Source organism: Hymenobacter sp. (genome assembly GCF_036387835.1).
In the GTDB taxonomy this organism is placed as follows: Bacteria; Bacteroidota; Bacteroidia; order Cytophagales; family Hymenobacteraceae; genus Hymenobacter.
Genome location: NZ_DASVSY010000079.1, coordinates 114,251 through 171,283, shown reverse-complemented (window position 1 = coordinate 171,283; position 57,033 = coordinate 114,251). Strand labels below are relative to the sequence as shown.

At 54.0% G+C, this 57,033-nt stretch carries 55 protein-coding genes and 1 pseudogene (1 of these 56 running past the window's edge); 35 read left to right on the top strand and 21 right to left on the bottom strand.

Annotated features, from left to right (window positions below):
• A protein-coding gene (locus VF639_RS15960) for a KpsF/GutQ family sugar-phosphate isomerase (protein ID WP_414654735.1) crosses the window boundary here: on the bottom strand, positions 1–7 show its 5' portion. Its footprint begins 971 nt before the window's first position; 7 of the gene's 978 nt are visible here — the first part of the coding sequence; its start codon is at positions 5–7; the stop codon falls past the left edge of the window.
• Positions 8–186: 179 nt separating this feature from the next.
• On the opposite strand from VF639_RS15960, the gene recQ reads away from it, so the two are divergent.
• On the top strand, positions 187–2,373 hold the full coding sequence (gene recQ / locus VF639_RS15955; protein ID WP_331146921.1) for a DNA helicase RecQ: 2,187 nt from the start codon (positions 187–189) through the stop codon (positions 2,371–2,373).
• A gap of 189 nt (positions 2,374–2,562) precedes the next feature.
• Here recQ and VF639_RS15950 read toward each other — a convergent pair whose 3' ends face one another.
• Positions 2,563–2,985, bottom strand: a complete 423-nt coding sequence (locus VF639_RS15950) for a BrxA/BrxB family bacilliredoxin (protein WP_331146920.1) — start codon at positions 2,983–2,985, stop codon at positions 2,563–2,565.
• A 278-nt stretch (positions 2,986–3,263) separates the two neighbouring features.
• Here VF639_RS15950 and VF639_RS15945 point away from each other — a divergent pair, with 278 nt between their 5' ends.
• The 6 genes from VF639_RS15945 to VF639_RS15920 all read left to right on the top strand — a co-directional run bounded on the left by VF639_RS15945 (position 3,264) and on the right by VF639_RS15920 (position 12,116).
• Entirely contained in the window at positions 3,264–3,557 is a 294-nt protein-coding gene (locus tag VF639_RS15945; protein WP_331146919.1) for a hypothetical protein, read from the top strand.
• Positions 3,558–3,683: 126 nt separating this feature from the next.
• Complete coding sequence (locus VF639_RS15940; RefSeq protein WP_331146918.1) at positions 3,684–4,751, top strand: tetratricopeptide repeat protein; 1,068 nt, start codon at positions 3,684–3,686, stop codon at positions 4,749–4,751.
• A gap of 86 nt (positions 4,752–4,837) precedes the next feature.
• Positions 4,838–6,871, top strand: coding sequence for an OmpA family protein (locus VF639_RS15935; RefSeq protein WP_331146917.1), 2,034 nt, complete (start codon positions 4,838–4,840; stop codon positions 6,869–6,871).
• Between the two features lie 122 nt (positions 6,872–6,993).
• Positions 6,994–10,665: a hybrid sensor histidine kinase/response regulator gene (locus VF639_RS15930; protein ID WP_331146916.1), complete on the top strand. Its 3,672-nt coding sequence runs from the start codon at positions 6,994–6,996 to the stop codon at positions 10,663–10,665.
• A 59-nt stretch (positions 10,666–10,724) separates the two neighbouring features.
• On the top strand, positions 10,725–11,444 hold the full coding sequence (locus VF639_RS15925; protein WP_331146915.1) for a LytR/AlgR family response regulator transcription factor: 720 nt from the start codon (positions 10,725–10,727) through the stop codon (positions 11,442–11,444).
• 87 nt (positions 11,445–11,531) lie between these two features.
• Positions 11,532–12,116 carry a PKD domain-containing protein gene (locus VF639_RS15920; protein WP_331146914.1) on the top strand — a complete coding sequence of 195 codons (585 nt, stop codon included), beginning with the start codon at positions 11,532–11,534 and terminating at the stop codon, positions 12,114–12,116.
• Between the two features lie 64 nt (positions 12,117–12,180).
• Here the strand turns inward: VF639_RS15920 and VF639_RS15915 are convergent, their stop codons facing one another.
• Positions 12,181–13,713, bottom strand: coding sequence for a hypothetical protein (locus tag VF639_RS15915; RefSeq protein WP_331146913.1), 1,533 nt, complete (start codon positions 13,711–13,713; stop codon positions 12,181–12,183).
• 366 nt (positions 13,714–14,079) lie between these two features.
• Between VF639_RS15915 and VF639_RS15910 the strand changes: the two genes are divergently transcribed.
• The 4 genes from VF639_RS15910 (at position 14,080) to VF639_RS15895 (ending at position 18,352) form a co-directional block, all read left to right on the top strand.
• Positions 14,080–14,508: a hypothetical protein gene (locus VF639_RS15910; RefSeq protein WP_331146912.1), complete on the top strand. Its 429-nt coding sequence runs from the start codon at positions 14,080–14,082 to the stop codon at positions 14,506–14,508.
• 73 nt (positions 14,509–14,581) lie between these two features.
• Positions 14,582–16,303 carry an ABC transporter substrate-binding protein gene (locus VF639_RS15905; protein ID WP_331146911.1) on the top strand — a complete coding sequence of 574 codons (1,722 nt, stop codon included), beginning with the start codon at positions 14,582–14,584 and terminating at the stop codon, positions 16,301–16,303.
• A 301-nt stretch (positions 16,304–16,604) separates the two neighbouring features.
• A complete protein-coding gene (locus tag VF639_RS15900) occupies positions 16,605–17,366 on the top strand; it encodes an ABC transporter permease (RefSeq protein ID WP_331146910.1) in 762 nt (253 codons plus the stop codon).
• A gap of 47 nt (positions 17,367–17,413) precedes the next feature.
• On the top strand, positions 17,414–18,352 hold the full coding sequence (locus VF639_RS15895; protein WP_331146909.1) for an ABC transporter permease: 939 nt from the start codon (positions 17,414–17,416) through the stop codon (positions 18,350–18,352).
• A gap of 685 nt (positions 18,353–19,037) precedes the next feature.
• On the opposite strand, the gene VF639_RS15890 is transcribed toward VF639_RS15895, so the two are convergent.
• From VF639_RS15890 to VF639_RS15880, 3 genes are all read right to left on the bottom strand, one after another.
• Positions 19,038–19,943, bottom strand: a complete 906-nt coding sequence (locus tag VF639_RS15890; protein WP_331146908.1) for an SDR family oxidoreductase — start codon at positions 19,941–19,943, stop codon at positions 19,038–19,040.
• Between the two features lie 95 nt (positions 19,944–20,038).
• Positions 20,039–20,686 (bottom strand): peptidylprolyl isomerase, encoded by a 648-nt coding sequence (locus VF639_RS15885; RefSeq protein ID WP_331146907.1) that lies wholly within the window; start codon positions 20,684–20,686, stop codon positions 20,039–20,041.
• Positions 20,687–20,720: 34 nt separating this feature from the next.
• A complete protein-coding gene (locus VF639_RS15880; RefSeq protein WP_331146906.1) occupies positions 20,721–21,284 on the bottom strand; it encodes a GNAT family N-acetyltransferase in 564 nt (187 codons plus the stop codon).
• 268 nt (positions 21,285–21,552) lie between these two features.
• Here VF639_RS15880 and VF639_RS15875 point away from each other — a divergent pair, with 268 nt between their 5' ends.
• On the top strand, positions 21,553–22,173 hold the full coding sequence (locus tag VF639_RS15875; protein ID WP_331146905.1) for a DUF2238 domain-containing protein: 621 nt from the start codon (positions 21,553–21,555) through the stop codon (positions 22,171–22,173).
• A gap of 62 nt (positions 22,174–22,235) precedes the next feature.
• On the opposite strand, the gene hemC is transcribed toward VF639_RS15875, so the two are convergent.
• From hemC to VF639_RS15855, 4 genes are all read right to left on the bottom strand, one after another.
• Complete coding sequence (hemC, locus tag VF639_RS15870) at positions 22,236–23,174, bottom strand: hydroxymethylbilane synthase (protein ID WP_331146904.1); 939 nt, start codon at positions 23,172–23,174, stop codon at positions 22,236–22,238.
• A 253-nt stretch (positions 23,175–23,427) separates the two neighbouring features.
• Positions 23,428–24,567, bottom strand: a complete 1,140-nt coding sequence (locus VF639_RS15865; protein ID WP_331146903.1) for a DNA polymerase III subunit — start codon at positions 24,565–24,567, stop codon at positions 23,428–23,430.
• Positions 24,568–24,684: 117 nt separating this feature from the next.
• Positions 24,685–25,896, bottom strand: a complete 1,212-nt coding sequence (locus tag VF639_RS15860; protein WP_331146902.1) for a GlmU family protein — start codon at positions 25,894–25,896, stop codon at positions 24,685–24,687.
• Between the two features lie 173 nt (positions 25,897–26,069).
• Positions 26,070–26,315 carry a type B 50S ribosomal protein L31 gene (locus VF639_RS15855; protein ID WP_022822257.1) on the bottom strand — a complete coding sequence of 82 codons (246 nt, stop codon included), beginning with the start codon at positions 26,313–26,315 and terminating at the stop codon, positions 26,070–26,072.
• A 201-nt stretch (positions 26,316–26,516) separates the two neighbouring features.
• On the opposite strand from VF639_RS15855, the gene VF639_RS15850 reads away from it, so the two are divergent.
• From VF639_RS15850 to VF639_RS15800, 11 genes are all read left to right on the top strand, one after another.
• Positions 26,517–26,936, top strand: coding sequence for a hypothetical protein (locus tag VF639_RS15850; protein WP_331146901.1), 420 nt, complete (start codon positions 26,517–26,519; stop codon positions 26,934–26,936).
• 150 nt (positions 26,937–27,086) lie between these two features.
• Positions 27,087–27,674 carry an RdgB/HAM1 family non-canonical purine NTP pyrophosphatase gene (gene rdgB / locus VF639_RS15845; protein ID WP_331146900.1) on the top strand — a complete coding sequence of 196 codons (588 nt, stop codon included), beginning with the start codon at positions 27,087–27,089 and terminating at the stop codon, positions 27,672–27,674.
• A 211-nt stretch (positions 27,675–27,885) separates the two neighbouring features.
• Positions 27,886–28,506, top strand: a complete 621-nt coding sequence (gene udk / locus VF639_RS15840) for a uridine kinase (RefSeq protein WP_331146899.1) — start codon at positions 27,886–27,888, stop codon at positions 28,504–28,506.
• Positions 28,507–29,071: 565 nt separating this feature from the next.
• Entirely contained in the window at positions 29,072–29,410 is a 339-nt protein-coding gene (locus VF639_RS15835) for a hypothetical protein (protein WP_331146898.1), read from the top strand.
• Positions 29,411–29,559: 149 nt separating this feature from the next.
• Positions 29,560–32,571, top strand: coding sequence for a protein translocase subunit SecDF (gene secDF / locus VF639_RS15830; RefSeq protein WP_331146897.1), 3,012 nt, complete (start codon positions 29,560–29,562; stop codon positions 32,569–32,571).
• Positions 32,572–32,825: 254 nt separating this feature from the next.
• Positions 32,826–33,425 (top strand): RNA polymerase sigma factor, encoded by a 600-nt coding sequence (locus VF639_RS15825; protein WP_331146896.1) that lies wholly within the window; start codon positions 32,826–32,828, stop codon positions 33,423–33,425.
• The gene (locus VF639_RS15820; protein ID WP_331146895.1) at positions 33,400–34,866 is read left to right on the top strand and encodes a hypothetical protein; all 1,467 of its coding nucleotides are present in this window, start codon (positions 33,400–33,402) and stop codon (positions 34,864–34,866) included. The genes VF639_RS15825 and VF639_RS15820 overlap by 26 nt, the downstream gene beginning before the upstream one ends.
• A gap of 185 nt (positions 34,867–35,051) precedes the next feature.
• Positions 35,052–35,918 (top strand): hypothetical protein, encoded by an 867-nt coding sequence (locus VF639_RS15815; RefSeq protein ID WP_331146894.1) that lies wholly within the window; start codon positions 35,052–35,054, stop codon positions 35,916–35,918.
• Positions 35,919–35,993: 75 nt separating this feature from the next.
• A complete protein-coding gene (locus tag VF639_RS15810) occupies positions 35,994–36,368 on the top strand; it encodes a hypothetical protein (RefSeq protein WP_331146893.1) in 375 nt (124 codons plus the stop codon).
• A gap of 35 nt (positions 36,369–36,403) precedes the next feature.
• Positions 36,404–36,964 (top strand): YceI family protein, encoded by a 561-nt coding sequence (locus VF639_RS15805; protein ID WP_331146892.1) that lies wholly within the window; start codon positions 36,404–36,406, stop codon positions 36,962–36,964.
• A gap of 362 nt (positions 36,965–37,326) precedes the next feature.
• On the top strand, positions 37,327–38,232 hold the full coding sequence (locus tag VF639_RS15800; RefSeq protein WP_331146891.1) for a DUF5777 family beta-barrel protein: 906 nt from the start codon (positions 37,327–37,329) through the stop codon (positions 38,230–38,232).
• Positions 38,233–38,349: 117 nt separating this feature from the next.
• Here VF639_RS15800 and VF639_RS15795 read toward each other — a convergent pair whose 3' ends face one another.
• Entirely contained in the window at positions 38,350–39,006 is a 657-nt protein-coding gene (locus VF639_RS15795) for an acyltransferase (protein WP_331146890.1), read from the bottom strand.
• 80 nt (positions 39,007–39,086) lie between these two features.
• A complete protein-coding gene (locus tag VF639_RS15790) occupies positions 39,087–39,713 on the bottom strand; it encodes a NifU family protein (RefSeq protein WP_331146889.1) in 627 nt (208 codons plus the stop codon).
• 162 nt (positions 39,714–39,875) lie between these two features.
• On the opposite strand from VF639_RS15790, the gene VF639_RS15785 reads away from it, so the two are divergent.
• A complete protein-coding gene (locus VF639_RS15785) occupies positions 39,876–41,231 on the top strand; it encodes an HTTM domain-containing protein (protein ID WP_331146888.1) in 1,356 nt (451 codons plus the stop codon).
• A gap of 75 nt (positions 41,232–41,306) precedes the next feature.
• Here the strand turns inward: VF639_RS15785 and aroC are convergent, their stop codons facing one another.
• Positions 41,307–42,392 (bottom strand): chorismate synthase, encoded by a 1,086-nt coding sequence (aroC, locus tag VF639_RS15780; protein ID WP_331146887.1) that lies wholly within the window; start codon positions 42,390–42,392, stop codon positions 41,307–41,309.
• Positions 42,393–42,651: 259 nt separating this feature from the next.
• Positions 42,652–44,151 (bottom strand): BatD family protein, encoded by a 1,500-nt coding sequence (locus VF639_RS15775; protein ID WP_331146886.1) that lies wholly within the window; start codon positions 44,149–44,151, stop codon positions 42,652–42,654.
• Positions 44,152–44,446: 295 nt separating this feature from the next.
• Here VF639_RS15775 and VF639_RS15770 point away from each other — a divergent pair, with 295 nt between their 5' ends.
• From VF639_RS15770 to VF639_RS25405, 5 genes are all read left to right on the top strand, one after another.
• Entirely contained in the window at positions 44,447–45,181 is a 735-nt protein-coding gene (locus VF639_RS15770) for a ferritin-like domain-containing protein (RefSeq protein WP_331146885.1), read from the top strand.
• Positions 45,182–45,214: 33 nt separating this feature from the next.
• A complete protein-coding gene (locus VF639_RS15765) occupies positions 45,215–46,096 on the top strand; it encodes a ferritin-like domain-containing protein (RefSeq protein WP_331146884.1) in 882 nt (293 codons plus the stop codon).
• A gap of 162 nt (positions 46,097–46,258) precedes the next feature.
• Complete coding sequence (locus VF639_RS15760; RefSeq protein WP_331146883.1) at positions 46,259–46,984, top strand: ferritin-like domain-containing protein; 726 nt, start codon at positions 46,259–46,261, stop codon at positions 46,982–46,984.
• Between the two features lie 15 nt (positions 46,985–46,999).
• Complete coding sequence (locus VF639_RS15755; protein ID WP_331146882.1) at positions 47,000–47,866, top strand: ferritin-like domain-containing protein; 867 nt, start codon at positions 47,000–47,002, stop codon at positions 47,864–47,866.
• 311 nt (positions 47,867–48,177) lie between these two features.
• Positions 48,178–48,369 carry a hypothetical protein gene (locus VF639_RS25405; protein WP_414654736.1) on the top strand — a complete coding sequence of 64 codons (192 nt, stop codon included), beginning with the start codon at positions 48,178–48,180 and terminating at the stop codon, positions 48,367–48,369.
• Positions 48,370–48,471: 102 nt separating this feature from the next.
• Here the strand turns inward: VF639_RS25405 and queG are convergent, their stop codons facing one another.
• The 3 genes from queG to ruvB form a co-directional block, all read right to left on the bottom strand.
• Complete coding sequence (gene queG, locus VF639_RS15745) at positions 48,472–49,407, bottom strand: tRNA epoxyqueuosine(34) reductase QueG (RefSeq protein ID WP_331146880.1); 936 nt, start codon at positions 49,405–49,407, stop codon at positions 48,472–48,474.
• Between the two features lie 426 nt (positions 49,408–49,833).
• On the bottom strand, positions 49,834–50,124 hold the full coding sequence (locus VF639_RS15740; protein ID WP_331146879.1) for a hypothetical protein: 291 nt from the start codon (positions 50,122–50,124) through the stop codon (positions 49,834–49,836).
• A gap of 84 nt (positions 50,125–50,208) precedes the next feature.
• A complete protein-coding gene (gene ruvB / locus VF639_RS15735) occupies positions 50,209–51,249 on the bottom strand; it encodes a Holliday junction branch migration DNA helicase RuvB (protein WP_331146878.1) in 1,041 nt (346 codons plus the stop codon).
• A gap of 302 nt (positions 51,250–51,551) precedes the next feature.
• Between ruvB and VF639_RS15730 the strand changes: the two genes are divergently transcribed.
• Positions 51,552–52,514 carry a hypothetical protein gene (locus VF639_RS15730; RefSeq protein WP_331146877.1) on the top strand — a complete coding sequence of 321 codons (963 nt, stop codon included), beginning with the start codon at positions 51,552–51,554 and terminating at the stop codon, positions 52,512–52,514.
• Positions 52,515–52,638: 124 nt separating this feature from the next.
• On the opposite strand, the gene VF639_RS15725 is transcribed toward VF639_RS15730, so the two are convergent.
• A complete protein-coding gene (locus tag VF639_RS15725) occupies positions 52,639–53,016 on the bottom strand; it encodes an HIRAN domain-containing protein (protein WP_331146876.1) in 378 nt (125 codons plus the stop codon).
• Positions 53,017–53,210: 194 nt separating this feature from the next.
• Between VF639_RS15725 and VF639_RS15720 the strand changes: the two genes are divergently transcribed.
• Positions 53,211–53,672 (top strand): DUF4268 domain-containing protein, encoded by a 462-nt coding sequence (locus tag VF639_RS15720; RefSeq protein WP_331146875.1) that lies wholly within the window; start codon positions 53,211–53,213, stop codon positions 53,670–53,672.
• Between the two features lie 136 nt (positions 53,673–53,808).
• On the opposite strand, the gene VF639_RS15715 is transcribed toward VF639_RS15720, so the two are convergent.
• The gene (locus VF639_RS15715) at positions 53,809–54,246 is read right to left on the bottom strand and encodes a hypothetical protein (protein WP_331146874.1); all 438 of its coding nucleotides are present in this window, start codon (positions 54,244–54,246) and stop codon (positions 53,809–53,811) included.
• Positions 54,247–54,374: 128 nt separating this feature from the next.
• On the opposite strand from VF639_RS15715, the gene VF639_RS15710 reads away from it, so the two are divergent.
• The 4 genes from VF639_RS15710 to VF639_RS15695 are packed head-to-tail and all read left to right on the top strand — an operon-like array spanning position 54,375 to position 55,570.
• A complete protein-coding gene (locus tag VF639_RS15710) occupies positions 54,375–54,650 on the top strand; it encodes a DUF433 domain-containing protein (protein WP_331146873.1) in 276 nt (91 codons plus the stop codon).
• Positions 54,634–54,969, top strand: coding sequence for a hypothetical protein (locus VF639_RS15705; protein WP_331146872.1), 336 nt, complete (start codon positions 54,634–54,636; stop codon positions 54,967–54,969). The genes VF639_RS15710 and VF639_RS15705 overlap by 17 nt, the downstream gene beginning before the upstream one ends.
• Before the next feature lie 3 nt (positions 54,970–54,972).
• Positions 54,973–55,251, top strand: coding sequence for a DUF433 domain-containing protein (locus VF639_RS15700; protein ID WP_331146871.1), 279 nt, complete (start codon positions 54,973–54,975; stop codon positions 55,249–55,251).
• A complete protein-coding gene (locus VF639_RS15695; protein WP_331146870.1) occupies positions 55,235–55,570 on the top strand; it encodes a DUF5615 family PIN-like protein in 336 nt (111 codons plus the stop codon). The genes VF639_RS15700 and VF639_RS15695 overlap by 17 nt, the downstream gene beginning before the upstream one ends.
• Positions 55,571–56,062: 492 nt before the next feature.
• Here the strand turns inward: VF639_RS15695 and VF639_RS15690 are convergent.
• Positions 56,063–56,176 (bottom strand): annotated as a pseudogene (locus VF639_RS15690) (phosphopantetheine-binding protein); the annotation flags it as partial.
• A gap of 98 nt (positions 56,177–56,274) precedes the next feature.
• On the bottom strand, positions 56,275–56,796 hold the full coding sequence (locus tag VF639_RS15685) for a YfbM family protein (RefSeq protein ID WP_331146869.1): 522 nt from the start codon (positions 56,794–56,796) through the stop codon (positions 56,275–56,277).
• Positions 56,797–57,033 lie beyond the last annotated feature (237 nt).

Here is a 57,033-nt window from a genome sequence, read left to right as displayed (position 1 = left end):
GTTTCAATCTAAATTTGATTAGGTATTGAGTACAGAGGAGCTAGATAAAGCGTGGTTTTGTCTTACTCCTTTATATCTCCTACCGAATACTTCAAAATTCCTTAGATTGAGACAAGCAACCTGCAGTGCAGGGTTACTACTTATCTGAATCTTCCAACCGAGTAAGTGAGGATGTCAATGCCAGCCGTGAACAATGTAATTAGCCAGAGAGCTGATTTGAAGGGCAAGTTAAAGGAAGTTTTTGGGTACGGACAGTTCCGCGGTACGCAGGAAGCCATTATCCAAAACGTTATTGAGGGGCATAACACGTTTGTTATTATGCCCACCGGAGCCGGCAAAAGCCTTTGCTACCAGCTCCCGGCACTGGTGCTGCCCGGCACGGCCATCGTCATTTCTCCCCTTATCGCCCTGATGAAAAATCAGGTGGACCAGCTCAATGCCTTTGGCGTGAATGCCCAGTTTCTGAACTCGACCCTCACCAAGGCCGAGATGAACCGGGTAAAGAAAGATGTGGTTAGCGGCGAAGTAAAGCTGCTCTACGTGGCGCCCGAGTCGCTGACCAAAGACGAAACCATCGATTTTCTGCAGAAAGCTACTATCTCGTTTGTGGCCATTGACGAGGCCCACTGTATTTCGGAGTGGGGCCATGACTTCCGGCCCGAGTACCGTCGCATTCGGGGCATCATCGACAACATTGGGCAGGTGCCTATTATTGCCCTCACGGCCACGGCCACGCCTAAGGTGCAGCTCGACATCCAGAAAAACCTGCAGATGGACGATGCCAGCGTGTTCAAGACGTCGTTCAACCGCACCAACCTTTACTATGAAGTCCGGCCCAAGCACAACACCAAGAAGCAGCTGATTCAGTACGTGAAGCAGCGCAAAGGACTTGCCGGCATTATTTATTGCCTGAGCCGCAAGAAGGTAGAGGAGATTGCCGAGCTGCTAAAAGTGAACGATGTGCGGGCTCTTCCCTACCACGCCGGCCTCGACCCGCACGTGCGCATGGCCAACCAGGATGCCTTCCTCAACGAGGATTGCGACGTGATTGTGGCCACTATTGCCTTCGGCATGGGCATCGATAAGCCCGATGTGCGTTTCGTAATTCACTACGACACCCCGAAAAGCATTGAAGGCTACTACCAGGAAACCGGCCGCGGTGGCCGCGACGGTCTCGATGGCGACTGCCTGATGTTCTACAGCTACGACGACATCGTGAAGCTGGAGAAGTTCAACAAAGACAAGCCCGTAACGGAGCGCGACAACAGCAAGCTGCTACTGCAGGAAATGGCCAACTACGCCGACTCGGCCGTGTGTCGGCGCAAGCAATTGCTACACTACTTCGGCGAGCATTTCGAGAAAGACTGCGGCTTCTGCGACAACTGCAAGCATCCGAAAGAGCAGTTTGAAGCGAAGCAAGAAGTGTTACTGGCCCTGAAAGCGGTGGTTCAAACCGAGCAGCGCTTCGGCATCGACCACATTGGCACTGTGCTTATGGGCATGAACAATGCCCACGTGGAAAGCTACGGACACAACGGCCTGCCGGTGTATGGGCAGGGCAAAGACCACGATGCGCAGTATTGGCACTCCCTATTGCGACAGTGCCTGATTTTTGGTTTCTTAGAGAAGGATATTGAAAATTTTGGCGTTGTAAAAATTACCGATAAGGGTATGGACTTCATCGAAAATCCCCATTCCGTTAAGCTTACCAAAGACCACGACTACGACGAGGAGGTGAAGGAAGAGTTGGAGCAGGAAGAGGTGCAGCAAGCCGCTGGCCACGACGAAACCCTGTTCGAAATGCTCAAGGCGCTTCGCAAGAAAATAGCCAAGGAAAAAGAGCTGCCGCCGTACGTCCTTTTCCAAGATCCTTCGCTGAAGGAAATGGCCACCACCTTCCCCACCAAGCTCGATGAGTTGGCGCACGTCGGGGGCGTAGGTCAGGGCAAGGCGCAGAAGTTCGGTCCCCCATTCCTGGCGCTCATCAAGAAGTACGTCGAGGAAAACGACATCATGACGGCTTCCGACGTGGTGGTGAAGTCGGCCGTTAACAAGTCGAAAATCAAGATTTACATCATCCAGCAAATCGACAAGAAGATGGACCTGGAGGAAATTGCTTCCTCGAAAGGCATCGACATGCGCGAATTGATGGAGGAAATCGAGCACATCTGCTACTCCGGCACCAAGCTCAACCTCGACTACTACATCAACGGCATCCTGGACGAAGAGCGCCAAGAGGAAATCTACGACTACTTTATGACGGCCAGCACCGACAATATTGCGGTGGCCCTCAAAGAGCTAGGCACCGACGACTACACCGAGGAAGACCTGCGCCTGATGCGCATCAAGTTCTTGAGCGAAGTAGCCAACTAGAATCACGGATTTAGCCGGATTTTTCGGATTACACGGATTTTGCAGACGATTAATTGTTCATTATCACATCTCACGGTATACAACAAGAAAGGCTTGCCATCTGGCAAGCCTTTCTTGTTAATCATATATGATTGTTCATCAATCGTCTACAAAATCCGTGTAATCCGAAAAATCCGGCTAAATCCGTGATTAGCAGTACTCTTCGAAAGCGCCTTGCAGGTTGTTGACGATGCGCATCATGTCGTTGCCTTCGATGTGGTAGCGCTCAATCATGTGCACTAGCTCGCCATCCTTGAAAAGGGCAATGGCGGGGCTGCTAGGTGGATACGGCAACAGGTGCTCGCGCACCTTGGCTACCGCCTCGTTTTCCATGCCGGCGAACACCGTCACGAGTTTGTTGGGCTTCTTTTCGGAGCTGGCCACGGCCATTTTCAGGGCGGGGCGGGCTTTGCCAGCGGCACAACCGCACACCGAGTTGACGGCTACCAGTACGGTGCCATTTTGCTCGTTCAGGACGGCGTCCACTTCTTCAGGAGTCATGAGTTGCTCGAAACCGGCCTCTACGAGGTCCTGGCGGATGGGGGCAACCATGTATTCGGGGTACGTAGCCATAGGTAAAAGCTAGGCGTTGGGGTGAGAGGTGAAAAAACAACGAGCCACAGTAGGTCGTTGGTGATGCAAAAATACGCAAACATCAGCGGCTCGCAGGAAGTTTGATTTGTAGCTGCTGTTCTGAAGCAAGATTTAGCTAGCTGAGGTGAAAATCAACTGTTGATGTAGCTGGCAGAGGACAAGTTATCGGTGTTGGCACAACCTAGAAGGTATACTGCTTCGTAACCTCAGCAACACATCCAGTACGAAAAGAATATACTTCTGCTTTGTTTGCACCTATGACCTACGCTGACTTCAATGCTTCGCTCACCCAACAGGCCCCGCCAGCTGGCTTGTCGCCGCTATTGCAGGCACTGTGGTATGCCGGCCGCGACGAGTGGTCTAAAGCCCATGATATTGCGCAGGACCACGAAGGAGAGCCTTTGCACGACTGGCTACACGCCCTACTGCACCGACAAGAGGGAGACGCTAGCAATGCCGCTTACTGGTACCAGCGCGCCGGAAGGCCAAACTTCCGTGGTACGATCCGGCACGAGTGGGAAAAATTGACCCGTACGCAGCTGACAACGTAAGTAAAGCAAGCAGCTTACTACTCTACCTAAGATAAGTCATATAAAACAATAAAATTAATTGCCTTATCGTCGTCTTTAAGCAATTAAAATTATATTTATCCAGTCAAAGCAACTTGTCTGGATGTGATGTTGAAACTATTCCTATTATCGGCTACTATTAGTTTGGTTAGTATAGCCGCTCAGGCTCAGGTAGATTCGGTGCGCGCCTCTACCCTTCCGCCCGCTCAGCAAGCCGAAAAACTTTACAACAGTGGCGTTGTGAAGTTCAACCAGAAAAGCTACCGCGCTGCGTTGCAGGATTTCGACCGGGCCCTAGCGCTTCGGCCCGACTTTGCTAAGGCCTTCTACAACCGCGCCACCACCCGCTACGAGCTAAAAGACTATCAGCCCGCCGTGCAGGACTACGATGAGGCCCTGAAACTTGAGCCTACGAGCGGCACGGCGTACTTCGGACGCGCCCAGGCCTACGAAGCCTTGAAGCAAGCCGCCGAAGCCGAGCAGGACTACACCAAAGCCGTGGAAGTTAACGCCGCTTATGCGCCGGCCTGGTATTACCGCGGGGCTCTACGCTTCGAAAAAGCCGATTACGCCGCTGCTAAAACCGATTTCGACCAAGCCATCAAAGCCGACCCGAATTATGCCTACGCCTGGCACGACCGGGGCAGCACCCAGCGGCAGCTCAACAACTATGCGGCAGCTATTCAGGATTATACAAAAGCCTTGGCACTGCAACCCGAACTGCTGCCTGCCTTGCTAAACCGGGCCGGTACTAAGCGCAAGGCCGGCGACGTGAAAGGCGCGCTGCAGGATTACGGGGACTACCTTCAAAAAAAGCATGACAATCCAACTGCCTACACCAACCGTGGCGCCACCCGCTACGAGGCCGGCGACTATAAAGGAGCCGCCGAGGATTTCAGCCGCGCCGTGACCTTGGATGCGACGTATGCCTTTGCCTGGAACAACCGGGCTGCCGCGTATTTAAAGCTCGAAGACTATAAAAAGGCCGAAGCTGATGCCAGCAAAGCCATTACCCTCAACCCGCAGTACGCCGAAGCTTATCTGAACCGCGGCCATGCTCGCGAAATGACTCGTAATACGGAAGGCGCCTGCCAGGATTGGCGCAAAGCGGCCGAGCTCGGCTTGGAAGTGGGCACCAACTACGCTGCCAATTCCGGCTGCGGCGAGAGCAACTAAGTTAAGAGCAGTCTTTTGCGCTATTTGCGGAAACCTGCACTAATACGAATAGCCCCGCATTATCCTGCGCTTTATCTGAGAGAAAAATGCATAAGTATTTACTAGCCTTTCTGCTGTTTTCCACTGCCGCTCAAGCTCAGAGTGTGGAGTTCAGCAAAGACAAGTTTGGGAGCAATAAAGACGGCCTAAAGGCGGCTCTCAAAGATATTAAGTCGGGGGATGAGTGGTACGAGTTGGACCCGCCACGCTATGAGCAGGCGTTGCCGCATTACCTGGAAGCGCAGAAGTTCAACTCTGAAAATGCGCAATTGAACCTCAAGATTGGGGACTGTTACTTGCACTCGGGCTTTAAGCCCCGTGCTCTGAGCTACTTACAGAAAGCCTATCAGCTTAATTCGGGGGTTGATCCGCGCATTCACTATTTATTAGGACGCGGCTTGCACTTGAACGGAAAGTGGAAAGAAGCCATAGCCGAATACAAGCAGGCCACGCCCGCTACGGGCACCAAAAACACGGCTGCCTTCACCCAGGACATTCAAAAGAAAATTCAGGAGTGTGAGTACGGCCGGAAACTGGCCGAGAAGCCCGTGCGGGTTTTCATCGACAACGCAGGCCCCGGCGTCAACTCCCCCTACCCCGATTATGGCCCGGTTATCTCGGCCGACGAATCGGTTCTTCTGTTTACGTCGCGGCGGCAGGGTTCGACAGGCGGAGAGAAGGACCCCGAGTCGGGCGGCTTTTTCGAAGACGTGTACCAAAGCAACCGCGAAGGCAGCACCTGGGGCGCCGCCCGTAACCTGGGCGAAACGGTAAATTCTCCTGGCCATGATGCTACGGTAGGTTTGGCGCCTGATGCACAGCGGATGCTGGTGTATGTAGAAGACAACGGTGGCGACCTAAACGAAGCCAACCTGCGCGGCGCCACTTGGGCCAAGCCACAGCGCCTTGGCAACCGCATCAACAGCAAAGCCCACGAATCGTCGGCGGCTTATACGCCGGATGGCAAAAGCTTGCTAGTTGTATCTGACAAGCCCGGCGGTTTGGGTGGGCGCGACATTTATAAAGTGGAAATAGATGGCCGCGGCCAAGCCGTAAACCTGGGGCCGACTATCAACACGCCCTACGGCGAAGAAGGCGTATTCCTGCACCCCGACGGCAAGACCATGTATTTTTCTTCGGAAGGCCACAGTTCTATGGGTGGCTACGACATCTTCAAGTCCACCTTTGAGAACGGAAAGTGGAGTGCGCCCGAAAACCTAGGATGGCCCATCAACACCCCTGACGACGACGTGTTTTTTGTTATTTCGGCCTCGGGCCGGCACGGCTACTACTCGTCGTTCCGCGACGATGGCCTGGGCTCGAAGGACATCTACCAAATAACCTTTTTGGGAGCCGAGAAGCCACCAGTACTGAGTCAGGAAGACCAACTACTAGCCTCTCGGGCCCTGCCGGTGAAGGAGACGCTGCTGGCCCCGCCCGTTCCCGTTGCAACAGCCCAGGTAACGATTCTGAAAGGCACCGTAACTGATGCGGCGACCAAGCAACCTTTGGAAGCCACTATCGACGTAGTCGATAACACGCTAAACCAAACTATTGCTTCGTTCCGGGCCAATGCCCAATCGGGGCGCTATCTGGTGTCACTGCCCTCGGGCGTAAACTATGGTATTGTGGTGAAGCAAGAGGGCTACTTGTTTCACTCCGAAAACTTTGATTTACCGGCTGGCGCGGCTTATTCGGAGGTTGTGAAGGATATTCCACTCAAGAAGTTGGACGTGGGCGTAAAGGTGGTGCTCAACAACATCTTTTTTGATTTCGACAAAGCCACCCTACGCAAAGAAAGTACCGGTGAACTGGTGCGGCTACAAACCCTGCTAACAGAAACCCCCGCCTTGCGTCTAGAAATATCTGGCCACACCGACAACGTGGGTAATGCCAATTACAACAAAGACCTAAGCCAGCGCCGCGCCAAAACGGTAGTGGACTATTTAGTTGGTAAGGGGGTAAGCAAAGACCGTCTTACGTATGCTGGCTATGGCGACTCCCAACCCGTGGCGCCCAATACAACAAAAGCGAACCGTCAGAAGAACCGCCGCACCGAGTTTAAAGTGACGGGCAAGTAGTCGTCTGGCAGTAGCGGCAGTTCAACGAGGTTTCAACTACGTTGCGGGAGTAGTACGCTTGTTCTCTTGACTTGCCGCCTAACTTGCCATGACTGATGGGCCAGTAGCGCCCGCTCCGCTGCATGATTGTGTTGTTTCGCCGTCTGTTATTATTGCTTCCGCTACTGATTAGTATTCAGGCAGTTGCGCAATCTGGTTCGGCGCCCCGCTACTTTCTCAGGCAGTTTGGCGCCGCTGATGGGTTGCCCCAACCCTTTGTCTACGCTTTGGCGCAGGACCACGCGGGCTACCTCTGGATTGGTACGGCAGAGGGCTTGATTCGGTACGACGGCACCGAGTTCGTTGCCTTCACCACTAAAGACGGGTTGGCCGAAGACTTCGTGACGACACTTTACGTGGAGCCACGCACCAGTCAATTATGGGTAGGCCACTACCAAGGAGGCGTTTCGCGCTGGGATGGCCAACGCTTCCGGCGTGATGTTGAGGTGGCTTCGCGCCCGCCTGCGTTCCGGCCAAAGCCCGGCATTTCATCCGCGGATACCACCTATGCTAATGCCGATTTGGCTGCTGCATCGGTACCGGCGGCGCGGCGCTTTCCTACGCTGCATCAGGTGTTGCCGCCAGGCACTGTTCCACAGTGCGTATTGGCCGACCGGGAACATAACGTGTGGATAGGTACGGCTGGTCAAGGCTTGTGGCGGTGGTCGGATCGGCATATCACCTTTTATCCGTCTCCCAACTACACAAAGGTTGCAATGGGCAGCGCCTTGTTTAGCCAAGCCAGAGCCGGGGGTATTCAGAGTACAGGCGAGTTTTTTGTGTTGAATCCCACTCACGACCATACTTCGCCCCTTATTACTTTTCCGGAGAAGCTACTGCCGTACCCACCGAGTGTGGTGCTTTACACACCTGATGAACGCTCACGCCCGACCTTCGATGGGAATTATCTAACTCCTGTTTCTAAAGTCTTGTGGGTTGGTACCAAAGGACACGGACTATGGCAAATGCCGATTCCATCGCGCCGTCCTGCTATGCAACTAGTACGGCGCCTGCCCGCTACGCTCGCTGTTACAGCTCTCACGCAACACCGCAACGGCGACTTATGGATAGGTACGGCTCTTGACGGCGTCTACCGCTTGCCGGCCGACTCAACCCAGGCCGCCGAGCACTTCACCACCGCCAACGGCTTGCTGCACAATACTATCTATGCCCTTACTACCGATTCCACTGGTGGCGTCTGGATTGGCACCCACGACACCGGGTTGGCCGTATGGCAGCACGGTACCTTCCGTTACTTTCGCTTTCCAAGCGGTGACCTTGATGTGTCGGCCCTGCTCACCGACGATGTAGGACGAGTTTGGATAGGCACGGAAGGAAATGGTGTACTCTGCTACGAAAAATCCGTCCTTCACACCTATGGCCCGGCCAGCGGGTTGGTCTCGCCTTACTGTTACGCCTTGCTGCCGGTGCGCTGGTGGAGCAGTTACCACGGCGGCTACCGCCACGATTTCCGCCACGAGCAGGTATTGGTTGTACACCGTAACAGCATCAGCTTCGCCGACACTACCCTGCGCCGCTTCTCGCCGGCCGCATTACCGGGCAATCCGTTGGTGCAAGATTTATTGCCCGAAGCTGCCGTAGCCTGGAACGACTACTGCGTGTGGCTACGTACACGCACAGGTCTGCTTTGCCTGCGAACTAATGCCCCCAACTTGCTACCCGGCACCAGCAAGCCGACACCAACTCTGCTTGCCAGCGAAGTTGATGGCGCTGCCCGGTCACCGCAGCAGCTAAAGGAACTATCGGCAACTCAACACCAGGTTAATTTCACGTTCCGAGGCGTGAGTCTGCTGCCAGGCCAGGCTGGTTTGCAATATCAATACCGTTTACTGGGCTACCAGGAGCAGTGGAGCCGGCCTACGGTGGTGGGTGAGGCGCAATTTCCTCGGCTTGGGGCAGGCTCATACAGCTTTGAAGTGCAGGCGCGGTTAGGTGAGCAAGGCATATGGTCGAAGCCGGTGGCCACGTCGTTTGCCATTGCTACGCCGTTTTGGCAAACCTGGTGGTTTGGTGTATTAAGTATAGTGGCGGCTGGCGCTGGCATCTTCATCTTCGTCCGCACCCGTGAAGCCGCCTTACGCCGCCAGAAGCTGCAACTGGAAACTACAGTGCGTGAACGGACACAGGAGCTACGCCACCAAAAGGCACACATCGAGAACATAAATGCGGAATTAGTAGTGGCCCGCGACGTGGCGGAGGCCTCACGCCGGGCAAAAGCGCAGTTTCTGGCCAATATGAGCCACGAAATCAGGACTCCGATGAACGCCGTTATCGGCCTGACCCACCTGCTGCGCCAAACGCCGGTCAATCCCGAGCAGAGCGAGTACTTGGAAGCCGTGCAGTCGTCGTCGCAGAACCTGCTGGTCATCATCAACGACATCCTTGACAGCTCTAAAATAGAAGCGGGCAAGCTTAGCCTGGAACACACGCCCTTTCGCCTACCGGAGTTATTGCGGCGCGTTGCCAGCATGTTCCGATTTGCCACGGAGGCCAAGCACTTATATTTCAACCTCGAAATAGATCCTGCAGTACCCGCCGCCGTGTTTGGCGACTCCGTGCGGCTCAACCAAGTGCTCGTCAACCTGGTTGGCAACGCGGTAAAATTCACCACCGCAGGCGGCGTAACGGTGCGCGTGCAATCAACTCCTGGTTTAGCAACGGACCAGCTGCTGGTGCGGTTTGTGGTGCAGGATACTGGCATTGGTATTCCCGCCAACAAGCTGGAAGCTATTTTCGAAGACTTCTCGCAGGCCAATACCAGCACTACCCGGCAATTTGGCGGTACCGGCCTGGGCCTAAGCATTGCCCGTAACCTAGTGGAACTGCACAGCGGCAAACTGTGGGTGGAAAGCACTGAGGGCCAAGGCTCGGCGTTCATATTCGAAATTCCTTACCTCGTTGCCGACCCTGCCGCCGTGGCGGTCGAGGCAACTTTGGCCGTCGGCCGTTTCGAACCGGCCCTGCAGGTACTGGTAGCCGAAGACAACGACCTCAACCAGTTGGTAGCTCGCAAAACACTGGAAGCCTGGAACGTGCAGGTTACCATTGCCGCCAATGGCCGACTAGCCGTTGAAGCCGTTGAGCGAACTACCTTCGACGCGGTGCTGATGGATGTGCAAATGCCCGAAATGGACGGCTACGAAGCGGCCCGGCAGTTGCGAATGCGTTTCCCCGATGCAACCCATCTTCCAATTATTGGCCTGACTGCCTCTGCCCTGCCCGAAGACCGCGCTCTGGCTCTGGAAGCTGGTATGAACGATACCCTGGCCAAGCCCTTTGATCCGGCTCTACTCTACGCTCGCCTCGCCCACTACACCGGCCGCACCACACTGCCTCCTGCAGATTTACCTATACCAGTTGAACCCACCGTTGTGGCTGCCTCCAGAACTACTACTTCCACACCTGACTGGACGCTGCTAGAAGAATTGGCCGGCGGCAACGAAGCATTCATTCGTCAGATCGTCAACACTTTTCTTACGCAAGCTCCGCAGCTGCAACACCACCTGGAGGCAGCCGTGGCCGCTGCCGACCCGTCGGCGTTGGCCCGTACAGCACATAAGTTAAAGGGCCAAGCTGCTTACTTCGGAGTTGAACACTTATATGATGCCTTAGAAACCTTGGAAAATCAAGCCAAGCAGGATAAGACTATCGACACCTTGATGCCTCTTATACGGCAGGTTGAGCAAGAGCTAGATCAGCTTTACCCGCAACTCCAAGAGCGACTGACTATTTAAACGTCCGGGAAAAGGCAGCAAGCCTACTTTTATACTGGGGATAGTTTACCTTTGAAAATATGCCTGCTTCTGTCTCTCCCCTGCGCTGTCTGATTGTTGATGATGATCCACTTTCTATACAAGTGGTTGAAAATTGTATTGCCAGCACCCCTTTTCTAACCGCCGTTGGCAGTTGCGAAAGCGCAGTGGCAGCGGCTGAAGTTTTGCGCACCCAGGAGGTTGATCTTTTATTTCTGGATGTAGAAATGCCGCTCATGTCTGGCATCGATTTGCTTAACACGCTGCAAAACCCGCCGCTCGTGGTACTGATAACGAGCAGCAAGCAGTATGCCGTTGAAGCTTTCGAGCACGATGTAGTTGATTATTTGGTGAAGCCCGTCAGTTATGCCCGTTTCCTGAAAGCTGCTCAGCGAGCCTTAGAGTTAACCCAGGCACACCAGCCAACCGAAACTGCGTCCGGCACCGAGGCCGATTTCACTTTCATGAAAGTGGACAGCAAGTTGGTAAAAGTGCTTTTCGATGAAGTGCGCTACGTAGAAGCGCTTGGCGACTACGTGCACATTGTTACGGGCCAGAGTAAGCTCATTGTCTATAGCACGATGAAAGCCGTGGAAGAGAAGTTTCCCGACACCTTGTTCGTGCGCGTGCACCGCTCTTTTATTGTCAATTTAAAACGGGTGCAAGCCATTGAAGACAATACCATTATCATCGACAACAAACACATCCCCATCGGCCAAACCTACATGCGAGAGGTTTTTCAGCGCCTCAACAAGTTTTAATCGGTGAATTTTTAATTCTACGTTTCAGGCGTCTATGGCGTGAAGTTTCATTATAGATTTTTCCAACTCGCTGTCAGTGTAGTGCTCATGCTGACATTTTCCTGCCAGTCAGCATGGGCCCAGGTAGCTGGTGATACACTTAGCGTGGCGTGCCCCCTGCCGCGCGTAGTGGAGCTTTGCGTGGATCTGGACGCCAGTGCTTCAATTGATTCGGCCGCGGGGCCGCTTACCTTCCGCTGGCAAATGGGTGATGGCACCACTCTCACTGGTCCAGTAGTGTCACACTGCTACACTGCTCGCCGCCGTTATAGTGTCCAGCTCGATGTGGTTGATGATAAAACGGGTCAGGTTCGAGAAGCCGAAAAAGTTATTCCCGTCGATTTCACCCAAGAAACTGTCCTCAACTTCGCGGCCGGCTCCGATACAATTCGGGTTGGGCAACCCGTCTCCTTTGATGCGGTTGACTCACAATTGCCCCTGTGCGACAACGTGGTGGTACTTTGGGATTTTCGCGACGGCATAGTCAGTAACGGGCGGCGCGTGCAACACGCGTTTCGGCGCCCTGGTCAGTATGCCGTCCGAATGGCTTTACGCGGTAACGGTCCCAACGATTGCCCAAGCAGTCACTGCGTAAGCCGCATTATCACCGTACTACCTCCGAAAACTCCATAAACCTACTGCTCCCTCATGGTGTGAAGTAGAAGCCGGAACACCGTTGACAAACTCGTTGGTTTGCTTAAACCAAGTGTCGGTTTTCCTCTAGTAGTTGGGCTGCTGTAGCTCTTAGAATTTCCAGCGTCAGGGACCACAAGTCTTCGTAAGGTACAATTTCGATTTCCGAGAAAGCTTCGCCGGGCGGTGGAGCGGCTTGCATCCTTTTTAGCAGTGGCTCGGCCGCGCGCTGGCTTTCAACCGGATCGAAATCTGACTTTACCGTGATAGCTAACAACCGGAAAAACAATTGGCTTCGTAGTGCGCCGGCCTCGCGTAGGTGCCGCTGCTGATACTTGCGTAAACTCTCTAGACGCAGCAATACCCCGTCCAGATCGTGCTGACGCAAGTAATACAGAAATTGCAAGATCAGCACCGCTACATTGTAGCCTTGCTTATCTCTACTGTGCGTTGGTACAGTTTGAATAAAGGTATTGAAGCTGCGAATGCGCAATGGAGAAGCCTCTGGCCGAATAAATTGCAAGTACACCTCGTACAGGTTCCAACGCTCCTGAGCCGCATGGCGTTGCTTGGCAAAGTACAAGCTCTTCCGAGCTGTTTGCAGTAATTCCTGCGCCTGTCCGTACTGGCCCGAATGCATGGCTAGCAGCGTATATATCTCCAGGAAATACAGCCAATTATTAGAAGAATAATGAAAGTCTTTTGCGTACTCTTCCGCTAGTTTAAAACCCTTCTTGGCTTGTCGGCTTCGTAGGTGAGCATACACACTCATGTAGTTGTTGAAGCGCTTGTCGAAACGGATACGGTTAAGTTTCCCTTCTCCCCACGCCTTGACTGTTTCAGCCGTTAACCCAATGATTCTATCATAGTTACCAATTAATTCCTCACGGGCAATTTGTGTGCGATAGAAGTAAAAGAAGGTGTTAAATGTACGCGCTTGCTTATGTAACTCTTCTAGCTGATTCAGGTAAACTTCAATTTTACCCAACATGCCACGCCTAGCACGTACGGTATACGCCATCATTGCTTTCACCTCCCAAAAGATAGCTCCGGCTTCTTCTTCCAATACCAGCCGCTGCCAATTGGCTGCCAGCTTTTTGTTGTTGCTGCGAAACTTAGCTGGCTGTTGCATATCTGCATAGATGCCACGCAGCAACTGCCCACACAGCAAGGCGTAGTGGGTAAACTCCATGCTTTCTGCTAAACGCAGCGCCTTACGGCCTAGTCGCTCGGCATTGTAATATTCTCCTTCCCTGTAGAGCGTACTAACTTGGTAGTACAGGTTCAAACATTGCTGCTCGTACCGGCGTGATAGTTCGTGCCGTGGGTCAGACTCATCAAGAAAAAAAAGGTGGTTCAGCATTTTCTGCTGCACCCGCGATTTCAGCTTACGGAAAGCCGTTTTACTGGTCGCGTCGGTTTTTCCATACAAGGCTTTAATGACCTGCTGCTGAGACTTACTCTGCTCTTCAACCAGAAAATTCAATAAAGCCATTTCCTTGTTGGCACTAGGCTTGGCTGTAAAATCCAGTAATGGCAGCACTTTTTGACGGCGATCTGTCACAATTCGCGCCAAATTATTCAACCCTTCCATCATAAAAAGCGCCCTCAGTATTGGAAAAGCCTAAATGAAGCAGCAAAAGCGCACGTAAACAGTTGTCACAATTAACGCATTTTTTTCCTTTACAAATATCTACCCTTCATCTCACCTTTGTATCAGATAAAGTGTGTGTTTTTGGTAGATGAGATGTCACATTCTGAAGGATTATACTCACTTAAGCTTCAGAAGGCATAGGGTGCGAAGCACAAATTAGCTAAAGCAAAAGAGAGCTAGTTAGAATAGTCAAAAATTATATAGATAACATACAAATCACTTTTATACTCTACCTTTCCTTTACGGGAGACAGGCTGTGCTACACCTTTGTGTCACTCAACTACTTGACACAACTAATCTCCTACTCCGATGCTGAATATAATCGCCTTCGCTCTGCTGCAGTTCGCTGCTCCTACCACTAAAAGTGTTGCCTCGGTTAATTTTGTAGATATACAACCAACCAACTACACTGCACAAGCCGAACACGGTAGCGGCGGTTGGTCGGGTAAGGCGCTAGCTGCTCACGGCAGCGGTGGCTGGTCGGGTAAGGCATTAGCCGTCCATGGCAGCGGTGGCTGGTCCGGTAAAGCACTAGCTTATCACGGTAGCGGTGGCTGGTCGGGTCGCACGCTTGCTGTTCACGGTAGCGGAGGCTGGTCCGGTAAAACATTGGCTGCCCATGGTAGCGGCGGTTGGTCGGGTAAGGCGCTAGCTGCTCACGGCAGCGGAGGCTGGTCCGGCAAGGCATTAGCCGTCCATGGCAGCGGTGGCTGGTCGGGTAAGCAAGTTTCTGCGTAGAATCCCTGTAAATATGTTGGCGCCAAGAATCTTGGCTATCTTGCTGGCTGATCTTGCCGGGCGCTGATAGCCAATGCCGCGATACCTACAGATATCTTTTTTATTCCTTCTGCTGGTTTCGTGCGGGGTCACTGGCTGCTCTTCCGTTACAAAACCGGGGGCCGTTCGAATTCGGTGGTCCAATGATCCGCAAACGCTAGATCCTCTTGTGGCTAATATGCCGCAAGCCTCGGAAATCATCAATTTACTGCACTGCAGTTTGCTCGTAGGAGACTCCACTCAGCAGTTCGCCCCGTGGTTGGCTCAGGCACTGCCTATTATAAGACAACACGACTCGCTAACGTTTCTCACGTATGCGTTGCGCCCCGAGGCTACCTGGGATAATGGTCAGCCAGTGTTAGCTCGTGATGTTGCGTTTACACTAAAATTTTTAAACTGCCCCGGGCTCCCCACTGAGTACTCGCGGACCCAATACGGATTTATAACCGACATAAAACTGGACGCCCGGGATCCACGGCGCTTCACCTTGGTATGCCGCGCTGGCTCGCGTGACGCTATTTTTCTATCGGGTGATTACGCCATTCTACCAGAATACGCGTTAGATCCGCAAAGACGGTTGCAGGAAGTTCCTCTTTCTTTATTACATGCCGATACTGTGGCTGCTGTACGCCGCTACCCTGCTTTACGAGATTTTGCGCGTCGCTATCGGCAAAACCAGTTCGGCCAACACCCGGAGCGGCTACCAGGCTGTGGTCCTTACACCGTGAAAGCATGGAGAAAGGGCCGTTATCTACGGCTGCGTCGTAAAGCACAATGGTGGGCGAGCAAGCTTATAGCCCCGCCCGCTTGGCTGCAGGCTCATGCGGCACGTCTCGACTATCAAATTATACCCGACAATGCCCAGGCCTTGCTGGCACTGCGGCGCGGCGATATAGACCTTTACCCTATGCCAGCAGCCCGCGACTACGATCAGTTGCGGCATTCTGCTGATACAGCTAAACTAGCCTTCTACACCGCCGATTCCTACAACATGATGACGGTGGGTTTCAACACGCAGCGTCCATTCCTGCGTGATGCCCTCACGCGACGGGCGCTCAGTTTGCTCTTTGACGTACCAGGATTGATGCAGGCCACTCAACCTGGACTAGCTTATCGTAGCGTGGGCCTGGTTAGCCCTTACGATAAAGCCGTCTATAACGACAGCCTGCCATTACTGCCTTTCGATATACGCCAAGCCGGGGAGTTGCTCCGTAAAGCGGGCTGGAAAAGGAGCCCCGCTGGCAAATGGTTTCGTAATACCGAAACACTGGCCTTCAGCATTAGTTATCGCGCCGGCGCTCCTGATTACGAAGCCGTTGCACGGCAATTTCAAGCTGCTGCTGCTCAACTAAGCATTCCCGTACAATTGAGCCCCACCGAAGAGCGTTTGTACAAACAGCAACTACTCGATGGAGCTACTGATGTGCACATCCGCACTTCCCGAGGCAACCCCTTTACTTACAACTTCATCCCAATTCTACACTCACGTAGCATCGGGCTTGATAATTTTACCCGGTATCAGTCGAAGGTAGCCGATCAGTTGATGGAGGCTATTGAAGATGAGCGGGATGAAAAGCGACGAGTTAAATTGCTACGCCGGTTTCAACTACAGATCCGCCAAGATTCGCCTTTGGTGGTGTTGTTCTTTATTCGCCACCGGCTAATTGCTTCCAAGCAGCTACGAGGAGTTCATGCGCTTAGAGTTCGACCTGGCTACGACGTACTTAGCTTATCGCTAGCTTTACCGGAAAAGTAAGCAGATGGCACGCGTAACAAGGCGACTAGTGCAGTGGGTACTTACTGTATGGGGGCTTATCTCGCTGCTCTTCTTGTTAACTAGCACGCTGCCCGATGAACAGTTACTGCAAACTCGCTTCTCGGAAACGACGTCTGGCGGCGCGGTGTCGTCATCAGAGCAAGTAACGGCTGCTCAACAAGCCGCCCGACAACGGCTAGGGTTGACAGACCCTATATTTTATTTCTCTCCAGCCACACCTCACGCGCAATTAGGTTGGCGCTGGCAATGGAACGGGACGCACAATCAGTATCACCGCTGGTTGAGTGATTTGCTGCGCGGCAACTTAGGTTACTCCTATAGCACTGAGGAGCCAGTAACTGACTCCCTTACTCGTGCTTTGCTAGTTACAGTGCCACTAACTTGCTTAGCGGCGCTGCTCATTGTTGGTATTTCCATCCCACTCGGGGTTTGGTTGGCGTTGCGTACCAGCTCACACTGGATTTACACAGTTTTGTACGCACTCGACGCATTGCCTCTTTTCATGGTGGCCTTGCTGCTGCTGTTGCTACTAGCCAACCCAGATTACTTTGCCTTGTTTCCGGCATTTGGTCTTGGCTACGAAGAGGAAGCGGCCAGTGAAGTCAGCTTGATTTTACAGTATCCGTTGTTTGCTGTCCTGCCGCTTACCAGCCTCATCCTTAGTGGGATTACCGAACCTACTCTTCAACTTGCCGACTCGCTACGCCACGAAAGTAGTCTCGATTATATTCTAACTGCACAAGCTAAAGGATTGACGAGGAAACAAGCAATTTGGCGACATGGCCTGCGCAATGCCTTATTACCCACGATTACCCTCTTCACTGAACTGTTCCCGAACTTACTAGCAGGTGCCGTAACAGTAGAGTTTATCTTTGCCCTGCCAGGTTTAGGGCAACTCCTAGCCGACGCTGCTGCTGCCCGCGATTATCCAACACTGTTAGGTGGAGTTCTGTTTGTGCTTATTGTGCGCCAATTCATGCTGTCCTTAGCCGATTGGCTGTATCAACTCGCCGATCCGCGGCTCCGCACAGCCAACCCATGAGTAGCTCCTACCGGACCAGTGAACTGAATTGGCCTCGTAAGCTGGCCGTGCTCTGGCTGGTACTACTCGGTATTGCCGCTACTCTCGCCAATCTATTACCCGCACCCTATCTTGCCCCCAACCTGCCAAACAGCAATGTTCCGCCTCTCACGCCGGGCCACTGGCTAGGAACTGACCCACTAGGACAGGATGTAGCAGCAACCCTGATTTATGGAGCGCGCACAGCATTGCTGGTAAGCTTGCCAGCCGCAATAATAAGCGCCGGGCTGGGTGCTGGCATCGGATTGCTGGTAGGCTACTGGGGAAACACTCAATTGCGTTTCGCACGGGCCTATTGGCTAACAGTGAGTTGTGCTGTGCTTGCTTTTACTTTAGTAAAAGCCCATGGGGCTGGCACAATGGCCCTCTGGTGGCCGCTTGTACTAAGTATTACGGCTTTCCTACTTGGCCAACTCTTATTACGCTTTCAGCTTTTGCGCCGCACTATGGCAGTGCCATTAGACTGGCTACTACAAGTCGCTGTAGCGTTGCTAGCCGCTATTCCTCGATTACTACTCGTTCTTGCTGTTGCAGCAGCTTTCAAAATTACTTTTGTCAGCCTAGTGCTGCTGCTCGCCTTTACTTCCTGGACGCAGCCAGCACGGTTGGTACGTGCTGAAGTGCGCCGCGTCGGTCAATTACTTTATCTCGAGGCGGCCCGTGCTGCAGGCTTACCGCCATGGCAAGTTATGCGCTACCATGTGCTACCCAACGTTTTACAACCTGTTATTACAGGATTACCTCTCAGCATTGCCACCTTCATCGCCCTCGAAACCACACTCTCGTTCCTTGGGGTTGGCTTGCCTCCTGAAGTTCCGAGTTGGGGACGCTTGTTGGCGCTTAGCCGTTTTGCTTCCTCTTCTTGGTGGCTATTGCTCTTCCCTACTATCTGTCTCTTGGCTACTACGCTTTCACTTCGACAGCTATTACTCATCAGTAAACGCTAACCCGCAAGTTTGCTTGATGTCACAAATCAAGTGCTTATTGCCGTTTATTATCGCTTAAGCAACACAGTTTACGCGTAGCAAAGCTAGGTGTATCAGTGTTTTACAATCTGCTTTGCAAGCAAGGTCTTCCTTTAAATTACAATTCTATACGCATAATAACTAGTCACAATTAGTAGCGCTTTTTCCTTTACTTGGCTTGTCCTTACATCTAGTTTTGTAATGTGCTAAAGGATAAAGCACCTTACGAGCCACTTATTTTCGCTGTTTGCCTTAGGTACTAATGGCGTCACTACTACTCAAGCGTCGGCAAGGACACGCATTGCGCTACTTGCTTCTAGAAAAAAGTACCCCTAAACGAGTGGCACCAACCATGTTCGGTTTTCAAACAATTGATGGAGAAATAATTCCTTTTGCAACTGGTGAGCTAGCGCTACGCGCTGGCGAAGCAATGTTAATAGGAGGGCTTTTTGTAGGAACAGTGTTATTGGAATCTAGATAAAGGTGATTTTTATTACGGCTTTCTCTGCTAAGGGAGCAGGAAAGTCAGTGAACAATGTTGCAATAGGTGTGTGAAAACCCCGCTGGCTCTGCTTGCGGGGTTTTTGCGTTCGGCATCTGCGTGTTAAGGTAGCCTATTATTAGCTGAACCCGAAGTGCAACTAAATAAAAATATTGTGCAGTTCAGTTACAGTATCTCCGTTTGACGTGCAAGCAGGGCAATTCCACTTCGGAAATCGTGGGGCTGATAGCCTAGCTCCCGCTGTGCTTTGCTGATGATGAAACCCGTACGTGGCGGGCGTTTGGCTGGCTGCGAGAAGCTGCTGGCATCTACTCTGGTAATGAGCGAGCTGTCGAGTTGAAAGTAGTCGGCTACTTGCAGCGCCATTTGGTAGGGCGTTAGCAGCTCGCTGCTGCTGATATGGTAGATGCCTGAGGCGCTGTGCTTGGCGGTAAGCCAGCAGCCTTGGGCGAGGTCTTCAGCAAGGGTAGGCGTGCGAAACTGGTCGTCGACTACTTTGATTGGTTTGCCAGCACGCAACGAGTCGCGCACCCAAAGCACAATATTGGTGCGGCCATAGTCATGGGCGGTGCCGTAAACTAACACGGTGCGCACAATTGCCCACTGGCCGTGGCTGGCCTGCACAATTCGTTCGGCGGCCAGCTTACTTTCGCCGTAAAAATTGATAGGTGCCGGTTGTGCGTCCTCCGTCAGTGGCCCCTCTTCACCGTTGAAAATAAAATCGGTGCTGACGTGTGTAAGATGCACTCCATGCGCTGCGCAGGCGGCTGCCAAGTACTCAACGGCCGTCACGTTTTGCTGCCAGCACGCTTCCTGGTTTAGCTCGCACTCATCCACGTTGGTCATGGCCGCCGTGTGGATAAGGTGCGTGGGTTGCTCCTGCGCCACCACTGCCTCCACCTGTTGCTGGTTGGCTACATCAAGCACTACAAAGCGCACATCCGGATAAAGTCCGGCTAGTTTGTTGTGCCCGCGTGAGGTAGCTACCAACTCTACATTGGGCTGTTGGCGAAGCAGTGCTACTAGCTTCTGCCCTAGCAAACCATTGGAACCCGTAATCAGAATACGCATAGCTGAATGGCTTGATTGCTAAATACTTGGCAGTTCAATGAGTTGTCAGAACTGCCAAGCATCAACTATGCAGCCACTTAACCATCAAACCCCCTTTACTGATACTGGTACCCGTAGAGCTCCGTGATTTTCTTCTTCTTGAGCTTTTCCACTTTCATCGTCATCTTGATGTCGGTAAGTGGACGGTCCCGCTCGTTTTTGGGTTGGGTGGCTATTTTGTCCAGCACGTCGAGGCCGCTGATTACCTGCCCGTACACCGTATACTGACCATCGAGGTGTGAGGTACCCTGGTGGTTTTGCACGAGGTAGAATTGCGAGGCGCTACTCGCCCGATCCGGATTCACGAAGTCGCCTTGGCGGGCGGCGGCTAGGGCGCCAAACTTATGCTTGAACTCCGGACGAATTTCCGCCGGAATGGTAGCGGCGTCGGGTTGCCCCATACCGTCGTTGTCGGGGTCCGAGTCTTTGGAGTTAGCGTCGCCGCCCTGAATCATGAAGTTTGGGATGACTCGGTGGAAAGTGGTGCCGTTGTAGAAGCCGCTCTCGGCTAGCTTCAGGAAGTTGGCTTTGTGCTTGGGCGTGGCATCAAAAAGGATTAGCTTAATATCGCCAAGCGAGGTACTGATGGTTACAAGTTGATCCTTTTTACTGAATTTAGGGCGTTTGGTAGCTTGTAGGGTTGGCGCCGTCAGCAGTAGCAGGAAAGCGCACAACAGCGCCGAAAAACGGGAAGCAAGATTCATAACGTAGCAAGCACAAAAGGTTAGTGCGGCGAAATTAAGCTGTTTCGCCGGGTAGCGCCACAAATTCCGACCGGAGTAGGCCATAAATAGCGCTATCATAGAGCTTGCCGTCGCCCCCACGAAACACTTGGCGCAACACTCCTTCACGCTCAAATCCTAAGCGCCCCGCTAACGCGCCACTGCGTAGGTTGGTGAGACGGGCGCTGCAGTACACTCGCTCTAAGTCAAGGCGCTCGAAACCCCATGCCAGACCGGCCTGCGCCGCCTCAAGCATTAGCCCGCGGCCTTCGGCTTCGGCCGCTAGCATGTAAGCCACTTCGGCTTTGGGGACGCTCCAGTCGATGTTTTTGAAGCTAAATAGTCCTACGCACTGCCGGGTAGCTGTTTCCCATATACCAAATTGATAGCCAGCGCGGGTGTGCCACTCCCTTATTTTTTCTTCGATGAAATTAGCGGCCGTTGCCGCATCACGGACCGCCGCTAGTGTTTGGGGAAAGTCGATGGTAAGGCGCGGGCGGTTGGCGTCTAGCAAGTCAAGTAGCGTGTGCCGGTCTTGGGGTTGCCAGGGGCGCAGAAGCAAACGTTGCGTTTCAATCATAAATGCTGGCGTGAAGTTTACTATGGCTACTCGAGGGTTGGTGTGCAGAGAACCAGAAACTGTAGCGCGAGGCCTCCGGTGAACAGCACCAACCCGAGAACAGCAAGCACTAGTTACAACGGATTATTCGAACCGTTTGTGGGCTCTGGTGCTCTGGTGGGCTTATGCTTCATAGTTCGAGGCCAAGAAATATATCCGGTAACTTCCGACGAAATAGAGGAGTTTCCGTATGGTGCGCCAACGGTTCTGCTTTCCTTTTTCACTTTTTATGAACGACACACTTACGCTTTCGGCGCCACGGCCCCATTGGTTTCCTAAGCTACTGCTGGCTTTGTATGCGGTAGAATTTATTGTGCTAGGCATCAACCCGGTGGAGCGCGGCACTTGGTGGGCCGAAAACGTGCCCATTTTTCTGATTGTGGTGGCGCTGGTGGTGTTGTACATGCGCGGAGTCCGGTTTTCGAACCTGGCGTACGCGCTGATGAGTGTATTATTGTTCATGCACACTGTGGGCGGGCACTACACCTTTGAAAAGGTACCTTTCGATTGGTTCAACACGCTCTTCGGCTTCAAGCGCAACATGTACGACCGGGTAGCGCACTTCTCGGTGGGTTTCTACGCCTACGCCATCATCGAGCTGACGGACCGTTATGGCACCATCCGCAGCCGGGCTATCAGCTACCTCTTCCCGCTCTGCGTCATCGGCACCGTCGCAATGATCTACGAGCTCATCGAATGGATATACGCTGAAGTAGCCGGTGGCGACGCTGGTGCGGCCTTCCTTGGTAGCCAGGGTGACATTTGGGACGCTCAGAAAGACATGCTGGCCGACACCAGCGGTGCCGTTTTCGCCCTCCTGCTCTACGCCCTGTTCCACCGGCGGAAGTGAGTTGTTACGTGCTAATTGATAGTCAGCTGACTTTACTGGCACGACAACTAGAAACCAGAAACTTAAGCCACTGAACGGGCTTGGCGGATGCTGTCCAGAATTTGCTGGCCGCCACGGCCCAGGATCTGCTCGGCTACCTGGACGCCAAGCGCGTCGGCATCGGTGGTAGCGGCCGACTGTACCTCTTCAAGTAGTTGCTCACCGTCGAGGCTGATGAGGCCGCCGTGGAGCTGCACGGTGCCTGCGGTGGTGAGCGTGGCCAAAGCGAAAGACGGAATACTACAGCCACCTTCCATAGTGCGCAGAAACGCTCGCTCGGCCGCCAGGCAAATGTGCGTGGGGCCATGGTCGAGAATGCGCTGAATCTCTAACTTCAGTTCCGGGTCGAGGCTGCGGGCGCACTCAATAGCAACGCTGCCCTGACCAGTGGCTGGCACAAACTGCGTTTCGGGCAGCGTGTGGCGGATAAGAGCATCGTACTCCATGCGGTGCACACCGGCGTAGGCCAGCACCAGCGCATCGTACTGGCCTTCTTCCAACTTACGCAAACGGGTTTGGAGGTTGCCACGGGCTTCGGCAGTAGTAGCGTTAGGCAAAAAACGCTTCAACATAGCCTTGCGCCGGGTGCTGCTGGTGCCCAATACCAAACCGGGCTTGTGCAAATCGAGGTCAGCTTGAAAACTAACTACCACGTCGTTTACCTGCTCCCGCTCCATAAAAGCCAGTAGTTCCAAATCGGCGGGGATGCTGCTTTGCACGTCTTTGGCGCTGTGCACCGCAATGTCGACGTGCCCGGTACGTAAGCCAACTTCCAACTCTTCGGTGAATACCCCTTTCGCACCAATTTTATCGAGCGAACGGTCGAGAACTAAGTCACCGGTTGTAGTGATGACGACAATTTCGGTCATGATGCCGGCTTGCTCTAGGCAGGCGGCTACGTGGTTGGCCTGCCACAGGGCTAGTCTGCTGCCTCGGGTGCCAATGCGAACGGTCTTTTTCAAGGGTACGAATCCAGTGATTATATAAGTCAACCGAGGCTACTCCTATAGCATCAGGTTATACGGCTTGCCGATTATCTTGAACAGCAGAAAAGGCAATAGATTCCTAAACGGCTTCAGGATTTGGTGATGCTGTTGCTATCCCCGACTTTGCGACAAACAAAGATACTGCTACCAACTCTGTCACCGATTGCTATAGACTTTTTAGCAGTAGCTATAGCTTTTTAGCAAATCGTACTTTCTGCGTTTCCTGGCTCTAGGCAGCAGTTTTGAGTAGCTCGGCCACACGCAACGACACATCTACGAACACCATGCGCGGGTTAGCGTTACGCTCAATATGGTAGTGCGCCTCGTTCAGTTCACGCGTGAGCGGGTCGGCGTTGCGGGGCGTAACGAAGCGACTGAAACCGGTGATGAACTGCTGCTCGGCAGCCGGCAAATGCGGCACCAGCTGCGGGTCGAGGCCGTAAAGCAACACCTTGCGCAGAAGCCCTAGCGCGAACTGCATGAACTCCTTCTGGTTTTCGCGGCCTAGCTTCTGAAAGTCGTCGCTGGTGACGAGCATCTCGCTTACATTGTTGCTGTAGCAGAGGCGCATCCACTTTACAAAAAGCGTGAAATAGTCGTGGTCGGCGGTGGCGGCGTTTTGGGCGGCCAGGGCGGCGCCGGGGTTGCCCTCGGCAAGCTGCGCTAGTTGCCGCGCTTTCACTTCCGGAATCTGATGGACAGTGCTCAGCCAGTTGGTTAGCTCATTTTCCGGGAGCGGGCGCACGACTACAGGCTGCACCCGGCTGATGATGGTAGGCAGCAGCTGCTCGGGCGCATAACTCACCAGCAAAAACACGGTGGCAGGCGGTGGCTCTTCCAACAGCTTCAGCACCGCGTTGGCGGCAGCCGGGTGCATCAGCTCCGGCAGCCAGACAATCACAATCTTGAATTGAGCCTCAAAGGCTTTCAACGACACTAGTTTCAGCAGCTGCAAGCTTTCCTCTTTGGAAATGCTACCCTGCTTATTCTCGGCCCCAATGTGCTGCATCCAGTCGTTGAGGCCCTGATAGGGGTCGTCGAGCACGAAGCTGCGCCACTCGGCCATGAACTTGCTGCTGGTAGCATCCTTGGCCACCGCCTTAGTGGTTGTGACGGGCACAATGAAGTTCAGGTCGGGATGAATCAGTTTGTCGATTTTCTGACAGCTCGGGCACTGTCCGCACGAGTCCTCGTCTTCGGGCCTGCGCTGCTCGCAGTTCAGAAACGTGCCATAGGCCAACGCCAGCGCCAACGCCCCCGACCCCTCGGCCCCCCGGAACAGTTGCGCGTGCGCCACGTGGTTGCGCCGCACCGATTGCACCAGCAGCTGCTTTACCTGTTGCTGGCCAGGAATTTCAGAAAAACGCATCCTAATGTCATTTAACAATTAACATTTATCATTTATCAGTGTGCAAGCATCGTTGTGCTGTCAACCATAATGCGCGGGATAAGTAGCGGATTCGAGTTGAATGTTAAATGATAAATGTTAATTGTTAATTAACCTCTCCCAAACCCTGTCCTTGGCCGTCGCCTCGTACACTTCCTTTATAATAGCTTGCTCCACGGCATCGTATTCCAGTTGGCGACGGGCCATTACGCGTTCTGCCACTTCCGTTACTTTGGGCAGCTTGAACGTTTCGAAACCGGCGGCGCCGCCCCAACTAAAGCTCGGGATGAACGTGCGCGGAAAACCAGCCCCGAAAATATTGGCTGCCACGCCTACCACCGTACCCGTGTTGAACATGGTATTGATGCCGCATTTGCTATGGTCGCCCATCATGAGGCCACAGAATTGCTGGCCGGTATTCACGAAGCGCCCGGCCGCGTGGCTCCAGATTTTAACGGCTGCGTAGTTGTTTTTCAAGTTCGACGTGTTGGTGTCGGCCCCGAGGTTGCACCACTCGCCGATAACGGAATTGCCCATGTAGCCATCGTGGCCCTTGTTGCTATAGCCGAAGAAAATGCTGTTGGCCACTTCGCCCCCTACTTTGCAAAAAGGCCCAACGGTATTGTCGCCGCGCATCTTAGCGCCGGGGTTAATGTGTGAGCCCTCTCCAAGCGCCAATGGCCCCATGATGATAGCGCCCTCCTGTATCTGCGAATTCTTGCCTAGGTAGATAGGCCCGTTCTCCGCGTTCAGAATGGCCGCCCGAATCTTGACACCCGGCTCAATAAATATGTTTTCCGGCGCATAAACGATGGTATGCACGTCGCCCACCGGCTCCGACTGCCGGCCCTTCGTCAGCAACTCGAAGTCGCGGCGGATTTCGGCGCCGTTGTATAAGAACAGGTTCCACACTTCCCGGATGATAGTGACTGGCTCCGTTACCTCGTGCGTTTTCTGGAAGCCGTCCTGCATTAGCGCGGCTGCCCGTGAAGCATCCGCTACGTGCGCTGCTATCAGCACTTGGCCGCTGTACAACACCTCTCCTACTTGCAGATTCTGCACCTGTTGCACCAGCACGTCGTCGGGGCAGACAGCTCCATTAATTACCAGTGCTGGCCCCTCGGTGGAACCGGCCGGATATTTCGCTTGCAGATAAAGCTCCGTCAGGTATCCGACGGATGTTTGTAAGCGGTGCTGCCATTTTTCGGCCAGCGTAAGAATGCCACAGCGCAAGCCCGCCACGGGCCGCGTAAAAGTGAAGGGCAGCAAGTGCGGCCGGATAGCAGGATCGTCGAAAAGTAGAACGTGCATAGTTTTTAAGCGTCAGGCTACAGGTTGCAAGCTACAAGCTGTAGGCGCAAGCAGACGAAATAGTAACCATTTCGTCTTGCTTTCATCAATAAAAAAACTCCCGCCAAGCTACTGCCGACGGGAGTTCATAAGAACAGCTTACAGCTTGTGGCTGAGAGCTTGCAGCTTTAAATCTATTTCTTCTGGTAGCGGTTGCGGAATTTCTCTACGCGGCCAGCGGTGTCAAGCAACACGTTTTTGCCAGTGTAGAAAGGGTGCGACTCGCTGCTCACCTCCACTTTGATGACGGGGTAGCTCTTACCGTCTTCCATCGTGACGGTCTCGTTGGAGTTCATCGTCGAGCGGGTGATGAATTTAAATCCGCTCGAGGTGTCCTGAAACACGACTTCGCGATACTCGGGGTGAATGTTCTTTTTCATGGTCGAAATGCCGTTTGTACCTGGTTGCCTGCCGATTTTGCGGAAGGGACTGCAAAAGTACATGTTACGCTTTACTTTCAAAAGCCTAAATTGTCTTTTCTGCGTTTTGAAGCCGGTAAGGCTTGTACTATTAGAAAATGTTTATTTTTGGCGCCGTTATTGACTTATTATTACCTATCGGTTTTCTCCTTATCTGCCACCATGCTCCATAAGGTCAGTGTCTCGCTTTTACTGTTCGTGCTACTGAGTGCCACACTGGCTTTCGGTGCGACCATCACGCTTTTCCAAGCCAGCTACGACAATTCCAACGTGCGTCTGGTTTGGGAAGTAGCCAATGAAAGCGGCGTGTTGAACTACGATCTTTACCGCAAGGCCAACAACGAGCCGACGTTCACCAAGCTCACGACCATCTCCCCCTCGGGCCAGTCGCGCTACCAGTACCTCGACTCCGATGTATACCGCGGCACCCCAAACGGGATGGGTACCCAAGGAGGTGGCCCCTTCACGTACCGGCTCACGGTACGCACCACCGCCGGCGACCAAAGCTACACCAGCACCCTCGGCCAAACGCCAAGCGCCGTCCAACGCTCTTGGGGCAGCATCAAGTCGATGTTTCGCTGATGGCTAAATTATTGAATAGTTGATTGTTTCCCCTAGCCGGCTTGTCCGGTTTTTTTATACCCTACCCTATTCTTGCATTGCCTTTATTTGCGTTTGGCTGTGCGTCTAATCAGCAGCAATCAACCATTTAACAATTAAACTATTTCCCTCATGCGCCTCTGCTTTGCTTCTAATAACACTCATAAGCTCGATGAAATACGGCCGTTGCTGCCACCGGACACAGAACTGCTGAGCTTAGCTGCTATCGGTTGCCATGAGGAGCTTCCCGAAACGCAGGACACGTTGGTGGGCAATGCACGTCAGAAGGCGCTTTATGTGTGGGAGCACTACGGCGTGCCTTGCTTCGCCGACGATACCGGCTTGGAGGTAAGGGCTCTAAACGGGGAACCGGGCGTGTACTCGGCCCGCTATGCTGGCCCCCAACGCCTGGCCGCCGACAACGTGGCCAAGCTGCTGCAAGAACTGCAAGGCCACGCCGACCGGTCAGCACAGTTTCGCACCGTGGTAGCCCTGGTGTTGCCGGATGGTACAGTACACGAATTTGCGGGCGCAGTAGAAGGCACCATTACCGAAGCAGTCAGCGGAAACGGCGGCTTCGGCTATGACCCCATCTTCCGCCCTAAGGAAGGGGACGGCCGCACTTTCGCCGAAATGACCACAACAGAGAAAAACCAGATAAGCCACCGCGCCCGCGCAGTGGCGGGGCTGGTTCAGTTTCTGAACGAGGCAAATTTTTGATGGAAGTTACTGTAGTAGATGCCTGATTAACAGTTGCTTTATCAGCTAAAAGACTTATACTTCCACGGTTTTAAAGGGGAAGGAATAGGAGTTGGTGATTAAGCTGGTTTGAAAATTATCTGTGCAAGACGGCAAGCTCCTGAGTCCTCAAGACCCTAATTGATTACTTTTGCAGGGTTGGCCCCACCGGTACGGGCCATTTATTCGCCTCATGCAACATCCTTTCATCGTCGGCATCACGGGTGGTAGCGCCTCGGGCAAGACCACTTTTCTGCGCCGGCTGCTGGCCTCATTTCCCGAACACGAAATCTGCCTGATTTCGCAGGACAACTACTACCATCCGCGGGAAAGCCAGCAGGTTGATGCTCAAGGCGTCACCAACTTCGACTTACCTTCCAGCATTGATTCCGTAGCCTATGCCGCTGATGTCTTGCGCCTTAGCCAAGGCCAGCAAGTACGGCGGCCGGAGTACACGTTCAACAATCCGAACGCAAAACCAAAGGAACTGGTGTTTCAGCCCGCGCCCATTGTAGTAGTAGAAGGCATCTTCGTCTTCTATTTCGAGGAGGTGGCTAAGCTGCTAGATCTCAAGGTCTACATCGATGCCGAGGAACACGTGAAGCTGCAACGCCGCATCGTGCGCGACCGAGACGAGCGCGGCTACGACCTGGAAGACGTGCTTTACCGCTACACCAACCACGTAGCGCCCACCTACGAGAAATACATCAGGCCCTTCAAACAGGACGCCGACATCGTTATTCCTAACAACCGGCACTTCGACCGGGGCCTGGAGGTGCTGGTGTCCTTCCTGAAATCGAAGATTGTGAAGTAGCTCTTTGAGTTGGTAGTGCAGGCGCTTCGCTTTCACGTGGCAAGCCCCACGGCAAGGGCCGCACTGGACTTAGGAATGGGTTAGCGAAGCACTTCACGGTCTTCGCTAACCCATTCCTAAGTCCAGTGCGGCCCTTACTATAACAACCGTTTTCTTTTGCTGGAACTACCGTAACATTTTACGGGTCACGACGGCCGTCAACGCCTACACTAGATTTTGTGAATCTCACCAAGCTGAGTGGACAGTAGTAGCGCGGAACGGATTTCCGCGCTACTACTGTCCACTCAGCTTGGTGAGATTCACTTCTATCGTGGCTTGAATAGTGGGTTTAGGTTGCCTAAAACCCAAAATGTTGTTAGTAGCAGTGTAAGCAGAAATAAGGCTTTTCTCATATCGAAGAGCAGACTGGCCCAAGCCCGACTATATAATTTATTTGAAAAACATTATTTCAACATGAATTTATAAGTCATTGCATCACTACCCCTTTACATGGCTGATTGATTTAGTTATATTTGTAGCCCTGAGGTTGACTATGCTGCTGCTGCTTACTAAAATTTTGCCTCGCTTGCGTTTTGCGCTGCTCACAGCTACGATGCTGTTTGTGCTGTCGCTCAACCACCAAGCCGTTGCCACTTTCCGGGTGCCAACGGGCAAATCTGCGCGCATTGGTTTGCCGGCCAAGGTAACCGTGGTGAAGAAGAAAGTGACGCTGGAAGCCATTGGCACGGTGGATTTGCAAACCGCGCCACAGGCCGACGCTTGGCTGCCGTGGCCCGCACCTTACAGTTGGCTTCCCGCCATGCGGCGGGCGCTAACTGTGCCTCGTCCTTTATTGGGTATTCGTCCGGCCGCGGTGTTCCGCGCCCGGCTTTTAGTTGCGGCCCTCTCGCCGCAGGCTCCTTAGCGCCGCTTGGTTCGAGCGGCTGTCCGTGGTTGATTACCGTGGTGGCTATCTGTTTTGTCTTGCGGTTGCGCTGGTATTTATTATTAGACCGGCGGAGCGTTTGAGTGGCAAGACCATCCTTTCCAAGTTTCAACTTTTACTATTTTTCAATGCGTAATAAAGGACTAATCATCGGGTTGACGATTATCGTGTCGGCCCTTTGTATCTACTTTCTGACCTTCACGTTCATTTCGCGCCGGGTGCAGAACGATGCCGTGGTGTACGCCACCAAGAACGGCCAAGTGAACCAGCAGCAGCGCCAGCACTATCTCGATTCGGTGTGGCGCGCCCCAGTTACCAGCCTACTCGGCGTTGACTACACCTACCGGGATGTACGCTCCTCGGAGCTTGGCCTTGGCCTCGACCTCAAAGGTGGTATGCACATGACACTGGAAGTATCGCCAGTGGAAATTGTGCGCGCCATGAGTGGCAACTCCAAAGACCCCAGGTTCAACCGGGCTATGGAGCAGGCACAGACCGCCCAAAAGGCCAATCCTTCGACGCCCTTCACGACGCTGTTTGCGCAAGCTTACCGCGACGTAGCCCCCGGCGACAACCTGGCCCGCATCTTCGCTAACACCACCAACAAGAGCCGCGGCATCGACATCAACTCCACCAACGAGAAAGTGCTTGGCGCTATCGACAAGGAAGTGGAAGAAGCCATCGACCGTTCGTTCAACATCCTGCGCACTCGTATCGACAAGTTCGGTACCAGCCAGCCGAGCATTCAGCGCGTAAAAGGCACGGGCCGCATTCAGGTAGAACTGCCCGGTGTCGACAACCCCGACCGGGTACGCAAGCTGCTGCAAGGCCAAGCCAAGCTGGAGTTCTGGGAAGTTTGGCGCCAAGACGAGTTCGGCCCCTACCTCCAGCAGCTCGACCAAGCGCTGATTGCCAAAGAAAAAACCGCCACCCCGGCTACGGCTGCCGCCGGCGCCATGGCTACGGCCACCGATTCGGTGGCCGCGAAAGGCGACTCTACCTCGCTGGCCAGTCAGCTCGCCAACAAGAAAGCCGCCGCTACGGCCAAGGCTGACTCCACTAAGCCACAGCAAAACTCGGTACTGGCTCGCCTGTTCACCATGCCAATTCCCGGCCAGCTAGGCGTGAACCTGCGCGACACGGCCCGGATGAACGCCATTCTTCGCTCGCAGGAAGCCCGTGCTATTCTGCCCCCCAACCTGACGCTGCTTTGGAGCGTGAAGCCCGAAATTATTGAAGGCCAGGAATATCTGAAGCTGAATGCTATTCGCAAAACCCCCGGTACCGAAGCGCCTTTGGGCGGTGAGGTAGTGGCCGATGCCCGCCAGGACTACGACCAGGGTGGCCGCCCCGAAGTAAGCATGGCCATGAACCCTTCGGGCGCTAAAAAATGGCAGAGAATGACGGGCGCCAACATCGGCCGTCAGGTAGGTATCGTGCTCGACGACTACGTGTACTCGGACCCGGTGGTGCAGTCGGAAATTGCCGGCGGCAACACCAGCATTTCGGGCAACTTCTCGATTGAAGAAGCGCAAGACCTTTCCAACGTACTGAAAGCCGGTAAGCTGCCCGCGCCTACGCGCATCGTGGAAGAAGCCGTAGTTGGTCCGTCGCTCGGACAGGAAGCCATCAACCAGGGCTTGTACTCTTCGTTGGCTGGTTTGCTGATTATCATGGCGTTTATGGCCCTCTATTATGGCCGTGCTGGTCTGGTAGCCGATGCCGCACTGTTGTTCAACAGCTTCCTGATTCTGGGGGTGCTGGCGCAGTTTTCGTTTGCTCTGACGCTGCCTGGTATTGCCGGCTTGATCCTGGTATTCGCCTCGTCGGTGGATGCTAACGTATTGATTTTCGAGCGGATTCGGGAAGAATTGGACCACGGCCTGACCCTGCAAGATGCCATTGCCAAAGGCTACTCACGCGCCTTTTCGGCCATTTTCGACTCCAACGTCACCACGCTCATCATTGCTCTGATTCTGTTCATCTTCGGAACGGGCCCGGTGCAGAACTTCGCCGTAACGCTGCTGATTGGTATTTTCACTTCGTTCCTGTCGGCCGTTTATATCTCGCGCCTCATCATTGAGTGGCTGGTGAAGGGCAAGGAAGTCAGCAAGATGACCTTCTCAACCTTCCTCTCTCGGAAGCTGTTCAACAACCTGAACTTCGACATCGTAGGCAAACGTAAGATTGCCTACGCCTTCTCGGCTGCTTTCATTGTTATCGGCTTTGTGCTGATGGCCATTCAGGGCGGTCCGAACTTGGGAGTTGACTTCCGCGGGGGCCGCGCCTACGTAGTTGACTTCGCCAAGCCGGAAGTAGCTTCCGACGTCCGCGAAGCCGTAACTGCCTCGTTCCAGGGGGCAGGCACGGAGGTGAAAACCTTCGGCAACGCCAACCGTCTGCGCATCACCACCGGTTATTTGGCTGATGATGAAAGCGTAGTAGCCGACAAGAAAGTGGAAAATGCCTTGCTGGCCGGCCTGAAGAAATACGGCGCCGACAACCCGCAGATCCGGAGCACGTCGAAAGTAGGCGCTACCATTGCCGACGACATCAAGCGCACCTCGGTGCTGAGCTTGGGTCTGACACTGTTGGGCATCTTCATCTACGTGTTGTTCCGCTTCGAAAAGTGGCAGTATTCGATGGCGGCCGTAGTGGCCCTGTTCCACGATGCGCTGCTGGTTATTGCCTGCTTTCCGATTGCCCGTTTGTTTGGATTGAACTACGAGATGGACCAGATTTTTGTGGCGGCGGTGCTAACCATCATCGGCTTCTCGATGAACGACACCGTCGTTATCTACGACCGAATCCGGGAATACCTGCGGGAGAATCCTAAGCTGACCTTCGCGCAAGTGGTGAATCCGGCTCTGAACAGCACCTTCTCGCGTACCATGATTACGTTCACCACTCTGTTCCTGGTGGTGCTCGTACTCTACATCTTCGGTGGTGAAACGCTGCGCTCGTTCTCGTTTGCCATGCTGGTGGGTATCATCTTCGGTACGTATTCGTCGCTGTTCATCGCAACGCCGATCATCCTCGACACTTACGGCCGCAAAGAAGCTCGTGAGCGGGGCACCGACATGTCCACTCAAATTTCCGACGACGTCGACGCGCCTAAGCTGTCGAAAGCAACGGTATAAGTGGGATAGAACAGAAAGAATAGACGAGAGCCCGGCCAATTGGCCGGGCTCTTTTTTTTGTAGTTGATTGTAGCGCGGAAATCCGTTCCGCGACGAGCGGAGCGAGTTCCCACGCGTACGGTGCGGTGCCGGATACTCGCTTCGCTCGTCGCGGAACGGATTTCCGCGCTACATTTTCATTATATTTTCTCTCCCGCAGGCAACCATTTTTCGAAGCCTTGCGAGTGGCCTAATGAATCTTCTCCCTCGCTATTGTGGCTGGCCCCGAACTGGATTCTGCGCTCCTTACAACTATCCTGGCTGGCTGTCAAAAGCTGGAGCAGGCTAGTCAGCGGCGGCTGTACATGCTCTATTACAGCTACGGGCTGAGCGTATGCTTACGCTACCTCCACGACCGGGATGTGGCGCTGGAAGCCGTGAACGATGGCTTCATGAAAGTTTTTCAGGAGTTGCCACGCTACGACACCGTGCGCCATGCCGATGTATCGGGCTCTTTGCGCGGCTGGATTCGCAAGATTATGGTGCACACCGCTATCGACCGATTCCGGGCTACTTCGCGGCACGCGTTTCAAGCCGATTTGGATTCGGTGGCTCACTCGCACGCAGATAGCGGCCACTCCCCCATCGACTCGCTCTCGTTCGAGGAGTTGCTGCAGCTGATAGCGCAGCTGACGCCAGCTTATCGGGCCGTGTTCAATATGTACGTCATCGACGGGTACACCCACGAGGAAATTGGCAGCCAACTCGGTATTTCGGTGGGTGCCTCCAAGTCAAATCTTTTTAAAGCCCGGGAGCATCTAAAAACCCTTCTTAAAAAAAATAAACACCATGCTTACGCCAAATATGTCGGATGAAGAGCTGGACGACTTAGTCCGGCGCAGCGCCGAGGCGTACCCGGAGGAACTTCCTTTGGGTAACTGGCTACGCATGGAAGAAAAGCTGCAAGAGGCAGCCACGGACCGGCTGGTGCGCCGGAAAGTGATGCGGCTTTTCATGCTTGAAATGGCTATACTAGCGGTGTTGCTGCTCTTGTGGCAAGGGTACCGCATCGTGAACATGGGCGCCGAGGTAGCACAGCAGCCAACCCGTGTTGTGCTGACTACTGACAAGAAAGAGGCTACAGCCAACAAGCCGTTAGCAGCTACCCAACCAAGTAAGCCGGCAGCAGCACAAGCAAATAGGCCGCTAACGCCAACCACACCGAAAAGCCTGGCTATCGTCACGAAAAAAGCTCCCGAATCCGCTTTGATTTTAGCTTCTGCTGCTGCTGCCGTGGCTCCAGCTGCCCCAAGCCAGCTATTGGCTCCTGAAAACCGACGCCAGGGAACAGGCTTTTATCTACCGCTTACCCGTGGCTTAGCGACCCAAAAGCGCAGGCGCGTGATCGAAACCACTGATGAACAGCCCGCTAGTATTGCAACTGGCAAGACTTCCATACCCAAAAACGAAGTAGAGCAATCCGCTAGCCGCCCGGAAACGGGCAATATGCCCACCACAAACGAACCGCTGGTTTCCACGGGCTTGGCTGCTACTCCTACCCTGGCGCCCTCGACATCTCAACAAGCAGAAGTAGCTCAAAAGCCTTCGCTAACGACCACAATTGTTCCTACTGCACCAGTTGCGGACACGATGGCGCAGAAACTAACGCTGCCAACGCCCCTACCCGACTCGACGCAGACGAGGCGGCCAGCGCAGCCCCGGCCAAGTCATCGGTTGGTGGTGGGAATACTAGTGGCCCCTTCGTTTAGCGCCGTGCGCCGCCTCGAAACTGCTCGATTTGGCAACGACCTGGGTATCACGCTGGAATATCGATTGACGTCGCGGTTGCGTGTGCGTACTGGCCTGACTCGGAGCATAAAAAACTACGGCGCAGCCAGTTCCGATTACACTGCCCCGGCTGGCTGGCAATGGCGGCCGGGCGACTACGAGGTAAATGCCGATTGCCGCGTCACGGAAATTCCGCTGGATTTGCGCTACGATGTGGTTAGCCGCCCGACTTATAGTGTATTTGCCAACGTAGGGCTGACTTCAGCGCTGATGCGCTACGAGTGTTACGACTACGATTACCAAGTAAATGGCCAGCCCAGAACAGCCGTTGCGAAGGTGTATAATGGTGCCAATCATGCCTTTGGCCTACTCAACTTGTCTGGTGGAGTGGAACGGACGCTTGGCAGCCGCTGGTCGGTGCAGGCCGAGCCCTTCTTGGAGCTGCCGTTAGGCGGCGTGGGGGCGGGCAAAGTGCGGTTGAGCAGTGCAGGCGCTGCCTTTTCCTTGAAATACGGATTGTTGCGGTAAGTTGCTTTTCACTTTCAGCATAGCCTACGGGCGCTGGTTTCATAGTTTTTTCTGGTCCTGCTCGCGATAGGGCCACTTTTTCAGGCTCAACTATAGCCGTGCACTGCTGCGCCTCGACGGCTAGCTGTATAGCTATTCAGTCAGCCTTCCTTTCTCCTTGCTATTTCACCTTCATCTAAGAAAAAATGCTTAGACAGCCTCCCTATGCCCTGCGGACCCGCTTTCTGACGTGGTATGTCGTAGCGCTACTTTTTCTCGGCCTTACACCTGTCGTCAGTAGTTGTACTGGCTCCGACGACGATAACGCCGCTCCGACGCCCACTGTTAAGCTCGTTGACAATGCGGCCCTCGGCTCTTATCTGGTCGATGCTCAAGGCAATACGCTCTACTATTTCACCCGCGACCTGGCGGGCACCAATACCTGCACGGGCGGCTGTGCCCCTGTTTGGCCTATCTTCTTCGAGCCCAATCTGGTGCTCGGCGAAGGATTGAAAGCCGAAGACTTTGCCACCATCACTACCGCTGACGGCCAATTGCAAATCACCTACAAAGGCTGGCCCATGTATTACTACTCCCCTGTTGATGCGGCGGGCCAAAATGTGCGAGAGAAGGCCGGCGAGGTGAAAGGCGAAAATGTAGGCGGGGTATGGTACGTGATGAAGCCCGACTATTCGGTGCTCCTGGCCCGCACCAGCGTCGTCAATAAAACCAGCAGTCAGAGTGCCCTGAAGAGCTTTCTGCTTGATAGCCAAGGCCGCACCCTCTACACCTTCGGCCGCGACCAAACGGCCCCCGCCACGCAAGCCACCAATTGTAGCGGCAACTGCATTGCCACGTGGCCAGTGTATCTGGAAGCAGGCCGGACCCTTCCTTCTAACCTGAAAAGCAGTGACTTCGGCGTCATTACGCGCCCCGATGGCCCGAACGGTGCCACCCGACAGCAAACCACTTACAAGGGCATGCCGCTCTACTACTACACCCCCGACGGCGCGCAACGCAACAAGGTAGAAGGCGATGGGGTCGGCAATATCTGGTCGGTAGCTACTCCTTAATACCACTGCCTGGCTAAGCCCGCGTGGCCCTACAACCGGCATCTTTTTCGATTTGTCACCACATGCATTCACTCTATGTACAACAAACTGCTGCTTTTGCTAGGGTCAGGGCTTCTGCTCACGGCTTGCGCCTCCGAGAATGGGGAAGATCAGACGCCCGACGCGCCGCCGGCTCCGACCTGTAACACAGCAAATGTTACCTATGCCTTAACCGTGGCGCCGCTACTCCAGAAAAACTGCACTTCCTGCCATAATAGCAACTTCGCGGGCGGCCGGATAAACCTGAGCACTTACGACCAGGTCCGGACAGTAGCCTTGAGCGGCCGGCTCATGGGCTCGGTCGACCACGAAGCCGGCTACTCCCCCATGCCCAAAGGTGGCACCAAGCTGGACGATTGCGACATCAGCCAACTGCGCAAATGGGTAACCGACGGAGCAGTAAACAATTGATTCATGATGGCTAGTACTCACCTACTCCTTTCTGTATGAAATCCGAAGTATTCTTGGTTGTGCTTTTACTAAATGGGCTAACAATGTTGCCTAGCCTAGCCCAAAGCAAGTTTATGACGCGCACGGGCTCTATCAACTTCTTCTCTGCTACACCGATTGAAGATATTGACGCGCGCAATCAGCAAGTGGGCGCGGCTGTAGATGTGCAGTCGGGGCAGGTAGCGTTTACCGTGCCGATGAAATCGTTTCAGTTCCCGAAATCTTTGATGCAGGAGCACTTCAACGAGAACTACGTGGAATCGGAGAAGTACCCGAAAGCCACTTTTTCCGGGCGGCTAGTGAACTGGACCGCAGCTACGCTGCCTGCTACGGGCGCGCAGCCGGTGCAAGTGGAAGGCGACCTAACCATTCATGGCGTGACCAAACGCGTGCGCGTACCCGGCACGCTGGAAAAACAGGGTAACCAGCTGCTGGTCAAATCGAAGTTCGCCGTGGCCCCGGCCGATTACAACATTGAAATCCCGGCACTGGTACGCAGTCAGATTGCCAAATCCGTGGACGTCACCGTGAATCTAGCCTGCACTCCAGCTCCCTAGGGCCTCGGCAGGCTTAATCTAGTCAGTAGGCACGAAGCACTACCAACTAAGATCCTATCCGAATAGGTCTTGTCATTCCGAGATTCCGCGCCTCAAGCGGCGAGAGGAATCTGAGTAAGGTCGTTGGATGAGTGTTTAACTGATGTTACGCACCGAATTAGTAGGAACACTAGCAAGGGGCTCTCGCTTCTTTAGAAAAGGCGATTTTAAAGCAATCAGCCGCTGCGGTGCGTAACATCAGTGTTTAACTCAGATTCCTCTCGCCGCTTGAGGCGCGGAATGTCGGAATGACAAGACCTATTCGGATAGGATCTAAGCATGAAGCATAGGACACGAAATACCCAACACCAAGCACTAACCTTATGATTTCAACCTCAACACTTTGGCGAGTGGCTGGCGGACTGGCCCTCCTGCTTCTACTGGCGCCCTTCAACATGCAGGCGCAAGATTTACTGAACCAACTGGAACGTGAAACCACGGATAGTTTGCGCCGCGAATATGTAACAGCCACTTTCAAAGGCACGCGCGTTATCAATGGTCATTCCATCGAAACGCCAGGCAAGGGCAGCATGCTCTTTCTGATTTCGCACCGCTTTGGTACGCTCAACAGCGGGGCCTACGAGTTTTTTGGGCTCGATCAAGCTACTATTCGGCTGGGGCTGGAGTATGGGCTCACCGACAACCTGGCCGTGGGAGTGGGGCGCAGCTCTTTGGAGAAGACCTACGACGGTTTCGTGAAGTACAAGGCGGTGCGTCAAAGCAGCGGTCCGCGCCCGATGCCGGCATCAGTAACGCTCTTGGCTACTTCGGCGGTCAGCACGCTTAAGTTCGATCCGCAGCCTGAGCGCTCCACTACTTCGCGTTTCACCTACTCCTACCAGGCGCTGATAGCTCGCAAGTTTAGCCCAAATTTGTCGCTGCAGTTGATGCCAACGCTGGTTCACCGCAACTACGTCGACTTGCGTCGCGACCAAAACGACGTGTATGCCATAGGAGCAGCGGCCCGCCAGAAACTAACCAAGCGCTTAGCTCTCACGGCTGAATACTACTACCTGCTGCCTGGCGCCACCGCCGACGACTACCGCAACTCCTTGGCTCTCGGCTTTGATATCGAAACGGGCGGCCACGTGTTTCAACTGCACTTCACCAACTCGCAGGGAATGATTGAAAAATTCTTTGTACCGCAAACCACAGGAGATTTTTTTGACGGTAATATTTACTTTGGTTTTAATATCTCCCGCGCTTTTCAATTACGCGACCAGAAATAGAGACACCAGCCTTATAATTATTAACTTTAAAAAGCCTCAAGCCTTACAATAAAAAAACCAGCACATTTTATGCGCTGGTTTTTTTATTGTAAGGCTTGTTATTTAGATACTGCTATTTTATTTACGCTCGCCTATTTTCTTGGCTGGCACACCCGCCCATATTTCATTAATTCCCACTGATTTCGTTACAATAGCACCAGCCGCAACAATAGCTCCTTGCCCGATTGTAACACCTTTCAACACGACCACATTCACTCCGAGCCACACGTTTGGGCCAATGGTAATTGCGGCTTTAGGTCCGCTCTGGATTCTCATTAACTCGTGCAGTGACGTGCCGTGGTCATGGTCGATGAACCGGCAGCCGGAAGCAATTAATACATCATTGCCAATGCTGATACTTTCACTGATGTTGAATTCGCAGCCGGAGCCAATAAATACGTTGTCACCTATTGTAATGGCAGAGCGAGGTTCCCAAATGCCATCGTATTTAAAATATATATCGTGTTCTAATTTACAATTGACGCCAAGTTTCACCTGATGCGGCCAAGTAACATGCAGGCGCGGCAATATAGTGCCTTTTCCTACTTTCATTCCAAATGCACTCAGCCATAATTTTCTAAAAAAATGCAATAGCATTACATAATATCTATTCTTAACAACGAAATAACCATGCTGAATTAAATAACTCATTTTATCTGGTTGAGCTTTGAAATTTGTTTTAAGCCCGAAATATAGGCCAAAAAAATACCTCTGCGGAAAAGCAGAGGTATTCATTAGCAAGTCAAAGGCTCCTGATTCGTGAGTTTACCTCGTTGAAGACCAGCAGAATAAAGAGCGAAAAATCAGGTATTAAGTTAGATGGTGACGCCTTCGGCAACCACTTCTTTCACCTCGGGCACCATGCGCTTGAGCAGGTTTTCGATGCCCGATTTAAGCGTAACCGTAGCCGAGGGGCAGCCGGAGCAGGAGCCTTGCAGGTTCACAGTCACGATGCCATCCTGGTAGCTTTTGAAGGTGATGTTACCACCATCCTGCTCCACGGCGGGGCGCACGTAGTTGTCGAGCAGGTCGATGATTTTTTGGCTGGTTTGCTGGTCGGCTTCCGACGAGTCGCCGGTGACGGCGGCTTGCTGAGCGGCTTTCTGCTCGGCAGCGGGGTCGACGGTGAAAATAGGCCCGGCAGCTTCGATGTACGACTTCAGGAAGGTGCGCAGCTCGGGAATGAGCTGGGCCCACTGCAGGTCGGTAGTTTTGGTGATAGTCACGAAGTTCTGGGCGATGAACACGCGGCCCACATAATCGAAGTTGAATAGCTCCTGGGCCAGCGGCGAATTGGCGGCGGCTTCCAGGTTTGGATAGTCTACGCTCACCCCATCAGCTAACAGCTGGGCGTTAAGCACAAACTTCATGGATTCGGGGTTAGGGCTGGCTTCGGCGTAAATTGAAACCGGACCAGCGGGGGCAGTGAGTTGTTCAGCCATGTTTGAAAGACTTGGAGACAAGCGGGAGAAAGTTTGCCGGTTTCGTACCGGTCTGTCCTATAAAACCGCGCAGGGCGCGATTAGTTGCAAAGATAGGGAAGTCCACGAGGATAAGATATACGCAGGCAACCCGCCCTACGGCTGCCCCCGTATCTTGCCATCATGCTTGCCCGCCTCACTGCCGCTCTGTTTCGCCCAATTGATATTGCCTGGCTGGTTGTAGCCCGCATTGTTGTGGGAGTTTTGCTGGCGCTGGAAATGGCTGGTAGTCTGGCATTAGGGTTTGTGCGCGAGTACACCGAGCCCCAGCTTCATTTCTCTTATATGTTGTCGGCTTGGTTGCCTGATTGGTCGCCCGCCTTTATCTGGGGGTTCCACCTGGGCGCTATAGCGGCAGGCGTGGCGGTGGCGGCCGGCTGGCATTTCCGCCCGGCGGCCCTAGTTTTGACGGTTTGCTACACGCTGCTGTTTTTGGCCGAGCAAACGCGGTTCATCAACCACTTCTATCTCTATTGCCTAGTGGCGGCCATGCTTGGGCTGATGCCCGCGCACCGCGCCGCCTCGGCCGATGTACGCGCCGGCCGGGTGTTGCCAGCGGCCACTACTCCCGCCTGGACGCGCTATCTGCTGTTGTTTCAGATAAGCGTGGTCTATTTTTATGCGGGCTTGGCCAAGCTCAACGCCGATTGGTTTATGGCCCGCCCCCTGACGGTGTGGCTGGCTCCTAAGGTTAGCTATCCCATAATCGGGCCGTTGCTGGGGAGCAGCAGCTTACCCTGGATCATGAGTTACGCGGGCGTAGCTTTTGACCTGCTGGTGGTGCCGCTGCTGTTGTGGCGCCGCAGCCGGCCGTGGGCATTTGGGGCAGCTGCGTTTTTTCATCTTTCCAACGTGCTCGTTTTCGGATTGGGCACGTTTCCGTGGTTTTCCCTACTGATAACGGCCGCTTTATTTTTCTCGCCTTCCTGGCCCCGGCACACCCCGGGCCTGCGCCGTTGGATAGCTGCTCACGTGCCGCTGTCGGTTCCAACTGCCACGCCTCCCCTACCTACTGCTCCGCGCTCCGCGCCCGTTTTGCTAACTGCGCTTGGCTTTTATGCGCTGGTGCAGCTGCTGGTTCCGTTCCGGCACTTCCTATATCGGGGCGACGTGCACTGGACCGAGGAGGGGCATCATTTTGCTTGGCATATGATGCTGCGCGCCAAGTCGGGCTCGATCAGCTTCCGGGTGGTTTTGCCTGATGGCCGAACCGAAACCGTGGCGCCTACCTCTTACCTTACGCACCGCCAGTATATTAAACTCGTCGGTCAACCCGACTGCATTCTGCAATTCGCCCACTTCCTAGCCGCCGAGTACGCCCGGCGGGGCCAGGGTCCGGTTGCAGTTTACGCCGATTCTTACGTGCAGCTTAACAAGCGCCCCATCCGCCCCATTGTCGCACCTACCACCAACCTGGCCGCCCAACCCCGCACCCTCGGCCTCTACACTTGGATAACGCCCGCACCGCCGCTACGGTGAAGTTGTGAAAGATGAAATTGTGAAAGTGAGGTTGACGATTTTATCGCGCAGCTTCTCCTTTCACAATTTCACCCTTCATAACTTCACCTTATTGGCCCTGGCCCGGAGCAGCATGTCGGCTAACACGAGGCTGGTCATGGCATCCACGATGGGGACGGCGCGGGGTAGCACGCAGGGGTCGTGGCGGCCACGGCCCGCCAGCGTGATTTCCTCGTTTTGGTCGTTAAGGGTTTGCTGGGGCTGCAAGATGGTGGCTACGGGCTTAAAGGCCACCCGAAAGTAGATGTCCTGCCCATTGCTGATACCGCCCTGAATACCGCCCGAATGATTGGTGCGGGTGCGGACGGCCCCGGCTTCGTCGGTGTAGAAGGTGTCGTTGTGCTCGGAGCCAAACAGCAGCGTGCCCGCGAAACCAGATCCGTACTCAAATCCTTTGACGGCGTTGATACCGAGCATAGCCCGGCCGAGTTCCGAATGCAGCTTGTCGAACACCGGCTCGCCGAGGCCCGCAGGCACGCCCGTTACCACGCCCGTTACGAGGCCGCCCACTGTGTCGTGCCGGTCACGAGTCTGCCGGATAAGGTCGGCCATGCGCTCGGCCGTCTCGGGGTGCGGGCAGCGCACGGGGTTGCTGTCGATAAGTGCCAGATCGAGCTGCTCGTAGCCTACCGGCACCTGCACCGCCCCCACCTGCGACACATAGCTGCGCACCATAATGCCGTAGCGCGCCAGGAACTTTTCGGCTATGGCCCCAGCTGCTACGCGAGCCGCCGTTTCGCGGGCCGAGCTGCGGCCTCCCCCGCGGTAGTCGCGGCGGCCGTATTTCTGGTCGTAGGTATAGTCGGCGTGGGAGGGGCGGTAGGCGTGCTCGATGTGAGAGTAGTCGTGGCTGGCCTGGTCTTGGTTGCGGATGAAGAGGCTGATGGGCGTGCCCGTGGTATAGCCCCCGAAAATACCCGACTGAATTTCCACTTGATCAGCCTCCTTACGGGGCGTGGTCAGGTCGCTTTGGCCCGGCCGCCGCCGGTCCAGCGCCGCCTGAATGTCGGTGGCTTCCACTGCCAGCCCTGCCGGACAGCCATCTAGTATCACCCCAATACCCGGCCCATGCGACTCGCCGAAAGTGGTAATCCGAAACAGCGTACCGAAAGAGTTTGACATGGTGATTTAGCGATTTGGTGATGTAGATGTAGAAGCTGTTTGAGTTAGCCAAAAACCGGTTCGAACGAGGTAGAGACGCATCTTTGCGTCTCGGCGCCCGCACCAACCAGCCGATGTTGTTCAACGCCGAGACGCAAAGATGCGTCTCTACACCCTTCGGTGATTTCGAAAACGTAACGCAAACAGTTTCTTAGTGAATTAGCATTCTAATAGCCAAAGCTAACAGGACTGAAACTCACAAGTTCACCATCTCACAATTTCACCGCTTCCGCCACCAGCTCCAGACGGCTATTCCTAGCAAGACAGCCAGGATATAGTTGGCGTAGCGACGTATGTTGTCGTAGGCATCGAGCGGCTGCAGGGTGTTGCTGGCATCGAAGAGCACGTTTTGGTAAAACGGGTCGTCGGTGGGGGCGCGAAAGGTGCTGGCGGTGCGGACGGGGCCGCGGATAGTGGGCGTCAGTTCGGCGTGGAGTGTATCGTAGCGACCAAGACTAGGATCAAAAAACACCAAAGTCAACAAGCTATCGAGTTGCAGCTGGCCGGGTTGGCGGGCTACCAATCGGTAAGTAAAGACCTTGCGCCCACCCACTCGGCCAGCCTGTAGGGTTACTTCTTGCTGCACGTCGGGGCCGTATACCTCCAAGCTGGGTCTGACGGGTATCACCGGGGCACTAATTGCCGCCAGATTGCCTTCCCCCTCCACCCCAAAGCTGTAGGTAAATGCCTGCCCAGTACGAAACGTGGCTTGGTTAACGGCCTCACGTAACTGGTAGCTACCCACGGGTACCTGGTCGCGTAGCGGGTGCGGCGGCAGCGGTTTCACTTGAATCGTGCGGGCCGTGGTAAGATACGTTTTGTAGCCTTCGAGGCGGTTATCGAGCCCTTCGGCGGGGTTTTTAGCTAGTCGATATTTCACCATGCGCAGCGCCACAACCGGAAATACCAGGGGCTCGGCATTAAGCGGGTAATATTCGGCTTCGTAGAGGCGGTACCGCAAGAAAGGTTTGCCCCCCATAGTCACCGACTCCGGCACTATCTCTTGCTCGTTGAAGGGCTCTTCCCAGGCGGTCCGCTGGCGGAGTTGCTGCAGGATATCGGGCAATTGCCCAGCGAAGTTAAAGAAATCGAGCAAGCCCTGGTCGGCGGGCGTAAGGTAGAAGTACAGCCCAATGTGGACGCCTTCACCCACAAACACACTGGTTTTGTCGGGCACCAAAGCCAGGAACGCATTGTCTTTCGGCTCCACGTATTCCTGCGGCTTGGGTTTGCCAAACAGCTTGTCGAGCAAGCCAATGCCTTGCATACCGCCGCCCGCGGCCGGCGGTGTAGTGCTAGCCGCAGGGGCCGCCCCCACGCGCACCGTCAGACCGTTGGAGCGCACCGTGAGCCCGTTGATGGTCATAGTAAAAGGCTTCACTACAAGCTCGCCCTCGGCATAAGCGGCGTAGCGCTGCGTGATGGTTAGCTCAGTGGTCGTTTGACCTTCCACTATGCGGGTGGTCGTGGTGCTCGACTTCCCACTTTTCTTGAAGCCCTCCACATCAGGAAAGGCCGAATAACGCTCTAATGCAGCTCCGCGCAAATGGAAGCTGATGGTGAAATACTCGGTGATTGGAAATGCAGCCGGCCCTAGTTCCAGCTCGGCCTGCGCTACTGGCGCCGCCACTGGTGGTTTGGCAGGCTGTTGCGCGCTGCTGAGTAGCGGTTGCGCACTACAGCAGGCAAAAAGAATTAAGAGACAAAGAAAACGAAGCATAAAGCAGGCGGTGGCAATTCAAAGCTACGCAAAAAGCCTTTTCCGAGCTGAAAACGCCTTTTTATCAGTTAGCTCGACCGTTTAGTAAACTCAACTATTTTATAGTTGAGGTCACGCGTTCCATAAGCCCGGCAATAAAATTTCGGGCTTTGGCAATCCCCACAGGCCTACACCCCGTAAGTGACTTCCAAATACTCGACAGCATTTCCCGGTTTTCTTCAATACGCAACTCCTAAGAAACCGTGTGAAGGGCTTTGTTTACTGAAATTTTCCTTTACCCAAATTTTCCCATCACATGTCCAACAATCTCAAAAAGGGTGGCGACGAGGCAGAATTTGCCAAGCCGCTTTACGTTCCCATCAAGCGTCGCTCGTTCTTTATGTATGCCGGTGCCACTGCTGGCGCCACCGCTCTGCTCCTTTCGGGCTGCGATGATGATGATAATGGCGGTAGTATGCCTGCTGGTACCGTCAACCTGGGCTCTGGTGATGTAGGTGTACTGAATTATGCTTATGCTTTAGAGCAATTGGAGGCTGCTTTTTATGCCCAGGTGGTAAGCAACGCCGCTTTCAATACGGCTTTTACCAATGCAGACGAAAGAACTGCTTTAATGGCTATTGCCAAGCATGAAGCTATTCACCGCGACTTTTTTAAAGCGGCCATTCCGGCTGCTTCCGTAATTCCAGGTCTGACGCCGAATTTCAGCACGATAAATTTTGCTGACCGTGCTTCGGTGCTTACCACAGCTCGCACTTTTGAAGATCTAGGAGTAGGTGCTTACAACGGAGCTGGCCGACTCATTGGTGACACTCCGGCAGGCAAGAACTACTTGCTTTTAGCTGGTAAAATTGTATCCGTGGAGGCTCGCCATGCTGCTTATGTCCGTGACTTGATAACTCCAGGCAGCTTTGCAGGCAGTGATGTAGTGAATGCTCAAGGCCTCGATCAGGGCTTGACTCCGGCCATCGTGTTGGCCGCCGCGCAGCCCTTTATCCGGGAAACTATCAATGGCAGCAACATCGGCAGCTAATTCCTTCTTCCTACATCTGACTTCTTTTTTGATATGAATCTGTTCAACATAATCTCCGAGCTGGAAAAGGTGGATCCTGAAGTAATGGACCGCCTCACGCACCGTCGTAGTGCCATGACCTTGCTGGGCGACATCAGCAAAAAAATGGCTTTAGCTGCTGCCCCAATTGCTATTGGCTCTGCTTTCAATAAAGCAGTTGGCCAGCAAACCCTTGCTGATCCAAACGCTGTCCTGAATTATGCGCTGTTGTTGGAGCGTCTGGAGTACGACTTCTACCGTCAGGCTTTGGCCGCTCCTACTCTAACGGCTACGCTAACTGGCGCCGACCGCACGGCCATAACCGTGATTCGGGATCATGAGTTGGCCCATGTGAACCTATTGACAGCCGTGCTGGGCTCAAATGCAGCAGCCGCTCCTGCTAACGGGTTCAACTTCGGAAATGCTTTCGCTACGTATGCAAGCTTCCTCGGCACTGCTCAGGCACTGGAGGATACGGGCGTACGGGCTTACAAAGGTCAGGCAACTAACATTCCACGTGCAGCTGTAGTAACTGGCACCCAGACCAACATTCTGCAGACAGCTTTGCAGATTCACTCGGTTGAAGCTCGTCACGCGGCCCACGTTCGACTGATGCGTCGTGGTGCAACGGCTGGTGCTCAAACGACCATCATGCCTTGGATTGTCAACGGTGACGCGAACGGCGTTCCGGCCGTTGTATACGGCGCTGGCAATCCGGCTACGGGTATGCCCCCAGCACTCTTCTTTCCAGCGGAGGGCAACTTAGTGCAGGCTGGCGTTACGCTCACTACGGGTCTTGGTGCTATGTACACCGCCGAAGATGTAAGTGCTGCCTTCGACGAAGGGTTAGATAACACGACCGTAGTAGCTATTGCGAGGGCTACAGCAACTTTCTAAATACTAGACAAAACCTTTTGAAGTCATAAAAAGGCGCCTCCATTCTTGGGGGTGCCTTTTTCATGCAACCTAATTCGTTGTTAGAGCATCCCATTATAACGAGTTACCTTTGCTTACTTCCAGGCCGAATTTGCTGCGGCGTTGCTTTGTGATTGTCTGCTTATGTCAACCTTTTTCCTGACGCGTGCCATGCAGCGTCGTTCTTTTTTTCGGGTGGCGGGTGCTACTCTTGCCACCTCGACCTTGGTACTGGCGGGTTGCAAGGATGATCCGGTTACGCCGGTCGTAAGCAACGTGCTACGACTTGGGGTAGTCATAGGTGCTAATGGGGTGGAGACAGTAACCCAAGAGAGTCAAGAGAATGGTGTTCTAAACTATGCGTATTTGCTAGAACAGCTTGAAGCTGCCTTCTACACGAAGGTGGTAGCCGCCCCGCCAGCCGACCTGCTTCCCGGTGAGCTGGCTTATCTTACCGACTTACGTGACCATGAATTGATTCACCGTGAGTTTTTGAAAGTTGTGCTGGGTGGCAATGCTTACGATAATGCCTTCAGCACACCCTTAGAATTCAACTTCTCCTCATTTACACTTACTACCCGAGTGGGTGTATGGACGGCGGCCCGACAACTGGAAGACCTCGGGGTAGCGGCTTACAACGGAGCCGGAAAGCTGCTCACGGTGGTTGCCAACTTACTGCTATTGGGTAAGCTCGCCTCCGTGGAAGCTCGTCATGCCGCTTTGGTACACGAGGTGCTACAGGCCGATTCTTTTGCGTCGACGGTGGGGGCCGATGGCCTCGATGATGCCAAAACACCAGCCGAGGTTATCGAGTTACTGAAGCCGTTTTTTCCTATTGAAGTATCTGTAGCGGCCTTGCCGACCACTTAAGGCTTGCTTACTGTCATGAATATTCTGAAGCTTCTGGCCGACCTAGCCGCTACCACTCCCGACCATTTCGAGTTGCCCACCGCCCGCCGCGACGCCCTTGCGGAGTTGCGCCGTTTTGGGGCGAAAACACTAGCGGCAGCCCTACCATTGGGCTTGGGCAGCGTGCCTGCCCTGGCCCGTGATACCCGTACTATTCTGGATTCGCTGCTGCTGGCCTTGCGGTTGGAGCGGCTGCAAAATGCTTTTTATACCCGGGCGCTGAATGCTCCTGCCAGCTTTTTCCCGTCCGACGCCAGCGTCCGTGCTTCCTTGGTGAAGATCCAGGCGCACCAGCAGCAGCATGCGGCGTTGCTGGCCCGTCTTATTGCTTCGTCTAATGGCGACGTGCCCACGCAGCCAAACTACGACTTTACGGGCAGCAAAAACAACACGCAGGCTGCTCTTTTCCCCAACGCATTCACCGATTTCGACCAGTTCCTGAGGCTGGCCCAGCTACTTGAAGACACCGGGGTAGGCGCTTACAAGGGCTTGGTGGAGTTCCTCATCCAGGACAACTACATTCTGCAAACTGCCTTGCAGCTTCACTCCACCGAAAGCCGGCATGCTACCCGCATCCGCACCATCCGGCGGCAGCGAGGAGCGGTAGTTAAGCCGTGGCCGAGCCCCGCTGATGCAGACATTACAGTAGCCGGCAAAACGGCCGTTGTATATGCTACCGAACATGCAACTACGCAACTATTGCCCAACTATACCTCCGTGCCTTTCCGGCTGTTACCGATTGGTTCCGGGCCCAACCTTCTAACTCAAAGTGTGCCCGAGGCATTCGACGAACCCCTGGCGGCCGATAGTGTCGATGGGGTACTAAACCTGTTCACGCTCTAAGTTGATTTGCCTGAATTAGGTTAGGACGGCGTCTTTGTTATTTTTTTCCAGAAAAAAAGGAACTTGAAAGGGCTCCTTTTTTTTATGGGCAGCAACCGGAACATAGATTAATACCTCTATTAATAAGTAGTTCAGTGTCCAAATCTTACACAGCCATCCGCAAACAGATTCGCTATATTCAATACCTTGAACCCTACCCGAACTACGTCGCTCTACTCGGTCGAAGCGTATCCTTTTTTCAGCGTTTCGTATACATGCTCACCAACCCAAAATTCTCGCCCACACCCAAAAAAGAAAACAAGCTTACTCCTATGTTGGAATATGCAAAAACCATCCTGCTCAAAGTGAGCTTCGATAAAATCCTATTTGAGAAAGAGCTACGCAAAGCTCTTCGTATGCTGGTACCCGCTGAGCTAGCCCAATTCCGAGTGTGGTGCTACGAGCAGTTTTCCCGTATCTATCACCGCATCTTAAACCGCGTGTTCACTCAGCCAACACTTTAAGTTAGCTAGCATCTAACAGCAAGAGCCTCGTGGCAAAGGAGCAGTAGTTACAACTGACGCTCTTTTGCCACGAGGCTCTTGCTTTTTTATCGCATTGTTCGGCTACTCCTCCCCCGTTACAAAGCGAATATTCCGCTGCAGGCCGGCATATCCCGTCCGCTTCACTGCCGACTGACGGAACAGCTCTGAAAACAGTTCGTGCGTAATTTCCTGCCAGTCGGTGGGGCGCAGGTCTTTCAGGCCCGGATGCGGCGCGAATTGAGGCTCTTGGTGCGGTTTGGCGAAGCGGTTCCAGGGGCACACATCCTGGCAGATGTCGCAGCCGAACACCCAATTGCCGAACTTGCCTTCTACTTCGCGGGGTATCTGATCTTTTAGCTCGATGGTGAAGTAGCTGATGCACTTACTGCCGTCTACCACGTAGGGCTCGGTGATGGCGCCGGTGGGGCAGGCGTCGAGGCATTTGGTGCAGGTGCCGCAGTAGTCTTTAATAGGGCCGTCGTAGTCTAGTTCCAGGTCCAGAATCAGCTCGGCTATGAAGTAGAAGGAGCCTGCGCCGGGCGTAATCAGGTTGGTGTTTTTACCCATCCAGCCGGCGCCGCTGCGCTTGGCCCAAGCCTTGTCCATCATTGGGGCCGAATCGACGAAAACCCGGCCCCCTACTTCCCCAACTTCCTCTTGTATGGCCGCCAAGAGTGTTTTTAGCTTGTCTTTGATGACGAAGTGATAGTCGCGGCCATAGGCGTACTTGCTGATTTTGAGCGTGTCGTCGGGCTGCTGAGTTTCTTCGGGCGGGTAGTAGTTGAGCAGCAGCGAAATCACCGACTTGGCACCGTCTACGAGCAGGCGCGGGTCGAGGCGCTTATCGAAGTGGTTGGCCATGTAGCCCATTTGGCCGTGCATGTTGCGGTTCAGCCAGTTTTCGAGACGCGGTGCTTCTTCTTTCAGAAACTCGGCCTTGGAAATACCGCAATACATAAAGCCCAGCTCCGCCGCACGTTGCTTGATAAAGGCGGTATAGTGAGCGGTAGGGAGCATCAGAGGGCGGCCGGATACGGCAGGCAGCAGCTTTAAGCCAGAAATAAATCGGTAATCGCGCTGGTTCTTGGAGAGCAATGGCAGGTCATACACCAATGCCGTGGCGGCAATAAGGGCATCAGGAATCAGTAATCCGTGACTGAGATAATAACGAGTTACAAGACTGTCAGCAACTGCTGATATTTCTTCTGAAATATTCAAACCGGCGCAGTATGCTTTCCACCTGCAATAAATTCTCTCGATTAGCGCTACCCGATACTAGTTCCAGACGTGTAATCACACTGATAGCTAACGGAGCATGTTTTTTGGCATCCTGCAATACAAATGCTGCAACTGGCACTTTTCGCATGACATCAATAAGTATGTCAGAATCGACCAGAATCCTCGTCTCAAAAGCCAAGTCCAGATCAACGTTATGATCACTCATTACTTAGGTCCCCATTGAATCCGGCGCAAATTACGCACGTACTCAGTGCTGTCGGTGATGTCTGACCGATCAGACCAAGAGCCATAGAACTCCGGATTCATAAATTCATTTTCCGGCCAAGCCATTGGTACACCAAGTACGGTATGCGAGAGTATGGTTGCACCTTCATCCAAATTCTCGGGAGCAACCGAGGCTCTCTGCTTGCCTAACAAAGCAATAAGCTCTGCTACCACACGCTGAGCCGCAACGGGCAACTGCTGAAACTGCTGCATAACGGACTGTGTTTCCATAACAGAAAGATACTGTTGAAAAATAGAAACGCACCGCCAAAGGCAGTGCGTTCCAACAACAAAGAATTTGAGTTCTACTACTCCTTATGCGAACAGCTCGCCGGTGTTGCCGCGCAAGTGCTGGGGCATGAGCTTGCCGAGGTGCTGGTAGGCGTGCTCGGTGGCTTCGCGGCCGCGGCTGGTGCGCTTGATGTAGCCTTCCTGAATCAAGAACGGCTCGTACACTTCCTCAATGGTTTCAGCTTCCTCGCCGCAGGCCGTAGCAATGGTGCTGAGGCCTACCGGACCACCCTTAAACTTGTCGATGATGGTGGTCAGGATGCGCTTGTCCATGTCGTCGAGGCCGCGGGCATCAACGTCGAGGGCGTTGAGGGCAAACTGGGCTATATCCACCGTGATGGTGCCGTCGCCTTTGATTTGAGCAAAGTCGCGGGTGCGGCGCAACAGGTTGTTGGCAATACGTGGCGTACCACGCGAGCGGCGGGCAATTTCAAAGGCGGCATCCTCATGGATAGGGGTGCCTAGGATTTCGGCCGAGCGCTTCACAATGCTGGTCAGCAGCTTAGAATCATAGTACTCCAGGCGCGAGCTGATGCCGAAACGGGCCCGCAACGGCGAGGTGAGCATGCCGGAGCGGGTGGTGGCGCCAATCAGGGTGAAGGGCGACAACGTAATCTGCACCGAACGCGCATTCGGACCCGAATCGAGCATGATGTCGATGCGGTAGTCCTCCATGGCCGAGTAGAGGTACTCTTCCACCACCGGATTAAGGCGGTGAATCTCATCGATGAACAGCACGTCGTGCGGCTCGAGGTTGGTGAGCAGGCCGGCCAGGTCGGAGGGCTTGTCGAGCACTGGGCCACTGGTCATTTTGATACCGGATTCCAGCTCATTAGCGATGATGTGGGAAAGGGTGGTTTTGCCCAAGCCGGGAGGCCCGTGGAGCAATACGTGGTCGAGGGCGTCGCCACGGCGCTTGGCAGCGGCCACAAACACTTTCAGGTTCTCGACTACCTTGTCCTGCCCCGCAAAATCGTCGAACGAAAGCGGGCGGAGGGCTTTGTCAATGTCCTTTTCGGAGGCATCCATGTGGTCGTTGCCGCCGGTGAGATAAGATTCGCGCATAGCAGCCGAATGGAAAGGTTGATGTTGGCAAGGTAACACCTCAAGCTAACAAATTGTCCCTTTTTTAGCAAAAAACATTACAAGAAGTGTATTAGCTAATTTTTTTAGCAAAATAGCGGTGACTATGGCCTCTTCTTACTCTACTGCAGGGCTGCAGTTTTCACCTGAAAGCAGTTTAAATAGCTAGAAAGACCTCAAACAAGCGTACCACCCGACCCTTGTAACACTTGTATGTGGCAGCTCGAGCTTCGTACTCCAAGGCGGCTCCCGTAACTTGCCGCTTCCATTGCTTTTGCTGCTCCATGTCTTCTTCTGCTTCCAACAACTGGCTTCAGACACTGCCTGCTGACTTTTACGACCAACTGGCACATTGCCTCTCGCTGCACGGTATGGCCTGCCTGGAGCTGCTTAGCCGCTCGCACGACGAGGTAGTCAGTCAGCTTGCAACACTTACCAATCTTACCATCAACCAAGTAACCAAGCTCAACGCCATTGCCAGTCACGAGCAGTTGCTACAAGCCCTCCAGGACCAGCCCCGTCCCTTATACAACCTGCTTCTGCTAGGCCGCCTTACCCTTGATACCAGCCTGGCAGAGCCTGTTTTGGCGTACGTAAGGCGTCAGATGGGCATCGGCATTGCGCAGATGCAACAACTGAAAACGTATTGCCAAGAGCTGAGTGGCGCGTTTCTGGCGACGCTCGAACAGCAGCTGCCTGCCAACTTGTTGCTCGGGTTGCACCGGCTGCGGGTGGAAGAGCTCTTTCAAGCTTACGTGGCGGCACATCCAGCGCCGGCGCCACTAGCTGCTACCATCCGCTTCTCGGAGGCTCAGCTGCAAATGGTGCGTTTGGCGCTGCTGCTGGTTCACTCCCTGCCTGAAGCCGGCGACCATGCGTTTCTACGGGCGGTGGCTGCTTTGCCCAACCTACAGCCCGCCGCGCTGGAGCCAATGATAGCGCGCCTCGGGCAGCTGCAAGCCACTGAGGAATTGCCATTGAGTTTGCCGGAACTGGTACAGCTTTACCAAGCCATGCAGGTATGCGGTATGGTGTTCGTGTCGGAAGTATTGGAGCGGCTAGGGCTGGAAAACCTTTTTCCAGCTCGGCCCGCCGAAGAAACAGCCGCCGCATCAGCACCGAGCCATCGGCAGGCCGTAGGCGAAATGGTCAGCGGCTTTACCCGTTGGGTACAGCACACCTTCCCACAAGAGCCGGCTCTACTGACGGCCCGGCAGCAAGTATTAGCCCTCGCTGATTGGCTATGAGTGAGACGGTGAAAGGTGAAGGAGTGAATGAGTGAAGTAGCCTACGTCAGCTGTTGACGCTACCGTCAGCTGACGTAGGCTACTTCACTCATTCACTCCTTCACTCATTCACCACTTCACTCCTTCACCGAGTTAATAGCACTTCGATTTCCAGGTGCAGCCATTCGTCTTCCCATGCTTTGTGATTGAGGCGGGCTTCGAGCGGGAAACCGGCATCGAGGAGGCGGGCTACGGTTTCGTTGCGGCCTTCGGGGAGGTAGCCGAGCCACACCGGTTTCGGGTCGGCGGTTACTACGCGCACGGCCCAATCGTCATAGGTGCTATCGGCTTCGCGGGTTAGAACTAGGCGCTGGCCTAGTTGCAGCTTCGGTTCGTAGTCGGACAGGCCGGGGCGGTGGGTGGTACCGGCCACCAGGCATTCAAGTAGAACAAGCGCGGAAGAGGAATCGGGAGCGGCCATAGAAACGGGGCTGGTGAGGACGTAAAGTAAAGAAGTAGCCATGAGCTTCACAGGTAACGCCTGAAAATCTTCGGCCGGCAGACCTCTGCTCCCGTATTTTATTTATTCGCCGCCTAAGACTGGAAGAGTAGCGCGGAAGCCAGAAGCAGCCACAGAAAATCTGCTTCGCGCTACTTCTTCACCTTAAGACTTTAGCCTTTGCTGCCTCTGCCCACGGAAGGCGCTATTTCGACACTATGTACAGTAAAACAGAAGTTTCTCAGATACGCCAGGCCTTTTGGACCACCTTCGGCCAATACATGGCTCCGGTGCCTTCGGCCGAGGGCGGCCCGACCAACTGGATCAACTACAAAACCGGTCTTAAGCACGTGTATTTCCGGCTGCACGCCGATGGCCGCCGGGCTTCCACTGCCATCGAGCTAACTCACCCGGATGCCGGCATTCGGGAGTTATTCTTCGAGCAGTTTCGGGAGCTTCAACCCATGCTTCATGAAACGCTAGGCGAGTCGTGGCAATGGGAACCCGAAACGGAAGACGCCAACGGCCAACCCATCAGCCGCATCTACCAAGAGTTACAGCCCGTCAACTTATTTAATCGTGACGACTGGCCCAAGCTCATTTCCTTCTTTAAACCGCGTTTAGTCGCCCTCGACGAGTTCTGGAGCACCGCGCAATATACGTTTGACGAACTCCGATAGTCCGGCGGCGCTTTACAAGAACTGTCATTCCGACCGGAGGGAGGAATCTGAGTTAAAGTCTTTCAACGATTACACTCAGATTCCTCCCTCCGGTCGGAATGACAGTTCTTGTGGGCATAAGCTAAGAAGTGAACCGCTAGGTTTGGTTGCCGCTATTGCTGCCTTGGCTACCATCCCCACCGTGGTCTCCACGCGGGCCTTTGCTGGTGTGCGAGGTTTGGGCGCTAGGCGTACGTAAGTGCGGTTCGCGGCTTTGTGCAGCACCCGTAGTGCCGCCCTGGTCTGCATTGGGGGTACCGCTGGCCTTCGCTTCGTCGAGGTTGTGGTAGCGGCCACCGTTGTTTCCGCCGTCGCCACTTATGGTCGTTGCAATGCCATCCGTGGAGCCGGTTTCAGCCTGGCTATCGGGGGTGAAATTGCCGTCGCCGGTACGGGTGCGGTCGTGGTGGTGCAGGTTAGGATTAGGGCCTTCCTGGCCCATTTCAATGCCTTCTTGGCGGTACTGTTCTTTATCATGCTCGCGGCGCTCCTGCCGCCGCGACTCGGCATTTTCATGCTGCTGTTCGTTTTCCATATTGTTAGGGTAGATTAGTGGATATCAGGTTTATACGAGTTTCAATTCCGCTTGGCTACGCGCGGGCGCGTTTGTCTGGCGTGGTTTCTTGATTCTACCCGCCACTTCTTTTTTACGTACTTTAGACTATGCTCCGCACCGACCTTATCACCATCGACCCGGAAATAACGGGTGGCACCCCGGTTTTTACCGGTACCCGCGTGCCTATCAGCCGCTTGTTCAGCTATCTACGGCATGGGCACCCACTAGACGAGTTTCTCGATGACTACCCGACCGTTGAAAAGGAGCAGGCCCAACGGGTGCTCGATGTAGCCTTAAGCGTGCTGCTGCCTGATTACCTGAAAGTTGAACCAGCTCAGATTGATTTCTCCTACACCGAGAAGCGCGATGAAACTGCTGCTTGATGAAGATTTACCGAAAAAGCTGCGCTACCGCCTTCGCCCGGAACACGAAGCCATTTCGGTGCAAGACATGGAGTGGCAGGGCAAAAAGAATGGGGAGCTACTCCGCCTAATGGAAGCCTTCGGCTTCGAAGCTCTACTCACTGGCGATAAGCAGATGCAATACCAGCAGAATTGGCGACGGTATTCACTGCCCGTATTGGTGCTGAATGCGGGTGGCGACCAGTATGAGGACTATCATGCGCTTACCCCACAGATCAAAGCGCTACTAGCTCAGCCCAACCTGGCCGGCGGCGTTCATGAAATAACCCCTAGCACTTAACCCATGCTCCGCACCGACCTTATCACCATCGACCCGGAAACTGTGAGCGGCACACCCGTTTTCACTGGTACCCGCGTGCCAATCAAAAACTTATTTGATTGTCTGACCGGCAATTACTCCCTGGCCGAGTTTCTGGAGGATTTTCCAACGGTGGAGCGTGCGCAAGCGGAAGCGGTACTCGAATTGGCTATGAAATGCCTGTTACCTGAATACTTGCACGTTCAACCCGCGCAAATAGATTTCTCGTTTGCTCACAAGCCAGGACATGAAACTGCTGCTTGACGAGAACCTACCACGCAAGCTCCGTTTCCGGTCAATTGCCGAGCACCAGGTGTTTTCTGTACAGGAAATGGGTTGGACCAGCTACCAGAACGGCGAACTGCTGAAGCTTATGCAGGAACACGGTTTTGAAGCATTGCTCACGGTTGACAAAGGTTTGCAGTTTCAGCAGAATTGGCAGGAGTATCCGCTACCCGTTATCATACTACAGGCAGCTAAGAACGACTATGACACGCTGTTCCCGCTAGTTTCCGCTTTGCGGCAGTTGCTGGCACAGCTTGATCTGGCGGGCGGGGTGCATGTAGTGAAGCAGGAAGAATAAACCCGAGCACAACATGCCAGCACTCTCTCAGTCCATTCCTAAATCGTTCGTGAAGCTGTCTGAGAGCCTGATTTCTGGCACCGGCACGCCGCTGTAGTAGCTGGTGAGACCTACCATTACACGTTGTGCTTCGTAGAGCGTGGTCGGTGCGGGCAGCAGGCGGGCGTAGTTTTGCGCCACTATCCATTCCGTGAGGTCAGCCACGGTGCTTGGAAAATACTCGGGCGGGGCCGGCCGACGGATTTGCAGCAACTGCGGGAGCCAAGTGGCCGGGGGCAACGGCGGCTGTAGCTTCGGCAGCGGTGGAACCTCCAATTCCAGGCAGTTGGCTAGCTGGCGGGTGGCCTGGCCCCGGCTTGGGGCAGGCCAGAGCGCAGCAAGCCGCGTAACTTCCGACACAGTCGGAAACTCGGGTTGCAGGCAGCTGAGCACTTGTTGCAGTACCGTGTGGTACGCCGCCGTGCGGATTGGGTCGGGCAACAAACCACGGAGCTGGGTCACGCAAGCAGCCGCCTCCCCGACCGTACCTATCTTTTCGGCTTCCTGGTCTGGAATAGAGATTTGGAAGTGCTTCTCGAAGGCCACAATCAATTCTACGGTGTCCAAGCCCATGATTTGGAAGAATAGCCGTAGGTGCTAACGCTACTGGCGCAGCCCAATTCAGCGAATAGGGTGCATATTATCACACCAGAGTTGTAATCTATTCAAATAAGATAAATCACTACTGACAACTGCTGGTCAGTTGCCCGCGCTAGAAAACCCTGTAACTCCGTGGCGTATTCTACCAAGTAGTCGTAGTTGTCTTGAGCATCCTGCCCTACCCGGCTCCATACTTCCGGGTATATATCGAGTTGGGTCATTTCATTCGGGTTAAGCCGCTCCTGGATTTCCGCTGGCGTGAGGGACGTTGTAATAGCGGCGAATGCAGCTACCTGTGCCGGTGATAGCAGCCGCGCCGGGCCGTACCCAATATCGTGCTCCACTTCGTCGCCAATTTGCTCACCTCCAGTCACTAGATAGCAAGCTGGCTCCTGACCGCCCCATGCAGTACCTGTTAGCAGATAGTGTAAGCCATGCCAAGCTTTATCAAGGTTTATGTCCTCACCAAGTGCTCCGTCTTCAATCAAGTCTGGCTCTTCTAAGCAGTCAAAAATCCGGTCTGGTTCCTGTATCAGTTGCTGCGCGTAGGCCGGACTTACCTGAAGCAGTTCGCAGTACATGCCCATAATTAGATTACTGTGAAGGTGAAATGGAATGACAAAAACGGCCGCTCTGTTTCCAGAACGGCCGTTTCAAGGTAGGTAAATCAGCGTTTACTTAAACGCTTGGATGCCGGTGATGTCGGCGCCGGTGGTTTGCGAATTTGACAAGAGTGCGGGTTTTCTATATTCAGCCAAGTCTACCTGAAATATCATCATTGCTACCAAACGAATTATTTAACATCAGTTTGTAGCTCCTCAGCT

Excerpts from the sequence above, each read along its gene's own strand:
- VF639_RS15950 (WP_331146920.1), bottom strand. The coding sequence starts at position 2,985 with ATGGCTACGTACCCCGAATACATGGTTGCCCCCATCCGCCAGGACCTC.
- VF639_RS15945 (WP_331146919.1), top strand. The coding sequence starts at position 3,264 with ATGACCTACGCTGACTTCAATGCTTCGCTCACCCAACAGGCCCCGCCA.
- VF639_RS15940 (WP_331146918.1), top strand. The coding sequence starts at position 3,684 with ATGTTGAAACTATTCCTATTATCGGCTACTATTAGTTTGGTTAGTATA.
- VF639_RS15935 (WP_331146917.1), top strand. The coding sequence starts at position 4,838 with ATGCATAAGTATTTACTAGCCTTTCTGCTGTTTTCCACTGCCGCTCAA.
- VF639_RS15930 (WP_331146916.1), top strand. The coding sequence starts at position 6,994 with ATGATTGTGTTGTTTCGCCGTCTGTTATTATTGCTTCCGCTACTGATT.
- VF639_RS15925 (WP_331146915.1), top strand. The coding sequence starts at position 10,725 with ATGCCTGCTTCTGTCTCTCCCCTGCGCTGTCTGATTGTTGATGATGAT.
- VF639_RS15920 (WP_331146914.1), top strand. The coding sequence starts at position 11,532 with ATGCTGACATTTTCCTGCCAGTCAGCATGGGCCCAGGTAGCTGGTGAT.
- VF639_RS15915 (WP_331146913.1), bottom strand. The coding sequence starts at position 13,713 with ATGATGGAAGGGTTGAATAATTTGGCGCGAATTGTGACAGATCGCCGT.
- VF639_RS15910 (WP_331146912.1), top strand. The coding sequence starts at position 14,080 with ATGCTGAATATAATCGCCTTCGCTCTGCTGCAGTTCGCTGCTCCTACC.
- VF639_RS15905 (WP_331146911.1), top strand. The coding sequence starts at position 14,582 with ATGCCGCGATACCTACAGATATCTTTTTTATTCCTTCTGCTGGTTTCG.
- VF639_RS15890 (WP_331146908.1), bottom strand. The coding sequence starts at position 19,943 with ATGCGTATTCTGATTACGGGTTCCAATGGTTTGCTAGGGCAGAAGCTA.
- VF639_RS15885 (WP_331146907.1), bottom strand. The coding sequence starts at position 20,686 with ATGAATCTTGCTTCCCGTTTTTCGGCGCTGTTGTGCGCTTTCCTGCTA.
- VF639_RS15880 (WP_331146906.1), bottom strand. The coding sequence starts at position 21,284 with ATGATTGAAACGCAACGTTTGCTTCTGCGCCCCTGGCAACCCCAAGAC.
- VF639_RS15875 (WP_331146905.1), top strand. The coding sequence starts at position 21,553 with ATGAACGACACACTTACGCTTTCGGCGCCACGGCCCCATTGGTTTCCT.
- VF639_RS15865 (WP_331146903.1), bottom strand. The coding sequence starts at position 24,567 with ATGCGTTTTTCTGAAATTCCTGGCCAGCAACAGGTAAAGCAGCTGCTG.
- VF639_RS15860 (WP_331146902.1), bottom strand. The coding sequence starts at position 25,896 with ATGCACGTTCTACTTTTCGACGATCCTGCTATCCGGCCGCACTTGCTG.
- VF639_RS15855 (WP_022822257.1), bottom strand. The coding sequence starts at position 26,315 with ATGAAAAAGAACATTCACCCCGAGTATCGCGAAGTCGTGTTTCAGGAC.
- VF639_RS15850 (WP_331146901.1), top strand. The coding sequence starts at position 26,517 with ATGCTCCATAAGGTCAGTGTCTCGCTTTTACTGTTCGTGCTACTGAGT.
- rdgB (WP_331146900.1), top strand. The coding sequence starts at position 27,087 with ATGCGCCTCTGCTTTGCTTCTAATAACACTCATAAGCTCGATGAAATA.
- udk (WP_331146899.1), top strand. The coding sequence starts at position 27,886 with ATGCAACATCCTTTCATCGTCGGCATCACGGGTGGTAGCGCCTCGGGC.
- secDF (WP_331146897.1), top strand. The coding sequence starts at position 29,560 with ATGCGTAATAAAGGACTAATCATCGGGTTGACGATTATCGTGTCGGCC.
- VF639_RS15820 (WP_331146895.1), top strand. The coding sequence starts at position 33,400 with ATGCTTACGCCAAATATGTCGGATGAAGAGCTGGACGACTTAGTCCGG.
- VF639_RS15815 (WP_331146894.1), top strand. The coding sequence starts at position 35,052 with ATGCTTAGACAGCCTCCCTATGCCCTGCGGACCCGCTTTCTGACGTGG.
- VF639_RS15810 (WP_331146893.1), top strand. The coding sequence starts at position 35,994 with ATGTACAACAAACTGCTGCTTTTGCTAGGGTCAGGGCTTCTGCTCACG.
- VF639_RS15805 (WP_331146892.1), top strand. The coding sequence starts at position 36,404 with ATGAAATCCGAAGTATTCTTGGTTGTGCTTTTACTAAATGGGCTAACA.
- VF639_RS15800 (WP_331146891.1), top strand. The coding sequence starts at position 37,327 with ATGATTTCAACCTCAACACTTTGGCGAGTGGCTGGCGGACTGGCCCTC.
- VF639_RS15795 (WP_331146890.1), bottom strand. The coding sequence starts at position 39,006 with ATGAATACCTCTGCTTTTCCGCAGAGGTATTTTTTTGGCCTATATTTC.
- VF639_RS15790 (WP_331146889.1), bottom strand. The coding sequence starts at position 39,713 with ATGGCTGAACAACTCACTGCCCCCGCTGGTCCGGTTTCAATTTACGCC.
- VF639_RS15785 (WP_331146888.1), top strand. The coding sequence starts at position 39,876 with ATGCTTGCCCGCCTCACTGCCGCTCTGTTTCGCCCAATTGATATTGCC.
- aroC (WP_331146887.1), bottom strand. The coding sequence starts at position 42,392 with ATGTCAAACTCTTTCGGTACGCTGTTTCGGATTACCACTTTCGGCGAG.
- VF639_RS15775 (WP_331146886.1), bottom strand. The coding sequence starts at position 44,151 with ATGCTTCGTTTTCTTTGTCTCTTAATTCTTTTTGCCTGCTGTAGTGCG.
- VF639_RS15770 (WP_331146885.1), top strand. The coding sequence starts at position 44,447 with ATGTCCAACAATCTCAAAAAGGGTGGCGACGAGGCAGAATTTGCCAAG.
- VF639_RS15765 (WP_331146884.1), top strand. The coding sequence starts at position 45,215 with ATGAATCTGTTCAACATAATCTCCGAGCTGGAAAAGGTGGATCCTGAA.
- VF639_RS15760 (WP_331146883.1), top strand. The coding sequence starts at position 46,259 with ATGTCAACCTTTTTCCTGACGCGTGCCATGCAGCGTCGTTCTTTTTTT.
- VF639_RS15755 (WP_331146882.1), top strand. The coding sequence starts at position 47,000 with ATGAATATTCTGAAGCTTCTGGCCGACCTAGCCGCTACCACTCCCGAC.
- VF639_RS25405 (WP_414654736.1), top strand. The coding sequence starts at position 48,178 with ATGTTGGAATATGCAAAAACCATCCTGCTCAAAGTGAGCTTCGATAAA.
- queG (WP_331146880.1), bottom strand. The coding sequence starts at position 49,407 with ATGCTCCCTACCGCTCACTATACCGCCTTTATCAAGCAACGTGCGGCG.
- VF639_RS15740 (WP_331146879.1), bottom strand. The coding sequence starts at position 50,124 with ATGGAAACACAGTCCGTTATGCAGCAGTTTCAGCAGTTGCCCGTTGCG.
- ruvB (WP_331146878.1), bottom strand. The coding sequence starts at position 51,249 with ATGCGCGAATCTTATCTCACCGGCGGCAACGACCACATGGATGCCTCC.
- VF639_RS15730 (WP_331146877.1), top strand. The coding sequence starts at position 51,552 with ATGTCTTCTTCTGCTTCCAACAACTGGCTTCAGACACTGCCTGCTGAC.
- VF639_RS15725 (WP_331146876.1), bottom strand. The coding sequence starts at position 53,016 with ATGGCTACTTCTTTACTTTACGTCCTCACCAGCCCCGTTTCTATGGCC.
- VF639_RS15720 (WP_331146875.1), top strand. The coding sequence starts at position 53,211 with ATGTACAGTAAAACAGAAGTTTCTCAGATACGCCAGGCCTTTTGGACC.
- VF639_RS15715 (WP_331146874.1), bottom strand. The coding sequence starts at position 54,246 with ATGGAAAACGAACAGCAGCATGAAAATGCCGAGTCGCGGCGGCAGGAG.
- VF639_RS15710 (WP_331146873.1), top strand. The coding sequence starts at position 54,375 with ATGCTCCGCACCGACCTTATCACCATCGACCCGGAAATAACGGGTGGC.
- VF639_RS15705 (WP_331146872.1), top strand. The coding sequence starts at position 54,634 with ATGAAACTGCTGCTTGATGAAGATTTACCGAAAAAGCTGCGCTACCGC.
- VF639_RS15700 (WP_331146871.1), top strand. The coding sequence starts at position 54,973 with ATGCTCCGCACCGACCTTATCACCATCGACCCGGAAACTGTGAGCGGC.
- VF639_RS15695 (WP_331146870.1), top strand. The coding sequence starts at position 55,235 with ATGAAACTGCTGCTTGACGAGAACCTACCACGCAAGCTCCGTTTCCGG.
- VF639_RS15685 (WP_331146869.1), bottom strand. The coding sequence starts at position 56,796 with ATGGGCATGTACTGCGAACTGCTTCAGGTAAGTCCGGCCTACGCGCAG.